This window comes from Candidatus Alcyoniella australis (assembly GCA_030765605.1).
Classification (GTDB): domain Bacteria; phylum Lernaellota; class Lernaellaia; order JAVCCG01; family Alcyoniellaceae; genus Alcyoniella; species Alcyoniella australis.
In genome coordinates this window covers 1-57,671 of the sequence record JAVCCG010000133.1, presented here as the reverse complement: position 1 = coordinate 57,671, position 57,671 = coordinate 1, and the positions used below count along the sequence as shown (strand labels likewise).

Annotated in this window: 51 protein-coding genes and 1 tRNA gene; 21 read left to right on the top strand and 31 right to left on the bottom strand. The window is 61.9% G+C overall.

Annotation, left to right across the window (positions count from 1 at the left end; genetic code table 11):
• The first annotated feature begins 79 nt into the window (after positions 1-79).
• From selD to hflK (P9M14_16325), 4 genes are all read left to right on the top strand, one after another.
• Positions 80-1,063 (top strand): selenide, water dikinase SelD, encoded by a 984-nt coding sequence (selD, locus tag P9M14_16340; protein MDP8257316.1) that lies wholly within the window; start codon positions 80-82, stop codon positions 1,061-1,063.
• Between the two features lie 70 nt (positions 1,064-1,133).
• Positions 1,134-2,849 carry an FtsH protease activity modulator HflK gene (gene hflK, locus P9M14_16335; GenBank protein MDP8257315.1) on the top strand — a complete coding sequence of 572 codons (1,716 nt, stop codon included), beginning with the start codon at positions 1,134-1,136 and terminating at the stop codon, positions 2,847-2,849.
• Positions 2,846-3,790 (top strand): protease modulator HflC, encoded by a 945-nt coding sequence (gene hflC, locus P9M14_16330; GenBank protein ID MDP8257314.1) that lies wholly within the window; start codon positions 2,846-2,848, stop codon positions 3,788-3,790. Before hflK (P9M14_16335) ends, hflC begins: the two co-directional genes overlap by 4 nt.
• Before the next feature lies 1 nt (position 3,791).
• A complete protein-coding gene (hflK, locus tag P9M14_16325; GenBank protein ID MDP8257313.1) occupies positions 3,792-4,766 on the top strand; it encodes an FtsH protease activity modulator HflK in 975 nt (324 codons plus the stop codon).
• 3 nt (positions 4,767-4,769) lie between these two features.
• Here the strand turns inward: hflK (P9M14_16325) and P9M14_16320 are convergent, their stop codons facing one another.
• The 6 genes from P9M14_16320 to P9M14_16295 form a co-directional block, all read right to left on the bottom strand.
• The gene (locus P9M14_16320) at positions 4,770-5,870 is read right to left on the bottom strand and encodes a HigA family addiction module antitoxin (protein MDP8257312.1); all 1,101 of its coding nucleotides are present in this window, start codon (positions 5,868-5,870) and stop codon (positions 4,770-4,772) included.
• Between the two features lie 624 nt (positions 5,871-6,494).
• Positions 6,495-6,842 carry a type II toxin-antitoxin system RelE/ParE family toxin gene (locus P9M14_16315; GenBank protein ID MDP8257311.1) on the bottom strand — a complete coding sequence of 116 codons (348 nt, stop codon included), beginning with the start codon at positions 6,840-6,842 and terminating at the stop codon, positions 6,495-6,497.
• Positions 6,835-7,122, bottom strand: a complete 288-nt coding sequence (locus P9M14_16310) for a type II toxin-antitoxin system Phd/YefM family antitoxin (protein MDP8257310.1) — start codon at positions 7,120-7,122, stop codon at positions 6,835-6,837. Before P9M14_16310 ends, P9M14_16315 begins: the two co-directional genes overlap by 8 nt.
• Before the next feature lie 142 nt (positions 7,123-7,264).
• Positions 7,265-8,554 (bottom strand): hypothetical protein, encoded by a 1,290-nt coding sequence (locus P9M14_16305; GenBank protein ID MDP8257309.1) that lies wholly within the window; start codon positions 8,552-8,554, stop codon positions 7,265-7,267.
• A 9-nt stretch (positions 8,555-8,563) separates the two neighbouring features.
• Positions 8,564-9,280: a hypothetical protein gene (locus tag P9M14_16300; GenBank protein MDP8257308.1), complete on the bottom strand. Its 717-nt coding sequence runs from the start codon at positions 9,278-9,280 to the stop codon at positions 8,564-8,566.
• A 112-nt stretch (positions 9,281-9,392) separates the two neighbouring features.
• Positions 9,393-10,280, bottom strand: a complete 888-nt coding sequence (locus P9M14_16295; GenBank protein ID MDP8257307.1) for a radical SAM protein — start codon at positions 10,278-10,280, stop codon at positions 9,393-9,395.
• A gap of 77 nt (positions 10,281-10,357) precedes the next feature.
• Between P9M14_16295 and P9M14_16290 the strand changes: the two genes are divergently transcribed.
• The gene (locus P9M14_16290; GenBank protein ID MDP8257306.1) at positions 10,358-10,714 is read left to right on the top strand and encodes a phosphomannose isomerase type II C-terminal cupin domain; all 357 of its coding nucleotides are present in this window, start codon (positions 10,358-10,360) and stop codon (positions 10,712-10,714) included.
• Here the strand turns inward: P9M14_16290 and P9M14_16285 are convergent.
• Positions 10,711-11,280, bottom strand: a complete 570-nt coding sequence (locus tag P9M14_16285) for a hypothetical protein (GenBank protein ID MDP8257305.1) — start codon at positions 11,278-11,280, stop codon at positions 10,711-10,713. The two genes, P9M14_16290 and P9M14_16285, sit on opposite strands and share 4 nt — an antisense overlap.
• Before the next feature lie 111 nt (positions 11,281-11,391).
• Between P9M14_16285 and P9M14_16280 the strand changes: the two genes are divergently transcribed.
• Complete coding sequence (locus tag P9M14_16280; GenBank protein MDP8257304.1) at positions 11,392-12,729, top strand: metallophosphoesterase; 1,338 nt, start codon at positions 11,392-11,394, stop codon at positions 12,727-12,729.
• Positions 12,730-12,785: 56 nt separating this feature from the next.
• Positions 12,786-13,409 carry a hypothetical protein gene (locus tag P9M14_16275; protein ID MDP8257303.1) on the top strand — a complete coding sequence of 208 codons (624 nt, stop codon included), beginning with the start codon at positions 12,786-12,788 and terminating at the stop codon, positions 13,407-13,409.
• A gap of 19 nt (positions 13,410-13,428) precedes the next feature.
• Here the strand turns inward: P9M14_16275 and P9M14_16270 are convergent, their stop codons facing one another.
• The 14 genes from P9M14_16270 to rsxA all read right to left on the bottom strand — a co-directional run bounded on the left by P9M14_16270 (position 13,429) and on the right by rsxA (position 26,063).
• Positions 13,429-13,794, bottom strand: coding sequence for a metallopeptidase family protein (locus tag P9M14_16270; protein MDP8257302.1), 366 nt, complete (start codon positions 13,792-13,794; stop codon positions 13,429-13,431).
• 266 nt (positions 13,795-14,060) lie between these two features.
• Positions 14,061-15,008 (bottom strand): hypothetical protein, encoded by a 948-nt coding sequence (locus P9M14_16265; GenBank protein ID MDP8257301.1) that lies wholly within the window; start codon positions 15,006-15,008, stop codon positions 14,061-14,063.
• A gap of 21 nt (positions 15,009-15,029) precedes the next feature.
• A complete protein-coding gene (locus tag P9M14_16260) occupies positions 15,030-16,547 on the bottom strand; it encodes an MlaD family protein (GenBank protein ID MDP8257300.1) in 1,518 nt (505 codons plus the stop codon).
• Positions 16,544-17,401: an ABC transporter ATP-binding protein gene (locus tag P9M14_16255; GenBank protein ID MDP8257299.1), complete on the bottom strand. Its 858-nt coding sequence runs from the start codon at positions 17,399-17,401 to the stop codon at positions 16,544-16,546. The genes P9M14_16260 and P9M14_16255 overlap by 4 nt, the downstream gene beginning before the upstream one ends.
• Before the next feature lie 17 nt (positions 17,402-17,418).
• Positions 17,419-18,189 (bottom strand): ABC transporter permease, encoded by a 771-nt coding sequence (locus P9M14_16250; GenBank protein MDP8257298.1) that lies wholly within the window; start codon positions 18,187-18,189, stop codon positions 17,419-17,421.
• Positions 18,190-19,329, bottom strand: coding sequence for an alanine racemase (gene alr / locus P9M14_16245; protein MDP8257297.1), 1,140 nt, complete (start codon positions 19,327-19,329; stop codon positions 18,190-18,192).
• Between the two features lie 21 nt (positions 19,330-19,350).
• Positions 19,351-20,175 carry an SHOCT domain-containing protein gene (locus P9M14_16240; protein ID MDP8257296.1) on the bottom strand — a complete coding sequence of 275 codons (825 nt, stop codon included), beginning with the start codon at positions 20,173-20,175 and terminating at the stop codon, positions 19,351-19,353.
• A 62-nt stretch (positions 20,176-20,237) separates the two neighbouring features.
• Positions 20,238-20,651 carry a hypothetical protein gene (locus P9M14_16235; GenBank protein ID MDP8257295.1) on the bottom strand — a complete coding sequence of 138 codons (414 nt, stop codon included), beginning with the start codon at positions 20,649-20,651 and terminating at the stop codon, positions 20,238-20,240.
• Positions 20,652-20,872: 221 nt separating this feature from the next.
• Positions 20,873-21,481, bottom strand: a complete 609-nt coding sequence (locus tag P9M14_16230; protein ID MDP8257294.1) for an electron transport complex subunit E — start codon at positions 21,479-21,481, stop codon at positions 20,873-20,875.
• On the bottom strand, positions 21,478-22,263 hold the full coding sequence (locus P9M14_16225; GenBank protein ID MDP8257293.1) for an RnfABCDGE type electron transport complex subunit G: 786 nt from the start codon (positions 22,261-22,263) through the stop codon (positions 21,478-21,480). The genes P9M14_16230 and P9M14_16225 overlap by 4 nt, the downstream gene beginning before the upstream one ends.
• Complete coding sequence (locus P9M14_16220) at positions 22,260-23,288, bottom strand: RnfABCDGE type electron transport complex subunit D (protein MDP8257292.1); 1,029 nt, start codon at positions 23,286-23,288, stop codon at positions 22,260-22,262. Before P9M14_16220 ends, P9M14_16225 begins: the two co-directional genes overlap by 4 nt.
• Positions 23,285-24,622: an electron transport complex subunit RsxC gene (gene rsxC / locus P9M14_16215; protein MDP8257291.1), complete on the bottom strand. Its 1,338-nt coding sequence runs from the start codon at positions 24,620-24,622 to the stop codon at positions 23,285-23,287. The genes P9M14_16220 and rsxC overlap by 4 nt, the downstream gene beginning before the upstream one ends.
• Entirely contained in the window at positions 24,619-25,476 is an 858-nt protein-coding gene (locus tag P9M14_16210) for an RnfABCDGE type electron transport complex subunit B (protein ID MDP8257290.1), read from the bottom strand. The genes rsxC and P9M14_16210 overlap by 4 nt, the downstream gene beginning before the upstream one ends.
• Positions 25,477-25,487: 11 nt before the next feature.
• Positions 25,488-26,063 carry an electron transport complex subunit RsxA gene (gene rsxA, locus P9M14_16205; GenBank protein MDP8257289.1) on the bottom strand — a complete coding sequence of 192 codons (576 nt, stop codon included), beginning with the start codon at positions 26,061-26,063 and terminating at the stop codon, positions 25,488-25,490.
• Between the two features lie 847 nt (positions 26,064-26,910).
• On the opposite strand from rsxA, the gene P9M14_16200 reads away from it, so the two are divergent.
• The gene (locus P9M14_16200) at positions 26,911-27,579 is read left to right on the top strand and encodes a response regulator (protein MDP8257288.1); all 669 of its coding nucleotides are present in this window, start codon (positions 26,911-26,913) and stop codon (positions 27,577-27,579) included.
• Positions 27,580-27,638: 59 nt separating this feature from the next.
• Here the strand turns inward: P9M14_16200 and P9M14_16195 are convergent, their stop codons facing one another.
• On the bottom strand, positions 27,639-27,896 hold the full coding sequence (locus tag P9M14_16195; GenBank protein MDP8257287.1) for a hypothetical protein: 258 nt from the start codon (positions 27,894-27,896) through the stop codon (positions 27,639-27,641).
• A gap of 246 nt (positions 27,897-28,142) precedes the next feature.
• Between P9M14_16195 and P9M14_16190 the strand changes: the two genes are divergently transcribed.
• A complete protein-coding gene (locus P9M14_16190; GenBank protein MDP8257286.1) occupies positions 28,143-29,933 on the top strand; it encodes a long-chain fatty acid--CoA ligase in 1,791 nt (596 codons plus the stop codon).
• 7 nt (positions 29,934-29,940) lie between these two features.
• Here the strand turns inward: P9M14_16190 and P9M14_16185 are convergent, their stop codons facing one another.
• The gene (locus P9M14_16185; protein MDP8257285.1) at positions 29,941-31,098 is read right to left on the bottom strand and encodes a hypothetical protein; all 1,158 of its coding nucleotides are present in this window, start codon (positions 31,096-31,098) and stop codon (positions 29,941-29,943) included.
• 220 nt (positions 31,099-31,318) lie between these two features.
• Between P9M14_16185 and P9M14_16180 the strand changes: the two genes are divergently transcribed.
• Complete coding sequence (locus tag P9M14_16180; protein MDP8257284.1) at positions 31,319-32,365, top strand: site-2 protease family protein; 1,047 nt, start codon at positions 31,319-31,321, stop codon at positions 32,363-32,365.
• A gap of 214 nt (positions 32,366-32,579) precedes the next feature.
• Here P9M14_16180 and P9M14_16175 read toward each other — a convergent pair whose 3' ends face one another.
• Positions 32,580-33,605 carry a GDSL-type esterase/lipase family protein gene (locus P9M14_16175; protein MDP8257283.1) on the bottom strand — a complete coding sequence of 342 codons (1,026 nt, stop codon included), beginning with the start codon at positions 33,603-33,605 and terminating at the stop codon, positions 32,580-32,582.
• A 344-nt stretch (positions 33,606-33,949) separates the two neighbouring features.
• Here P9M14_16175 and P9M14_16170 point away from each other — a divergent pair, with 344 nt between their 5' ends.
• The 4 genes from P9M14_16170 to P9M14_16155 all read left to right on the top strand — a co-directional run bounded on the left by P9M14_16170 (position 33,950) and on the right by P9M14_16155 (position 35,853).
• Positions 33,950-34,150 carry a hypothetical protein gene (locus P9M14_16170; protein ID MDP8257282.1) on the top strand — a complete coding sequence of 67 codons (201 nt, stop codon included), beginning with the start codon at positions 33,950-33,952 and terminating at the stop codon, positions 34,148-34,150.
• A 95-nt stretch (positions 34,151-34,245) separates the two neighbouring features.
• Positions 34,246-35,145 carry a PIG-L family deacetylase gene (locus P9M14_16165; protein MDP8257281.1) on the top strand — a complete coding sequence of 300 codons (900 nt, stop codon included), beginning with the start codon at positions 34,246-34,248 and terminating at the stop codon, positions 35,143-35,145.
• A gap of 60 nt (positions 35,146-35,205) precedes the next feature.
• A tRNA-Lys gene (locus P9M14_16160) sits at positions 35,206-35,278 on the top strand.
• Positions 35,279-35,418: 140 nt separating this feature from the next.
• On the top strand, positions 35,419-35,853 hold the full coding sequence (locus P9M14_16155) for a hypothetical protein (GenBank protein MDP8257280.1): 435 nt from the start codon (positions 35,419-35,421) through the stop codon (positions 35,851-35,853).
• A gap of 71 nt (positions 35,854-35,924) precedes the next feature.
• Here the strand turns inward: P9M14_16155 and P9M14_16150 are convergent, their stop codons facing one another.
• The 3 genes from P9M14_16150 to P9M14_16140 are packed head-to-tail and all read right to left on the bottom strand — an operon-like array spanning position 35,925 to position 39,786.
• A complete protein-coding gene (locus P9M14_16150; GenBank protein MDP8257279.1) occupies positions 35,925-36,410 on the bottom strand; it encodes a YajQ family cyclic di-GMP-binding protein in 486 nt (161 codons plus the stop codon).
• Between the two features lie 15 nt (positions 36,411-36,425).
• Positions 36,426-37,088: an outer membrane lipoprotein carrier protein LolA gene (locus P9M14_16145; protein MDP8257278.1), complete on the bottom strand. Its 663-nt coding sequence runs from the start codon at positions 37,086-37,088 to the stop codon at positions 36,426-36,428.
• Complete coding sequence (locus P9M14_16140) at positions 37,069-39,786, bottom strand: DNA translocase FtsK 4TM domain-containing protein (protein ID MDP8257277.1); 2,718 nt, start codon at positions 39,784-39,786, stop codon at positions 37,069-37,071. Before P9M14_16140 ends, P9M14_16145 begins: the two co-directional genes overlap by 20 nt.
• A gap of 300 nt (positions 39,787-40,086) precedes the next feature.
• Here P9M14_16140 and lptF point away from each other — a divergent pair, with 300 nt between their 5' ends.
• The 5 genes from lptF (at position 40,087) to P9M14_16115 (ending at position 45,389) form a co-directional block, all read left to right on the top strand.
• Positions 40,087-41,346: an LPS export ABC transporter permease LptF gene (gene lptF / locus P9M14_16135; protein ID MDP8257276.1), complete on the top strand. Its 1,260-nt coding sequence runs from the start codon at positions 40,087-40,089 to the stop codon at positions 41,344-41,346.
• Positions 41,343-42,455, top strand: a complete 1,113-nt coding sequence (gene lptG, locus P9M14_16130) for an LPS export ABC transporter permease LptG (GenBank protein ID MDP8257275.1) — start codon at positions 41,343-41,345, stop codon at positions 42,453-42,455. Before lptF ends, lptG begins: the two co-directional genes overlap by 4 nt.
• A 10-nt stretch (positions 42,456-42,465) precedes the next feature.
• On the top strand, positions 42,466-43,173 hold the full coding sequence (locus tag P9M14_16125; protein MDP8257274.1) for a lysophospholipid acyltransferase family protein: 708 nt from the start codon (positions 42,466-42,468) through the stop codon (positions 43,171-43,173).
• 173 nt (positions 43,174-43,346) lie between these two features.
• The gene (locus tag P9M14_16120; protein ID MDP8257273.1) at positions 43,347-44,651 is read left to right on the top strand and encodes an AAA family ATPase; all 1,305 of its coding nucleotides are present in this window, start codon (positions 43,347-43,349) and stop codon (positions 44,649-44,651) included.
• Positions 44,652-44,654: 3 nt separating this feature from the next.
• Positions 44,655-45,389 (top strand): HNH endonuclease, encoded by a 735-nt coding sequence (locus P9M14_16115; protein ID MDP8257272.1) that lies wholly within the window; start codon positions 44,655-44,657, stop codon positions 45,387-45,389.
• 146 nt (positions 45,390-45,535) lie between these two features.
• Here the strand turns inward: P9M14_16115 and P9M14_16110 are convergent, their stop codons facing one another.
• On the bottom strand, positions 45,536-47,170 hold the full coding sequence (locus P9M14_16110) for a DUF2079 domain-containing protein (GenBank protein MDP8257271.1): 1,635 nt from the start codon (positions 47,168-47,170) through the stop codon (positions 45,536-45,538).
• Positions 47,171-47,220: 50 nt separating this feature from the next.
• Between P9M14_16110 and P9M14_16105 the strand changes: the two genes are divergently transcribed.
• Positions 47,221-49,221 carry a glycosyltransferase family 39 protein gene (locus P9M14_16105; GenBank protein ID MDP8257270.1) on the top strand — a complete coding sequence of 667 codons (2,001 nt, stop codon included), beginning with the start codon at positions 47,221-47,223 and terminating at the stop codon, positions 49,219-49,221.
• Here P9M14_16105 and P9M14_16100 read toward each other — a convergent pair.
• The 3 genes from P9M14_16100 to P9M14_16090 are packed head-to-tail and all read right to left on the bottom strand — an operon-like array spanning position 49,160 to position 54,651.
• Complete coding sequence (locus P9M14_16100) at positions 49,160-50,809, bottom strand: hypothetical protein (GenBank protein ID MDP8257269.1); 1,650 nt, start codon at positions 50,807-50,809, stop codon at positions 49,160-49,162. The two genes, P9M14_16105 and P9M14_16100, sit on opposite strands and share 62 nt — an antisense overlap.
• 35 nt (positions 50,810-50,844) lie before the next feature.
• The gene (polA, locus tag P9M14_16095; protein MDP8257268.1) at positions 50,845-53,499 is read right to left on the bottom strand and encodes a DNA polymerase I; all 2,655 of its coding nucleotides are present in this window, start codon (positions 53,497-53,499) and stop codon (positions 50,845-50,847) included.
• A gap of 6 nt (positions 53,500-53,505) precedes the next feature.
• Positions 53,506-54,651, bottom strand: coding sequence for an aminopeptidase (locus P9M14_16090; protein ID MDP8257267.1), 1,146 nt, complete (start codon positions 54,649-54,651; stop codon positions 53,506-53,508).
• Between the two features lie 430 nt (positions 54,652-55,081).
• Between P9M14_16090 and P9M14_16085 the strand changes: the two genes are divergently transcribed.
• Positions 55,082-57,671 (top strand): hypothetical protein (locus P9M14_16085; GenBank protein MDP8257266.1); only part of this gene is annotated, 2,590 nt, incomplete at its 3' end.

Genomic DNA, 57,671 nt, shown 5'->3' with positions numbered 1-57,671 from the left:
CAACCAATCGGAGCGGATGGAGCGGATGGAGCGGATCAAGCTCACGCAGCTTTCTCACGGCGCAGGCTGAGCCTGTAAGCTGGCGCCGGGAGCGCTGCAAAAGATACTGAAGCACCTGCCCGTACCGCAGGACGCGCGGATCATCGTCGGCACGGCCGTGCCTGACGACGCCGCGGTGGTGCGCCTCGATGACGAGCGCGCCCTGGTGCTGACCACCGACTTCTTCACGCCGATCGTCGATGACCCCTACCTGTTCGGCCGCATTGCCGCGGTCAACGCGCTCTCCGACGTCTACGCCATGGGCGGCGAACCGTTCGCCGCGCTGAACCTGCTGTCGATTCCCCAAGGCAAGCTGCCCGACGAGCTGGTCGCGGCGATTTTACGCGGCGGGTACGACGCCGCAGCCGAGGCGCACTGCATGGTGCTCGGCGGCCACACCGTGGACGATCCCGAACCCAAGTACGGCCTGGCCGTGGTCGGCCTGGTGCACCCCGATCGCGTGCTGACCAACGCCACGGCGCGTCCCGGCGACGTGCTGGTATTAACTAAACCCCTGGGAACCGGGTTGATCGCCACGGCAATCAAGGCCGAGTCCGCGCAGCCGCAACAGATCGACGCGCTGGTGCAATCCGCCTGCCTGCTCAACGAGCAAGGGATGCGCGCGGCGATCGCCGCGGACGTGCACTCGCTGACCGACGTCACGGGCTTCGGCCTGCTGGGCCACCTGTGGGAGATGTGCAACGCCTCGGGCGTGGCCGCGCAAATCGATCTCGCGTCCCTGCCGCAAATGCCCGGCGTGCTCGAGCTCATCCGCGAGGGGCTGATCCCCGGCGGCACCCACGCCAACCTTAAGTACGTCGAACCCGGCCTGATCCGTCTGCCCGGAGCCGACCCGGACCTGCTGATGCTGGCGGCCGACGCCCAGACCTCGGGCGGACTGCTGGCCGCACTGCCGCCGGGCAACGCCGAAAAGATGCTCGAAGGGCTCGCGCAAGGGCCGTTCCCCGGCTGGGTTGTCGGCAAAATCATTGACGGCGAACCTGGAGCCATCAGCGTTAAATAGCCGTCTGGACAGCATGATCGGCAGCGTGTACAACAGGTAGCACGTTTTTCATAATAGGATGCGGTCCTGAATGTCAACGAGCCACCCGACGCAACAGCAGCCACAGACTACGGATGCGCCGCGCCGCGCCCGCGTGGCCAAGGTGAGCATCGCGGTGAACTTGCTGCTGGTGCTTGGCGAGGCGCTTTTTGGCCTGCTGGTGGGCAGCATGGCGATGGTCGCCGACGCGCTGCACAGCCTCTCGGACATGGTGGTCTCGGCAATGGTGCTGGTCGGCGTACGGCTGGGCGAGCGTCGTCCAAGCCAAGCGGTGCTGATCGAAAACCTGGTGGCGCTGCTGATCTCGCTGATGATTCTCGGCGCGGCCCTGCGCATCGGCCTGATGATCGGCCGCCCCTCGCTGCAAGTGCGCGGCGAATGGCTGCCCGCAGCGATTGTGGCCACCTTTTGCTTCGCGCTGATCAACTGGGGCTTGGCGCGCTATCAGGCGCGCGCCGGACGCGAGACCGGCTCGCCCTCGCTGACCGCGGACAGCCGCCATACCAGCATGGACGTAATGACCTCGCTGGCCGTGATTTTAGCGCTGATGGGCCAGGTGATCGGACTGCGGCTCGATCGGCCGGTGGCCGCGCTGATCGTGGTGTTGGTCGCGGGCATCGGCCTTGACGTGGGAATCGGTGCGCTGCTGGGCCTGCTGACCCGCTCCAAACACGGGGCTGAGCAGCATCGGCGTTACGGCTTCCTGGGGCTGGTCGGCCGCAAGCTGGTCGGCGAACGCCTCTGGGAACGGGTGGCCGTCCGTCGGCGCGGGCTGCTGGCCTGCACGGCGCTACTGGTGCTCGTGCTGTGGGTGCTCAGCGGACTGACCATGGTCGGCCCGGACCAGGTCGGCCTGCGGCTGCGCTGGGGCGGCCTGCAAGGCCAGCCGCTACAGCCCGGACTGCACTGGCTGGCCCCGGCGCCCATTGAGCGCGTGATCACCGTGGAGCCGCAACGGGTACGCCAACTCGAGGTCGGCTTCCGCAGCCTGCCCCAGGGTCCGGTAAGCACGGTACGCCTGCGCTCGAACTACGAGTGGGATAGCCTGCACACCGCAGGGGTCTACCAAAAGAAGATCGACGAGGCGCTGGTGCTCACCGGCGACGAGAACATGCTCGACGTCAACCTCGTGGTGCAGTACAGCCTCTCCGACCCGGCGGCGGCGCTGCTGGGAGTGGCCGACATCGAGCGGATGGTGACCGCGGCAGTGGAGTCGGCGCTGCACGGCGAGGTCGCCGGACTCAACTTCGAGCAGGCGCTGATCTGGGAACGCCGCGACGTGGAGCAGGCCGTGGCCGCGCGCGCCCAATGCCGTCTGACGGCCATGGGCACCGGCCTGTCGATCCTCGCGGTCTATTTGCAGGACGTGCATCCGCCGGTGCAGGTGGTCGAGGACTTCCGCGAAGTCTACTCGGCCCTCGAGGACAAAGAGAAAGCGATCAACGACGCCCAGGGCTACAACAACGAGAAAATCGCCCGCGCCCGCGGCGATGCGGTGCGCATCCTGTTCGACTCCGAGGGCTACCGCGCCAGCACGACCATGCGCGCTGGGGGCGAGGCCTCGCGCTTCACCCAACTTGCCGCGGCGATCCGCGGACAGCGGCGGCTGCACGAATACCGACTGACCCTCGAGACCCTTGAGGCGGCACTGGCCGGGCGGCGCAAGGTGATCGTGCCCTCGCACCTAAGCCCCGGTGCAATCGATTTGCGCATGACCGAGCCCGATGGCCAGAGGAGGACACGATGAGCCACGATGCGACAAACAGCGGGCCCGACCCCGGCCCGGCAGCGGCGACCGCGGGGGCTGCCCGGACCTGGCTGATCGTGGTCGGCCTGCTGATCATCTGCTTCCTGCTGTTGAACAACATGCTGTTCACCATCGACCAGTCCGAGCTGGGGCTGCTGACGTTCCTGGGCGACCCGGTGCGCGTGCTGGACAAGCCCGGGCTGTACTTCAAGTGGCCCGACCCGATCCAGTCGGTGCACCGCTTTGACGCGCGGCTGATGGTGCTCGACGCGCGGCCGGCCGAGGTGCTGACCCAAGATAAAAAACCGCTGGTCTACGAGGCCTACGCCTGCTGGCGCATCGCCGATCCGCGACTGTTCATCCGCACGGTCAAGGACCGGCGCACGGCCGAGGTGCGCTTAAGCTCGATGCTGCTCAGCGAGGTCAGCGACGTGCTGGGCAAGTCAGAGCTCTCCGTCCTGCTCTCGGTTGAGCCCGACGGCGTGCAGATCGAGCAGATCATGCAGGTCGCAACCGAGCGCTGCCGATCCGCGGCCCGCGAGGAGCTGGGGGTGGAGGTCGTCGACGTCGGCCTGCGGCGCTTCGGCTTCCCCGAGGGCACGCGCGCCTCGGTCTACCGCCGGATGCGCTCCGAGCGCCAGCGCATTGCCAAAAAGTACCGCGCCGAGGGCGAAGAGGAGGCCGAGAAGATCAAGGCCGAGACCGACAAAGAGGTCAGCCGGATTCTCACCGAGGCCTATCGCGACGCCGAGCAGACCAAGGGCGAGGGCGACGCGGTTGCGGCCCGGATTTACGCCGAGGCCTACAGCTCGGACCCCGAACTGTACAAGCTGACGCGCACCCTGGAGAGCTACCGCAAGTTCCTCGACGAACAGACCGTGATAGTGCTCGATTCCGACGCCGAGGTGCTCAAGCTACTGGTCTCGGGAAAGGTCGACTAACGTGGCCCAAAGCCGCCGGCTACGCCTGCTCTCGCTGCTATGCGCGGCCGCGCTGCTGCTGATCTACCTGGCCTCGGGCCTGTACATCGTGGATTACAACCAGCAGGGCGTGGTGCGGCGCTTCGGCGCGGTGACCGAAAACCGCGTGCCGCCGGGCATCCACTACCACCTGCCCTGGCCCGTTGAGCGCGTGGACCGGCCCAACGTCACCGACCTCAAACAGCGCGGCATCGGCTTCGAGGTCGGCCAGGAACAAGTCTCGGACATCGCGGGCGTATTCCAACGCCAGTTCCTCACCGGCGACCGCAACTGGATCGTGGTGATGCTCGTGGTGCGCTACACGATCAACGACCCGGCTGCGTTCCTGCTCAACACCTTTGATCCCCACGAGCTGGTGCGCATCAGCGGCGAGGCCGCGGTCACGCGCCGACTGGCCGCCATGGCCGTAGACGACGCCCTGACCACCGATAAGTCGATCATCGCCGCCGAGGTGATGCGCGACATCCAGGCCGACATGGACGCCTATTCCAGCGGCCTGAGCATCAGCTCGATGCAGGTCGATCAGATCATCAACCCGCGCGGGGTGGCCGCCTCGTTCAACGAGGTCTCCAGCGCCCGCGAGGACCGCAGTCGCCTGATCAACGAGGCCGACGGCTACGCCAACCAGGCCATGCCCCGGGCCCGCGCCGAGGCCAACCGCGCCCGTAGCGAGGGCGAGACCTACCAGCAAGAACGCGTCAACCGCGCCACGGGCGAGGCCGAACGCTTCAAACTGCTCGCCGCTGAGGTCGGAACCGACCGCCGCAACGCCTACACCCGACTTTATTACCAGACCATGGACCAAATCTGGCCTCGCCTGCGCAAATACGTGATCGGCGCCCGCGACCGCGACGGCCTGACCATCACCCTCTATGAACCCGGCCTGCCCCAACCCGCCGAACCCGATAAAACCCGCGGAAGCTCGGAAGGGCCTTGATTATTAGTTGGAACTCCAGACCAGCTTAACCTTCAAGTCATTGCAATGAGAATAACGAATAAGCCTCTCGTGCTGAAGCCTACCGACAACGATCCCCGGTGCAATGCCGACCCTTGCTGCGAACGTTTTAATATCATCCCTAGAGTAAGAGCAATCGATGTGTTCGGATAAAAAAGAGTCCCATTCACGAGGTGGAATTAAAAAATCGGAGGCAAATTTATCTGCCTCCTTTTCTTTTTGACTATCTTGGTATTCATCGTTCTCCAAAAAAAGGTCTCTTTTCCCATGCTTAAGGATATGCCCGGCCTCGTGGAAGAAAGTAAACCATAACTGGGCGTTGCTTTTGTGACGTAGGCAGAGCTGGATTAACGCCTTGTTGGGGTTTAGCCAGCGAGTAATACCATTTAGGCGTATTCTCGGGAGCTCTTTTACAAAAACGACAGCTACGCCGGCCTCTGCGCACCATTGGATTATTCTCGGCTGAAAGTCTCTTGCACTTCTTACAGTTAAATCTCGGACTTCCCCTAAAACCTCACGGAACCGGTCATGGTTATATGGTTGACAGGCAATATCTTGCGCACGAAGCTCACCAATCCGCATCCATGCGGATACTGCACCGGGGTCAGTTTCAAAAGCCTTACTTTGCCTCGCGGCGAAACGGACATTTGCCCAAAGCTTATCCCATTCCTTTGGCGACGAGACGCCATAAAATGAGAGAACCTCTTGAAGTTTCATAGATTTTTCTTTGTTTTTTTTAATCCATCCATGCTTAACAATTGTGGCAACAGGAATATTGTCGAGCCATGCGATATCCTGCTGAAGTCGTTTCTCTTTCTCCAATCGGGCTAGGGTGTCTCTGTAATTTCTCTCAAGGTTGTTCCAAAAGCTAGCGTGAACTCCCAGAACCGTTTCAAATTTCAATGCAGTTTCAGGCGTTATCGGAGCGTTGCCTTGAAGAATGGACACTATATGTTTTTCCGAAAGCCCCGTTCTGATCGCAAATTCCTTCTGGGTCATACCCAAGGCATGGAGCGTTTCAGACAGCGTTTCTCCAGGAGGAATCGCATAGTCGGGTTTGGCTTTTTTTTGTCGTTCAGTCGCCATGATAGTCGACCACCTCAATGATTCGGATTCTTGTCACTAAAACCAAGTCCACACCACCATCTGATTGTCTAGGTACCGGATCATGGGCTGCTTCGAAAATGAGCCGGAAGGGGTGTTTCCCGTAACAGGCGAACTGAGTTTTTCGGTCGCCTCTCAATTGTTCGAAGCCAGTTGCGGGTAATGTGCTGAAAATTGCCAGGTTGTCAGCAGCTTGTAGTTGTGTATGCCTCAGGAATAGTTTCTTTGCGTTTTGATCACCCCACTCCTGCACGCCTTGTTTCCTTTTCATGAAAGCATTTTCTAGCTTTTTCGACTTATATATTATTTCCATAGGAAGCCTTTGTCAAGTTTGATTAACCTATAAGGTAAATCAAATTACTTACAGCGAGTCTTCTATTCGTGGCTACCCACACTGATATTATTATAAAATAAACCATCTTTAGAAGCCATCATGTTTAATCTCATTCGTGTTTTCGGATTGGATTTCCAGACGGAGTGGTAGGGATGAGCCCTCAATTTTCCCTCTCCTGGTTACAACAAAATTCACCATGCGCGCGTAGATCCTTCGCCTCCGTTTCAGGATGACGGAAAGCGATTGATATCAAACGATTAATCTACCGGACGTTATAACTGTAAATCTGCCGGTCTTACCATGCGTTCGAGCAGCAGGTCTTCCAGGTCGCGGCGGGAGTCGATGAGCGCCAGGACCAGCACGGTTTGGGAATCAACGCGATAGACAATGCGATAGGGTTTCAACATCAGCTCGCGCCAGGAGCGCAGGCCCAGGCGGGCCAGCTCGGGCACGACCCGACCGCGCAGGGGAAGAGTCTCCAGGGCCGCGGCCTTGTCCCTCAGCCGTTTGAGTCCTTTGCGCGCGTTGCCCGGAGAGTCCTGGGCGATGTGCAGGACGATCTCCTCCAGGTCGCGTGCTCCGCTTTCAGCCCAGAGCACTTTATATTTACGCTCACTCATCGGCGGTGGCCCGCTCGATTGTCCTTTCCGCCCTTGCGAACGCCTCGTCCTGGGTCAGCACCCGGCCCGCGTCAACATCAGCCTCGCCCTGGGAGATCATCTTCATCAGCGCCAGGGCATTGCGCCAACGGGAGTAGGTATCCACGTCCATCACCACGACCTTGGCCTCGCCGTTCTGCGTAATCAGCACGGTTCGGCCGTCCTGCGAAACGTCCCGCACCAACTCCGCGGTGTTGTTCTTTAGGTAGGTGATCGGCCTAACGTCGTCTTTCAGGTTCATAAGCCCCGCTCCTCGTTCACGCTTCCGACAGGTCAGAATTTAGCACCTTATTCTGACATGCTCAAGGGAAGAGATCCGAAGTTTCGGGGACACCCATAATTCTATAGTACGTGGGGCGTTCCTCGCCACGGCTGAAGATCAATCAGCCGCAGCAGGCGTCTTCCTCATCGTCGGAGCTTGAGTCGTCGCCTGCACCGATGCAGTCCGCGACCTCGGAGCAGTAGGTGGCATCGAGCACGCACTCGAGCACCGAATGGCGAATGATCTCGCACAGGTTCACGCACTCGTCCCAGGACGAAACGTCGATCTCCGAGGCCAGGGAGCAGCTATCTATCACCTCGCAGAAGCGTTCGCAGTCCTGCGGGTCGTTGGGCTCGTCGTCGTCGCCACCGCCGCCGCCGCTTGAGGTGACCCTGATCTGCCCGGGCAGAAACATCGAGTTGTTCTCCGACAGCGCGTCACCCGAAGCGCCGGAGATGATCGCGCCCACGTAGTAGGTGTCGATGTCAGTGTCGGAGGGGACCGTCAACTCCACATCGACGATACTGCGCGAGCGGCTGGCCAGGCTGCCGAAGCTGATCGTGCCCAGTTTCACGTCCGAGGAGCTGATATTGATGTCCTCGGAAAGATAGAACGTGGCCGAGACGTTGGACTCGCTGTAATTGCCCAGGTTGGCGATCTGTATGCCGTCGATCTCGAACGAGCGGCCGCAGGCCACCGAGCCGGTGGACTTGCTCGCGTCCGGGCAGGAGAACTGGCTGGTGCAGTGGAAGTCGTAAATTCCGAGGTCGTGCACCGTATTCTGGCGGCTGGGGTACATCTTCTGCACGGTCTGGCCATCGTCCAATCCCAGAGCGTAGTTGTGCCAGGGGTGTGAGTAGTTCATCACGGTCTCGTAGCCGACCGACTTATCATCGGACTTGTCATAGTCGTAGTCGTCCAGGCCGAAGGTGTGCCCCAGCTCGTGGATCGTGGCCAGCTGATAGGGCAAAATCGAGGAGTCTTCCAGGTAATCCTCGATATCGGTTGTCCAATTCAGGTGCGCGTTCCAGGCGATGTCCGATTCCGAGATGTGTCCGGTGTGATCCCACCAGCTAATGGTCATGGCCGCGGCCCCGCCCCAGGTGAAGCCATAGTACGAGTCCACCTGGGAGTTGGTCAGAAACCCGGCGTATTCGTTCTTGCCATTGCCCGCCCCGAATGTGCCCGGCGGGCTTGAGGCGGGATACATCACGTTGGCAAAGGTGTCCCATTGATACATCAACGACTCGTCGTACTGCTCCCAGGGATCATAGCTCGACGGGAACTGGTTGATGGTGTACGGCACGTCGCGGGTCCGGCTGTGTGGCACGTCGGCCAGAGCCAGGCCTGCGGCCAGCAGCAGGGCAAAGCACAGCAGCGCGATCTTTATCTTCGATGCTCGGTCGCTCATCCGTTCCCCCTACTGCGCCTGGTCCTGCGCGATCATCGCGGACAGCGTCTCGAGAAACTCGTTGAGGGGCATGGCGCGTTGCGTGTCAACAAAGGGCTGCTCGGCCGAGCGGTGGTCGAGCACCCGCACCTTGTCCGGGTCCAGGCTGACCGGCGGCTCTGGGTTGGCCTGCGGGGTCTGCTCGACGACCGCCTGCAGCCGTCCGAGCTGGTCCAGCTCCACCCGCGCGCCGACGACCAACCGGCCGTTCTCGATCTTCTCGATCATCCGGCCATCGGCGGTCAGCACCAGCTCGCGGCCGGTGGCCGGCTCGGTCTGCACCATGAACAATCCCTGATGCTGGCCCACGATCGGGCTGAGGTAGGATTGGCCGTCGTGCAGCACCAGCAGTACGTAGCGCTGGTCCAGAGCCAGTTGAGGCACGCCGCTGACCACCATCGCCTGTTCGCCGATCTCGCCGCCGGCAAAGGTCAGCTCCAGGCTGTTCTGGTCGGACAACAGCCCGGACCCCTTGAGCGTGCGCTCCACGTCCAGCCGATAGCGCGTCTGAATCGCGCCTGCGTGGTTGTGCTCGCAGCTGACTTCGACCGGCGTTCCAATGAACACCAGCTGGGCCTGCTCAACGATCTGCGGCAGATCCATCTGCACATGCAGCGCTTGGGCCGGGGCGGCCACCAGCAATAGCAACGCGGACGCCAGGGCGATGATCAAAATGGTCGGTCTCATCTGACCTCCCGGGATAGAAAAGCGGTGTCTTTTTTTCGGGTTGCCAAAAGCATCCTGTCGGCTCCAACTGGAGTTGTCAACAACTCGGTTCGCGTTCCCCAGGCGGGACGCGTTAGAGGCTCATCAGGTGAATCAGCTCCTCGGTGGGAGGGCGAAAGGCTGAGCGCGGCCGGGTTTTGGCCTGCTGTAGGACCGCGAGCATTGCGGATTTGTCCTCGGGGAAACGGCCCGCGACGTCGATGAAGTTGCTGATGTGGTCCGAGTGCAGCTCGGAGGTTCCGTCGATGTGCTCGATCAGCAACGCGGTCTCGTCCAGCGCCTGGTAGGCGTCGACCAGCGCGAATTCGCCGCGTTGCCACCGCTCATAAAGCGGCGTGCCCGGCCGCGGCACAAAGGTGCGGATGCGGATGAAGTCCGGGTCCACGGCCGAGAGCACCTGGCCGCTGGCAATGGCGTGTTCGCGCGTGCGCTCGACCCCGCCGATGCCGATCATCACATATTCGCTGAGCTCGATCCCCGCCTCTTTGACGCGGCGTCCGGCCTCGATCATGGTCTGCGGGTCCGCGCCCTTGTTGATCCGCTCCAAGGTGACTGCGTCGCCGGACTCCATGCCGGCGTGGATCCGCGTCAGCCCGGCGGCACGCAGGCGTTGCAGATCATCGAAGCTCTTACGGATCAGGAACTTGGCGCTGCCGTAGGTCGTGACCCGCTCCAGGCGCGGGAACAGCTCGTAGGCGCGCTGGATCACGCGCGCCAGCTCGTCGGTCTTGAGCACGATCGAATTGCCGTCAGGAAAGAACAGCGAGCGCACCTGGCTGCCGTAGACCTCGCGCGCGCTTTGCAGATCCTCGAGCAGCTCAGCGGTGGGCCGGATGCGGAAGCGCTTGTCGCGGTACATCTCGCAAAAAGCGCAACGGTTGTGCGGACAGCCAACAGTGGCCTGAATCAACAGGCTGTTGGCCTCGCTCGGCGGTCGGTAGACGGTCCCCTCGTAGCGCATCGGGCGCAATCATAAACCAAGAGAGGCGGTTGTTGCAGTGGTTGACTAGCCGTTGGGCCTCGCGGACAATGCCAGGCATGCACGACAAGCTAAAATCGACAGCGCCGTGGGGACGCTGGGAGGTGCTTGAGCACCAGCCCGGATTCAAGGTCAAGCGGATCGAGGTCGAGCCCGGCCATCGGCTGAGCTATCAGTTCCACAGGCGCCGTAGCGAGCACTGGCTCGTGGTGCGCGGCACGGCCCTGGTGATCCTTGAGGGCGAACAGCTCGATCTCGAGCCCGGCCTGGCCGTTGACATTCCCGTGGGCGCGGCCCACCGCATCGCCAACCCCGGCGATCAGACCGTGATTTTCATCGAGGTCCAGCGCGGCGACTACCTGGAAGAGGACGACATCGTCCGCCTTGAGGACGACTACAACCGCAAACAGCGTTAGGGCGTCTCGATCTGCTCGCGTTCGAGCACCAGGATCGTCAGCGAGGCGTCGTGTTCGATCAGCCCCAACTCAACGGAATAGACCTCGGCGTGTTCGCGCGCGGTTTCAACCAGCGGATCGCAGGCGTCGGTGCACACGCCCAGGCCGCCCGTGCAGTTGTCCAGGGCCGGGTAGTCGACCTCCCCCGCCGGATCCTTGGCTGCCAGCGAACAGTCAATGAACGCATCCGAACAATGAAGTACGCAACTGTCGGCCTCAGCAACCGCGGCGCGATACTGCGCGCGAAGCTCGTAGCCGTTGCGCACCCTGTCCGGCGCGGTCTCCACCGCAGTTTGCAACACCGGATCGGTGATCGGGTCGCGGCCGGTCACCAGGCCGACTACGGCCAGGAAATATTGGCCGTCGGAGTTGCTGGGATACTCGGCGGCAAAGCGTCGATAGGCTTGGTAGGTCCCCTCGCCCCGCGCCAGGGTCAGGGCCTCGCGCTCCTTTTGGCCGCAGGCGCCAAGCAGCAGCGAGGCTAGGATCAGACCGGAGACGAAGATCGACAGCGCTCGTGTTTTCATAATCAAATTTTACCTCGGAAAACCGACCAAGTCACAACGGTCACCCACGAATCATCGTCCAGAGATGCTATAATAGAAAAATAGACGACCCGTTTTCCTGGGAGCCAAACGATGCCTGATAGCCGTTGTGTAAGCGCTCTGGCGCTATTGTTGTTGTTGACCATCGCTCTGCCCAGCGCGGCGTTGGGCGCGATCACCAAGGGGCCCTACATCCAAAACGTCCAGCGTGGTTCGGCTGCGATCTGCCTGGAGAGCGACCAGCCCGGCCAGGCAGTGCTCGAATGGGGCGAAAGCGATGAGTACGGCAACGTGCAGACCAGCGATCCCGAGCTGATCCACGTGCCGGAGATCAGCTTCACGGTCTATCAACACGTGATTCCGATCTACGGCCTGGACAGCGGCGCGCTTTATCACTACCGGGTGTCGCTCAACGGCGAGCTTAGCGATGACCACACTTTGCGCACCGCGCCGCACAACCTCGACCCCTACCTGTGGGTGGCAATGGGCGATTCGCGCGGCGGCTCGATCGCCACGCCCAACGTCAATCATGAGGCCACGGTCGAGCAGGTCCTGACCTGGGACCCGGACTTTGTGGTCAACACCGGCGACCTGGTCAGCTCGGGCGAGGTACTCGCGGACTGGGATTACTTCTTCCACGCCTCGACACAGCTGATGTACGACCGCCCGCTCTTTCCGGTATTCGGCAACCACGAGAGCGACTGGGACCCTAACACCGGGCTTAGCGGCGACGGCAATTTCGTGCGGCTGTTCGAGCTGTCGCCCACAGGCGGAGCCGAGCACACCTACTACAGCTTCGACTGGGGCAACGCGCATTACTGCGTGATCGACGGCCAGAAGCAGGCCGACCTGTTGATTCCCGGCAGCCCGCAACGGATCTGGATCCAGGAGGATCTGGCCGCGGCCCATGCCGATCTGCACACCAACTTCACCTTCGTCTTCTTCCACATGCCCGCGTTCTCTTTTAAAGAGGAGCGCAACGGAGACTTCACAGCCAAGCTGGTGCTCGAGCCGCTGTTCGAGGACTACGAGGTGGACATCGTGTTCAACGGCCACGACCACCACTACGCCCGGGCATTCCTCTGGGGACGCAACCACGTGCTGACCGGAGGCGGCGGCGCGCCACTCTACGACTTCTGCGCCGATGTCGAGGACGAGCAGGGTTATCGCGCCCACGACAAGAGCTACCACTACGTGGTGCTCGAGGTCGATCCGCAGATGGTCGAGGTCACGGCCTACCGCACCTACGGCGGCGATGTGATCGACCGCTTCGTGATCGTCAAAGACGAGCCGCCCGTGCCCTACGACGACGACGACGATGATGATGACGACGACGACTTGGGCGACGATGACGATGATGATGACGGCGGCGGCGACCACTCGGGCGGAGGCGACGATGACGATGACGACTCGGGCGGCTGCGGGGGTTGATTTATAGCCGTATCTAGACAATTTTATCTAGATGGACAAATCAACGGTGCGCCACATTGCGCGCCCTTATTGGGCCGTACGTCGGTCGGCTGCTCGCCGCCAGCCTGGCTGCGGCGGACAACCTGCTGCACGAGCCGCTCCAGATCGAAAGCACTCCTCAGGGCAAGGCCAAGGACGGCTTTGACTCGTTCCTGTATTACGTTGGATTCGACCTCCACGACACATCGCAACCCGAGATCCAGGCCATGTTGCGTACGGCCACACAGCGCGGGGCCTATGCTCCGTTGGTCACTCTGGGCATGGAGTATGCCCACGAGGAGGGATTCGAGAAGTTGGGCGAGGAGCTGCTGACCCAAGCGATCGACGTCAACGCGGGCAAAGGATTCGCCAACTGCCCACATCGCGGTCTGGCCTCGATGTACTTCCGCACCGGCGACTATCGCTCATCATTGCAGCATTACCGGATAATGCTGCAAGACACGCTGAAACGACCGGAAAGCAACACGGCCCAAGTCCGCCGTTACCGGTGGAGGGTCGCCTTTCTCAGTTATGCCCTGAGCCGCTATGAGCCCGCGCGCAAACATCTGCGTATGCTGCTGAAGAATACGGACGATCCAAACGAACGCATGGTGTTGCAGCTGCTGCATGCCGCGGTGGAGCTCGAACTCAACGCGGGCTAAGTCCGGATTCTTTCCCGCGTCAACCGAACCCCAGTTCATCCAGCCGCGCCTCGTCCAGGCCGAACAGGTGCGCCACCTCGTGCAGCACCGTGGTCTGGATCTCGTGGCAAAGCTCGGCCTCGTCGGGGAACGCCTGGCTCAGATCCTCGCGGAAGATCACGATCCGCGGCACGTCGGTTACCACGTCGAACACACTGAGCTCGCCCACGGGCACGCCGAGGAACACCCCGAACAGCAGCTCGTCCGGGTCCATGCCCAGCTCGGCCAGCAGCTCGGGGTCCGGCCGATCCTCGACCAGCACCGGCACCTGCGCGATGTACTCCTGGAACTCGTCCGGGATCGTGTCCAGCGCGCGCTGAACAATGCGCTCGAATTTAGCCCGCATTTCTCACGAGGGTTCGTAGCGAGGCGTGCAAGATGCCGCAAGAACAAGGAAGACGAGTCGATTCTGCGCAGACGTACCCTCTGCGGTACGTCGAGCATGGATCGGCGAGGATGACGCTGTTATTGCGAGCAGATTGTGCACCGCAGTAGACCCCTCGTGAGAAATGCGGGTTAGGACGCGTGATAATCATCGCCACTTAGCCTCAAAAACAGAACGCGCCCCCAGATCTCCGGGGGCGCGGAACAGATGCATTGTCTCTTTGCCGCCTATTTGGCGTTGAACTGCGGACCCCAAATGCTGCGATATTCGGTCTGCTCAGCGTGGAAGCGTTGCAGATCATCCGCCGGATGGTACTTCTTCATGAACCACTCCCAACGCTCGCCGATGAACGTCACGTTGGCCGCCAGGTTGGGCAGCGCCTTCTGGGTGGCCGCGTTGGAAATGCTCTGCAGGTTGCCCAGCGAGCCGCCGGCCTCGGTATCGACGATGTAGAGAATCTGCGCACGATTGAGATCGCCGGCCGTGCGGCGGAACTCCTGCGGCAGCATGCTCACATGCCAGGCGCCGCGGTTGCGTGAGATGCGCACAGCCTCTTTGAGCTCGTCTTGCAGCTCGGCCTCGATCTTGTCCATGCAATAGAAGTTTGGGCTGGACCACCAGGCCGACTCCCAGGGGAAGTTGTCGCGGTTGCGGCACAGCGAGGTGCAGACCATCCGCGGTTTGACCAGCGGCATCACCAGGTACTGCAGGTTCCACAGCATGTCCTCGGCCGGGCAGATCGCGTTGTCAAAGCAATACGGCATGAAGGTGTGGCGCTTGCGGAACAGCGAGCCGGTGGAGGGGAACGATTCGTCCTGCTGGCTGAATCGCCCCGAGTCGGTGATTACCCAGTAGGCGGTCACCGGGTCGAACGGCGCGAAAAAGCGCATCCAACCGATCTTCTTGTCGCCCTGGCCGGGCAACATCTTGCAGATCGGCTCGCCGCTGTAGAGCTGTTCCTTCTCATCCGCGCTCAGCGGAATGTCCGGAATCGAGATCGTCATCGGCCGATCGGGCACAAATTCCCACCCGGCCGAATCCGGGATCATCTTGGTGCCGTTGGTGCAACGCGGGGTGAACTTGACCTCGAATACCTTGTCCTGCGCCGAGACCACAACCGCGGCCACGACGATCGAGGCGATCAGCACAACGATCAAAATCAGATTTCTTCTCAACTGGGCCTCCTCAATAATTATTTAGAATCCCGGAGTGGGAATACGGGTCAGTAGCCATGACAGGTCGTCGTCGCGGATCATCAGTCCGGCGCCGACGAACCACAGTGGGTCCTCGAAGTTGTCGGTGTAGTCGTCGACTCCGCCGCCGAGGTAGATGTGTTCGAGCAGCCGTAGGTTGAGCACCGCGCGCAGCCGCGGATCGCGGTCCGCGTCAAAGTCAAAGGCCTCGGCCGAGAGCAGCAGGTGGTCCTGGAAGAAGTAGTAGTCCAACCCCACGCCGCCCTCGCTCTCGATCAGCCCGCCGCGCACCACCAAGTCGTGGAAGCGCCGGGCGTAGAGCGCGGTAAAGCGGTACTGGTCGGAGGTGACCGTCTTAATCTCTTCCTCAACGACTTTTTTCTCGTCGTCCTCGCCGGGGTTGGTCGTGGTCTCGGTGCGGGTATCGGTGCGCTTGGTCGAGCCCATCTCGGAGCTGACCACGCCGATCTGCACGTACTTATCCGGCCGCGGGCTGATCCGCAGGTCGATCGAGTGCCGCCAATCTTCGGGGTCGGCGTAGTAGTCGGCGCGGTAGCCGACCTCGGTGCGCGTGTTGCGCGCGGTGCTCACCAGCTCCTTGACGCCGTCGAGGGTCTCGTTGAGCTTGGAGATGGTCTCCTCGTCGTTGACCAGCTTGCCCAACGTGCCCTCGCCCGCGTTGATCTTGGCGGTGATCTCGTTGAGGTTGCTCAGCGTACCGCGCAGCTGCTCGGAGGAGTCGGCGATGCGCGACATGGCGCTGTCCATGCCATCGGAGTTGTTCTGCACGATGCGCGAGAGGTTCTCGGTTATCACGCGCAGGTTTTCGGTGATTTCGGGTAGGTCGCCCAGGGCGGCGGACATCGCATCGTCGTTGGCCGAGCTGACCCGCGCCAGGCTCTCGGTGATCACCGCCAGGTTGCTCAGGATGCGGTGCAGCTCGCGTTGGTTGTCCGTGGCCATCTGGTTGGCCTGCTCGGTTACGCCGCGCACGTTCTCCAAAATCTGTTCGAGTGCCACCAGCCCCTGTTCGTCGCCCAGCACGTCGCGCAAGTTGGCGGTAATCGCCTGAATATCGTCGACCACCACGTTGAGCTCTCCGCCCACAGATGAAATATCGAACGGCGCGGTGACCCTCTTAATTTGGTCGCCGTCCTTGAGCGGCTCGGCGCCGACAGTGCCCGGCGAGATCTCCATGTAGCGCGCGCCGAGGAATCCCTTGCTCATCAGCGCGATCGAGCAGTCGCGCTCGAGCTTGACCCCGGGCAGGACCAGCATCTCGATCCGCGCCTTGCCCTCGTGCAGTTTGATTGCATCGACCCGGCCGATGCGGATTCCGGCGTAGAGCACCTCGGTCTCGGGGTTGACGCCGGCGGCGGTGTCGAACACCGCCCAGACCACGTAGCCGCGTTCCTCGAACAGGTTGATGTTGCCCAGCCGCAGGCTGATAAAGGCGATCATCAATAACATCACGATGAAGAACAGTCCGACCTTGAGCTCGGTGGAAAAGCGGCGTTTCATCGCGGTCCCTCAGCGTGTTCGCGGATTGCCTGCTCGGCGTCCAGCGGCAACGGGGTTTTACCGTCGAGGCCCTTGGACTCGGCAACCACGTCGATCGGCCCCGTGCTGCTGCCCTCGAGGAATTGCCGCACATAGGGGTTTGTCGAGAGTCTGAAGCTCTGCGGGTCGCCCTGCTCGATGATCCGTCCCTCGTGGATCAGCGCGATCTTGTCGGCGATGGTCATCGCCAGCTGCACATCGTGGGAGATGATAAAATTGGTCAGGTTGTTGCGGTGCTGGGTATCCGAGATCAGCTTGTAGATCGCGTCGGCCATCAGCGGGTCCAGGCCGCTGGTCGGCTCGTCGAAGAGGATGATCTCGGGCTCGAGCACCATGGCCCGCGCCAGCCCCACCCGCTTGGCCATGCCGCCGGAGAGGTTCGAGGGCCACATCGCTTCCACCCCGGCCAGGCCGACGTTGGACAGGGCCTGGGCCACTTTCTCGGCGACCTTGGCCCGCGACAGCCGCGCGTGTTCGATCAGCGGAAAGGCCACGTTCTCGCCGACGCTCATCGAGTCGAACAGCGCCGCGCCCTGGAACAGCACGCCGAACTTACGCCGCACGCGGTTGATCTCGGTCGGCGCCAGGTCGGTGATCTCCTCGCCGTCGATCAGCACCCGGCCGCTGTCGGGCCGCAACAGGCCGATGATGTGCTTGAGCGTTACCGACTTGCCCCCGCCGGAACGGCCGAGCAAAATCGTGATCGAGCCGCGCGGGATCTCGAGGCTCAGCTTGTTGAGCACACGCTTGTCGCCGAAACTCTTCTCAAGCTCGATCAGCTCGATAATGTTGTCGCGGCTGCGTGGTTCGCTCATGCCCATCTTGCCCTGCCTTAAAACAATAATGCGCTGAGAAAGTAATCCGAAACCAGCACTGTCACCGAGGCGATCACCACGCTCTGGGTCGTTGCACGACCCACGCCCGCGGCGCCGCCCTCGACATAATAGCCTTTGTAGCAACCGATTACAGAGATTATCAAACCGAAGAATCCGGCCTTGATAATCCCGTTGTAATAGTCGTCCACGTCCACGTAGTAAATCACGTCGTTGAGAAACTCCACCGCGCTTAGGCCCAGTAGATTGGTGCAAACGAAATAGCTGCCGATGGTGCCCGCGAAGTCGAACAACGAGGCCAGGATCGGCATCATCACCACGCTGGCCACCACTCGCGGCACGACCAGGTAATGTATCGGGTTGACGGCCATCGACTCCAACGCGTCGATCTGGTCGGTAACGCGCATCGTGCCCAGCTCGGCGGCCATCGACGATCCGCAGCGGCCGGCGATCATCAGCGCCGCGAGCACCGGTCCTAGTTCGCGGGTCAACGAGAGCACCACCGTGGGGCCGATCATCGTGTTGGCCTCGAACATCCGAAAGGCGTAGCTGCTTTGCAGGCTGAACACCGCGCCGGTGAACACCGCGCTGAGTGTGATGATGAAGATCGATCCCACGCCGACGAAATCGAACTGTCGAACCAGCAGGCGCAGGCGGTACGGCGGACGGAACAACCAATAGAGGGTCCAGAGAAACACGATGCCGATCTGGCCGACCTGCTCGACCATGTCGATCAGGGCCTTGCCCAGAGCCTCGATTGGCCTCAGCAATTAAAGCTCCGCGCTGTCGCTCTGCACGTAGAGCCGCGAGACCCGCGAGCCGATGTTGCAGAAGACCTCGTAGGAGATCGTGTCCAGCGCCCGCGCCCAATCGTCGGCCGTGATCCGCTGGTCGCCCTGGGAGCCGATCAGCACGGCTCGGTCGCCACGCCGCACATCGGGCACGTCGCTGACGTCGAGCATCGCCATGTCCATGCAGACCGCTCCGGCGATCGGCGCGCGCCGCCCGCGCACCAGCGCCTCGCCGCGGTTGCCCAGATTGCGCGGCAGGCCGTCGGCGTAGCCCATGGGGATCGTGGCGATCCGTGATTCGCGCTTGGTAACGAAAGTTCCGCCGTAACTGATCGGCGATCCGGGGGGCACTGTCTTGAGATGCACGATCTCGGTGGTCAGGCTCATTACGGGACGTAGGTCCATGCTGCCGACAAATGCCGGATCGGCCCACGCGCCGTAAAGCGAGAGCCCCGGCCGCACCATCACGAAACGCTCGTGGGGCGCGGCCATCACGCCCATCGAATTGTCCATATGCACCAGCGGCGGGGTCAGGCCGCGTTCGGCGAGCAGGCCGATCGTCTCGATAAACAGCTCGTGCTGATTTTTTCCCGGACCACCGAAGTCCGGCTCGACCGTGGCCAGATGGCTCAGCAGCCCCTGCACGCGCAGGCTGCCCAGCGCCGCGATGTGCAGCACCTCGTCCACGCAATCCGGCGCGCGCAGGCCGATGCGGTTCATCCCGGTGTCGATCTTGACGTGGACGTCCAGTCGCACGCCGAGCTCCGCAGCCTGCAGCGCCAACGAGCGTGCGTTCTCCAGCGAGTGCACGACCGGGGTCAGGCCGTACTTCACCGCCTTGCCCGTCTCGCCGAAGTACAGCCCGCCCAGGACCACGATCGGCCGCGTGATGCCGCCCTCGCGCAGCTCGATCCCCTCCTCGGCAAACGCTACGCCAAACGCGTCGGCGCCCAACCGCTCGAGGTTCGAGGCAATCGGCACCGCTCCGTGACCGTAAGCATTGGCCTTGACGATCGCCATCATTCCCACGTCGGGGCCGATCCGTTCGCGGATCGCACGGTAGTTGTGCTCCAGCGCACTGAGGTCGATGTTGGCGAATGTCGGTCGATTGGTGTTCATCGCAATCCTACGCTGCGCGTCTCACAGCTCGTCGAGAATCTCCTGCCGCTTCTGCTCGTACTCCTCTTGGGTGATCAACTCCTGCTCGTACAGCTCCTTGAGTGTTTGCAGTCGCTGCTCCACATTGGGCGCCACAGGTACGACAACCACAGGCGACGCAGGTTCCTCCTCGGGCTGGGCTAGCGCCAGCAGCGCCTGGACGTCGAACTGCAGCCAGTTGTTGTGCTCGCGCTTGAGAAGACGCTCGTTCTTGTCCACCGGCGGCCGGGTCATCAGCTCGTCGACGACCAGCCGGTAGGGCGTGAGCAGCGTTCGTTCGCGCGGGTCGTCCTGATAGTACTCGGCGTCCGGATCGATCTGCTCCCAATTGAGGTTGCCGATCACCAGTTGCAGCTCGCCGCCGGAGTGGAACAGCATGCCGCTGGTCAGCCGATTGGTGGGCAGCAGCAGATCGCGCTTGCGCGCCGAGCTGCGGAAGACAATCACCTGGTCCGGACCGGCCTGGGCCAGGGCCTGGCTCAGCGGCTGGGCCAACTCCGCGACCTCCTCGTCGTAGAACAGGCGGCCGCGGTCGCGCCACTTTAAAAATCCGTACTCCTGAAACGTCACCTGCTCGAGCACAAACGCCAGGTGTTCGGCGTCGATCTCGTAGGGATGCTCCATGCCCAGCGGCACGATCGCCTCGAGCTTGTCCACGTCGTGGCACAGCTTGACGAACGCTTGGCCCGAGCTGAACACCTCGTCGTAACGCGGACCGGCCTTGCTGCAGCCCAGTCCGCTGAAGATGAATAGCACGCATAGAGCCATCAGCGCCGCATAGGTGAACGGCCGGTACATAGCTGACATCAGAGGTACCTTTCAGACAATCGGAATATTCTGTGTATTCTAGCCCCTGCCCAAGGTGGCCATCAAGGCAGAGGCAGTTCCTCGACCACCAAAAAGTAGCCGCGTGTGACCTCGCTGCCATCGAACGTGATCTGATCGAGGCCCGAGCTCTTGAGGTATTCCAGCGCCTTGTCAAAGCGCGAGGCGGCAATGTAGCGCATGGTCGGCTTGGCTTCGTCCTCCTCGGCCATGCGGCGCACGTTTAAACAGACCTCAACCACCGGCTCCACGTGATGGTCGCCGCGCAGACCGCGCTCGTAGGAATAGCCCTCCTCATCGACCCAGCTGGAAATCAACACTTGTTCGATTTCGTAAGCGCCCTGCTGCGTCACGATGTACTTCCACATGTCGTACACCGCCTTGGGCAGGTAGTACGCAGCTCGCTCGTCGTTGTCGCGATCGAGCAGAGTGCAGCGGATCATGTCTACCCGTTTCATGGGGCTAGCCTGGAATATTTAACGAGCTTCGTCAACGCGCCCGGCTTGGAGCCGGAGCAAAACTCGCGCAGTCCGCTAGTCCTAATACAACGATCCACTCCGCGTCGGATGAAGGTGGGGATTAAATATTGTGATGACAATATTTGAGTAGGCGCGACGCGGGGCTTGGCGTTGAACAATGATGGTCGTGCTGTGCGAGTTTTTGTGCAGCTCCAAGCTGCCTAATAGATTTTGCCGGAGCGCGGTCGATTGAGGCGGTTCATCGCCGCCAGCAGCAATCCCAAACCAATGAACGCGCCGGGCGGCAGTACGAAAACCAACACCGGCAGGAAGCCCTGGCCGAACAGCGAGACCCCGAGAATCGTGCCGTTGCCCAGCACCTCGCGCATTGCGCCGAGCACCACCAGCCCCAGGGTGAAGCCCACGCCCATGCCCAGGCCGTCGAGCACGCTGGGGAGCAGCGGGTTGCGGTTGGCGAATGCCTCGGCCCGACCCAGGATGATGCAGTTGACCACGATCAGCGGAATGAACAGGCCCAGGGCCTTGTTCAGCGAGAGGAAGTAGCCCTTCATCACCAGGTCGACGATGGTGACGAAGCTGGCGATGACCACGATAAACGCCGGGATACGCACGCCCGAGGGGATGATCTTGCGCAATGCCGAAATCAAGGTGTTGGAGCACAGCAGCACGAAGGTCGTGGCCAGGCCCATGCCCAGGCCGTTCTCAACCGAGGTGGTTACGGCCAAAGTCGGGCACATGCCCAGCACCAGCCGGAAGATCGGGTGCTCGGCCCACAGCCCTTTGCTGAATTCCCTGGCCAGCGTATTCACTGCCCCGCCTCCTGCTCTGTGGCGGCCTGCGGCCCGGCGATCGATCGGCTGTAAAAGCTCTGCATCGCCGCGTGCAGCGTATCGCCCGCACCCTCGAGCGTGGCGTCGGACGCGGGCGGTTCGGGCTGCGGTTTCAAAAGTTGTTTGATTTTGGGCAGGGCTTGAGCGTAGAGCTCCAAACCTTGGCGTAACGCCTCGCACGCGGCGCGCGGGCTGATGGTCGCGCCGGAGATCGCGTCCACCGCGCCGTTGTCCTTGGTCACGTAGAGCCGGTCGAGGTTGCCCGTGGACCAGCGCTCGGCCTTGGTTTTTGGATCGACCCATACCAGGCGCTCGAGGAACCAGCCCTGCTCGATCTTGGCGCCCAGCCCGGGAGTCTCGGAATGCTGCAACACGCGCACGCCGAGCACCTGGCCCTCGAGGTCGAGGCCGACGATCAGTTTGATCGATCCCGAGTAGCCGTTCTTGCTCGCGATCTCCATCGCCAGCCCGGCGATCTGATCGCCGCGGCGGCAGATGTGCAGCGTACGCCAGCCCGCAAGATCGGCCGGCCGTTCGGACGCGACCTTGCCGTCGAACTCGTTAATGTAGAGCACGTCGGCCAACGGGTCGTTGCTCAGCGCCGGACCCTCGGGCATCACCTGGCTGATCGCGGCAATCTTCTCCTGGCGTTGGGCCTCGGCGATCGGTCCCTTGGTCAGGGCGTAGACCCCGGAGAGGCCCGCGGCCGCGCACAGGCAGATCGCGCTGAGCACCAGCACCATCTTGGCCATGCCCCTCATGCCCGGGCCTCCTTGGCCGGCTTGCCGCGCGTCGAGCCGAAGACCTTGGGCATGGTGTAGCGGTCGATCAAGGGCACGGCCGCGTTGCCCAGCAGGATCGCGAAGCTCACGCCCTCGGGGTAGCCGCCCCAGAGCCGGATCACCACGGTCAGCAGGCCGCACAGCACGCCGAAGATCAGCTGTCCCTTGGCGGTCATCGGGCTGGTGACGTAGTCGGTGGCCATAAAGAACGCGCCGAGCATCAGGCCGCCGGTAACCAGGTGGAACAGCGGGTCGGCGTAGCGCGCGGGATCGATTACGTGCATCAGGCCGGTCAGCGCGACTACCGTGCCGATAAAGCTTGCCGGGATCTGCCAGGTGATTACGCGCCGCACTAGCAGGAACGCGCCGCCGAGCAGCAGCAGCAGGAACGACATTTCGCCCAGGCTGCCGCCCATGTTGCCGGTGATCCCGGACAGCCGCGTGAATCCGTGCTCCAGCGGCCCGAGCACACCGCTGGTCAGCAGTTGCTCCTTCATTGCGGCCAGCGGCGTGGCGTAGCTCGCCGCGTCCACGGCAGCGCCCGTGCCGAACGGCGCGGCGGGCGGCGCGTAGTCGGTCATCTGCACCGGGAAGCTGATCAGCAAAAAGACCCGCGCGACCAGCGCCGGGTTGAATACGTTCTGCCCCAGTCCGCCGAACACGCCCTTGGCCACGATCACGGCCACGGCCGCGCCGATCAGGCACATCCACCACGGCGCGTTAGGCGGCAGGTTGAGCGCCAGCAGCAGTCCGGTCAGTGCGGCCGAGCCGTCGCCGACCACCATCGGGCGTCCGATCATCCGCTGCCACAGCGCCTCGAGCACCACCGCGAACCCGGTGCATAGCACCAGCACCAGCGCGGCGTTGGCGCCAAAGAGGTAGACGCCGTAGAGCGCGGCCGGCAGCAGGGCGACGATCACCCAGAGCATGATCCGCCGGGTACTCTCCGGCTGCCTGATATGCGGCGAGGGGCCGGCGTGGAACAGCTGCGCGGGCTGGCTCACCTCGCCTCCTCTTTGCGGCGGCGCTGTAGCTGCGCGATCTCGGACTTGGCAAGTTTGATGTACTGCACCAGCGGGATGCCCGCCGGGCAGCTATAGGCGCAGCAACCGCATTCCATACAATCGCGCGCACCGATCCGCAGGCACTCGTCGAAGTCGTCGAGTTTAGTGCGGGCGGCGATCAGGGTCGGCTGCAACCGCATCGGGCAGGCGCGAATGCAGCGGCCGCAACGGATGCACGGACCCTGCTCGGGCTTGAAGGTCTCCGAAGCGGTCAGGCACAGCAGCCCGCCGGTGCTCTTGATCATCGGCTGGTCCAACGTGCCCAGCGCGATGCCCATCATCGGGCCGCCGCTGATCACCTTAACTGTGCCGCTCTTCAGTCCGCCGCAGGCATCGACCAGCGCGCTCAGTGGCGTGCCGATGGCCGCTAACAGGTTTTTGGGAGTGTCGACCCCCATGCCGGTGATCGTCAACGCGCGCGAAATCAGCGGTCGCCCATCGACCAGCGCGTCGCGGATCGCCACGGCGGTGCCCACGTTGTGCACAACGCAGCCCACGTCCATCGGCAGGCCGCCGTTGGGCACGCGACGTTTGGTGCAGGCGTAGATCAGCTGCTTTTCGGCGCCCTGGGGATAGCGGACCCGCGGGACTACGATCTCGATCCCGCTGTCGCCGTGGATCAGCTTGGCCGAGAGTTTGGCCGCGGCGTCGGACTTGTTGGACTCCACGGCGATCAGCGCCTGCTTGGCCCCCAGTATGCTGCGGACAATTTTAAGTCCTAGGACCACGTCGTCGGGCCGTTCGAGCATCAGCCGATGGTCCGAGGTTAAGTACGGCTCGCACTCCACGCCGTTGAGAATCACCGTGTCGATCGGCTTGTTCTCCGGCGGCGAGAGCTTGACGTGCGAGGGGAAGGTTGCGCCGCCCAGGCCCACGACTCCGGCCTCGGCCAGCAGCTCGACCAAGCGTTTGGGCTCGAGCTCGGACCACGGACGCTCGGGCGGCTGATAGCCGCGCTCGTCCTCGCCGTCGTTCTCTATCAGCACCGCCTGGCAACGGCCGAGCTCCGGGTGCGGCACCTGGGTCAGGCGTTTGACCTTGCCGCTGACCGGGCTGTGAACCGCCGCCGAGATGAAGCCGCGCGGCTCGCCGATCTTTTGGCCGACCAGCACCCGTTCTCCGGGCTTGACCAACGGCTGGGCCGGGGCGCCCAGGTGTTGAGCCATCGACACGTTGAGCAGCTCGGGCGCGCTCAGCGCCTCGAGCGGCTTGGAGCGCGTCAGCTCCTTGTGGTCGTCCGGGTGGACGCCGCCGGGGAACTCGAAGAGCCTCATCCCGCGGCCTGGGCCTGATCGGGTTGACGCGTCGACGGTTCTACTTGCGCAAGATGCGACGTCCCCTCGGGATCGAGGTCGATGATCGCGTGGGTCGGGCAGACTTTGACGCACTCGCCGCAACGCGTGCATTTGGAATAGTCGACACGCGCCAGGTTGTTCTCAAAGACGATCGCCCCCTCGGGGCAGGCCTTGACGCACTTGGTGCAGGCGATGCACCCCACGTCGCAGTACTTGCGCACCAGGCCGCCCTTGTCCACGCTGTTGCACATCACGTGTACCCGCTCCACCGGGTAGTCGACCAGGCGGATCACGTTGCGCGGGCAGACGCGGATGCAATTGCCGCAGGCCGTGCACAGCTCCTCGTTGACGAAGCTCACACCCTGGCGGATCTCCATGGCGCCGAAGGGGCAGACCTTGGTGCAGTCGCCGTAGCCCAGACAGCCGTAGGGGCACTCCTTGTCGCCGCCGAGCACGAGCTGGGCCGCGCGGCACGAGCGCACGCCGTCGTACTCGTAGCCGTGCTTGGCGTGGGTAAAGGTCCCGCCGCAGATGATCAGCGCCACGCGGCGCTGGGCCGCGGAGTAGTCCACGCCCAGGATCTGCGCGATCTGACGCTTGAGCTCCGCGTCGCCCACCGGGCACTGGTTGATCTCGGCCTTGCCTGCGGCCAGGGCCTCGGCAAACCCGTTGCAGCCCGGATAGCCGCACGAGCCGCAGTTGACCCCGGGCAGGATCGGCATCAGTTGCTCGACCCGCGGGTCGCGCTGGACCGCAAAGCTCTTCTTGGCGATGGCCAGGCCCAGAGCCGCGGTCAGTCCCAGGATCGTCAGGGTCAGGATCGAGGCCAGCACGCGCGCGTCCCTCAGCGCACCAGGCCGCTGAAGCCCATGAACGCCAAGCTCAGCAGTCCGGCGGTAACCAGGGCCAGGGCCGTGCCTTTGAAGCTCTCAGGCACATCCGCGCTCTCGATTCGCTCGCGGATGCCGGCAAACAGCACCAGCGCCAGACCGAAGCCGATGGCCGCGCCCAGACTGTGCACCAGCGTGGTGACGAAGTCGTAATCCTTTTGTACGTTGATTACGGCCACGCCGAGCACCGCGCAGTTGGTGGTGATCAGCGGCAGGAAGATTCCCAGTGCCTGGTACAGCGCCGGCGAGATCTTCTGCAATACGATCTCGACCAGTTGCACCAAGGTGGCGATTACCAGAATAAAAGCGATGGTCTGCAGGTACTCGATCTGGAAACGGACCAACACCTGCTGCACGAAATAGGTGACAACGCCGGCCACGGTCATCACGAACAGCACGGCCATCGACATTCCCAGGGCGGTCTCGACCTTGCGCGACACGCCCAGGAACGGGCAAATCCCGAGGAATTTCGCCAAGACAAAGTTGTTGACCAGAACGGCAGAGACGATGACCAGCAGTAGGGTGCCCATAATGCTGTCTTAAACTCTAGTGGTTATCATACGTATTTCAGCGGGCGGCGGGGTGCCTGAAACGCGCCAAAAATTAGCAGAGACACGCGCCCAAGTCAAGCCCGACAACTATCCTGAAATATTGTGGGAATATTGTTGCTCAATACTATTACCCACCACCCTACTTTCGCCGCGGAGTGGATCTTGGCATTACAACCAGCGTACTGCGCGTGTTTTGTAGCGGCACTATTACCCACCACCCTACTTTCGCTGCGGAGTGGATATTGGCATTACAACCAGCGTACTGCGCGTGTTTTGTAGCGACTCCAAGCCGCCTCCAAGGGCGCTGTCGTGGGGCGAGTCATCGCATTGCAACCAGCGTTGTTCGCGCACCTTGCCGCTGCTCAAATCAGCTTTCCGCGAGCCTCCATACAATATTGTTAACCGCAATATTATCCCTCCTCCCGCCCTCTTCCCATTTGCAGGCTGGCGATCCTTCAAATCGTAATGTCTCATTCTAAATATACGAACCTTCTTGATGTTAAGGAAATTTATGCGTCAGAAGGTTAAAAAAAAGAGCTATTCTCGACCACATCGATAATAAACCATTGTTTTTTGTGTTTATTTAAGTATTAAGCATCGGAGCCTTCCTTGACCTTTTCCAGCGTTTTATGCACCATAATTGAGACAACGTGACTCTTTAATGTTACATTAATTACATTATTGGCATTTTAAGTCATGATTTTCTTTTGCATAAAATCCAGGGTTAATATACAGTTGCAATAAATATCTTGTAAAAACGCAAACGGCACTGATGTTGCATTACATTGGCGAACAAAATTATTTGTTTCAGCAGAAGGAGCATTCAATGGAGCGAATCAGGATAATTGTCGGCGACAGTGAAGTCAGCCTCGCCGGGATGTTGATGGACGCCCTCAAGGGCCGTGTCGAGAAAGTAGTAGCCACTCCGGTCAGCGACGAACTTTTAAAGTCGCTGGAGAGCGGTGGGTTCGACATCGCGGTAGTAGACCTGGGAATGAACGGTTACAAGGGCGGTGAGCTGATCAAGAAGGTCTTCAACGTCCAGCCGAACATCGCCGTGATCGCGATGATCAACGAGCAGGATCTGGGAGGATCGCTTGAGATGCTCAAGGACCACTCCTGCCAGATGCTCGTACGCCCGTTCATGAACGAGGAGCTGATGGTCGCCGCCGAGCGCGCACTGGAAGTCCGCCAGCTCAAGCTGGCCAAGCTCAAGCTCTCCGAGCAGCTCGAGCTACGCGGCCCGGATACTGTCATGGCCAACATGCCCGACAAGGTCCCCGTCGACAGCCAGCAGCTCAAGCGCGCCAAAAAGGTGCTGCGCGAAAGCGCCGTCGTGCCGATCGAAAAGGCGTTCGTGGTCGATGCGCTGCAGCGCAACGAATACAACGTAACCAAGGCAGCCAAACAGGTCGGCATGCAGCGACCGAACTTCCAGGCGATGATGCGCAAGCACGGGCTGAAGCTCAGCTTGATGCGCCGCCGTTCCGACTGATTCCAGCCAAACCAGATGTTCAATAGGGGCAGGTCCCGCCGGGACCTGCCCTTTGCTTATTAACGGCCGCGGTAGCGCAGGTAGGAAAGCAAGCCGGCACCCACCGACAGGCCAAAGGCCGTCAGGGCGAAAATCAGGATCAGCGCACCGGAGCCGACTCCCATGGTCAGCAGCCACGGCGGCGCGCCCAGAGTACCGTTTGCCAGCAGCACGGCCAGGGCCATCAACGCGATCGCCGACGAGAGCATCGAGTAGATAATGATCCTGCCGCCCGAGCCGTTCTGGGATGTACTATGAAGACTCTTCCAATCATCCATCGGCGGTCTCCTCGGTCGTCGTCTCCACCCTGGCCTGCTTGATCTTCGTCAAGGCCTGCAACGTCGAGATGCTGCGATCCCGACGTCAATGTTGGATGGAGAATCTCTATGTATTACGGATCGAGGTTTTTGGTTGTTAACTCTATCATTCAAGCGGTGATTCACAAAACATAACATCGGGGAAATCCGAGCAATGGACTAACCTAATGATCGAGACTAAACTGGCGGGCAGCGCCGGAGGTTGCAATGGAATATAATAGCGTCCCGTCAGCCCTGTTCGAGAGCGAAGGCCGTCAGGGGTATGCCCTGGTCAAGCGCGACGGCACATGGATCGAACAGCCGCACGCCACCACCCAGCTCAATGCGCGCTACGTCTCCTGTGCACTGCACCACTGGGGTCATCAGCGCGGCGACCGTGTCGGCGTGATCTCCCACTCGAACCTCGAGTGGTCCACGGCCGACATGGGCGTGATGGCCGCCGCCTTGATCACCATCGGCATCTACGAGACATCGACTGCAAAACAGTGCGCGTTCATCGTCAACCACGCCTTGGTCGGCACGTGCTTTGTCGAGGATGTAGACCAAGCGCAAAAGCTGATCAACGCCCGCGAGCAGATGCCCACGCTCAAACGAATTGTGCTGTTCAACGGCGAGCCGCCCCAGGCCCAGGGCCTGGAACTGATTTCATTCGACAACGCGTTGGACCTGGGAAAGTCGCTCTACGAGGGCGAGCTGCGGCAATGGTTCGACGAGACTCTGGCATCGATCAAGCCTGAGGATAAGGCGATCATCGTCTATACCTCGGGCACCACGGGCGATCCCAAAGGGGTGGTGCTGACCCACCGTACGATGCTCGCGGTGATGAAGGCTTCGGTCGAGGCCGTGGGCATCAGGCCCGACGACCTGGGCCTTGTGGTGCTCCCACTGGCGCACATCCTCCAGCGCACCAGCAACTACGCCGGGGTCTACATCGGCATCAGCGGTGCCTACGCCGAGAGCCTGGATAAATTGGTGGAAAACTTCCAAGAGGTCCGGCCCACGACCTTCAGTATGGTCCCGCGGCTCTACGAGAAGATCCACGCCCGCGTACTGGCCGAGATCTCCCGCGCCAATCCCCGACGTCGGGCGATCTTCAACTGGGCGGTCAGTGTGGGCAAACGCTGGTCAGAGCTAAACCGCGACAACAAGGCCATTCCCCTGGGACTCAATCTCCAGCACGGACTGGCCCAGAAGCTGGTCTACAACAAGATCCAGCAGGTTTTCGGCGGCCGCGTGCGGACAATGATCAGCGGAGGCGCTCCGCTTTCGGTTGAAATCATCGAGTTTTTCGACGCCTGCGGCCTGACGATCCTCGAGGGCTACGGCCTGACCGAAACCGCCGCCCCCTGCACGGTCAACCGACCCGATAGCCTGCGATTTGGCACGGTGGGACAGGTCATCGACGGTGTGGAGATCAAAATTGCAGCGGACGGCGAGATCTGCGTGCGTGGCGAATCGATCTTCAGCGAATATTACAACGACCCCGAGGCCACTGCCGAGGCCTTTGACGATCAGGGATATTTCCTCACCGGCGATATCGGCGTGATCGACGACGATGGCTTCCTGCGGATCACCGACCGGAAAAAGGACATCATCGTCACGGCCGGGGGGAAGAATATCGCACCGCAACCGATAGAAAATGCTTTAAAATCAACTGGTTATATAAGCCAAGCCGTGGTCATCGGCGACCGGCGTAAATATTTGAGCGCACTGATCGCTCTGGACCCGGACGAGATCGTTCAGTGGGCCAAGACCACGGGAATCGGCAAAATCGAGCCGCGTGAGCTGGTACACCACCCCATGGTGCTCGAGTTCGTGCAAAGCATGGTCGACAAGGTCAACGCCGACCTGCCGCGCTACGAGACAATCAAGCGCTTCCAAATGCTCGGTGAGGAGCTGACCATCGAGCGCGGCGAGGTTACGCCCACCCAGAAGGTCAAGCGCAACGTGGTCAATCAACGCTACAAAGATCTGATCGATGCGATGTACAACGATTGACCGCCGCCTATCGCTTTTTCAACTCCTGATCCAAAAACTCGATTATCCGCCGCGTGCCATCGGGTATTGACTGTCCATCCTCGGCATAGCCGTAGGGCAGCTCGAGCACAGGCATGGTCGCGGTATCAAAATTGTTGATCAGATAGTGTAGCTGCCAGGCCCCAGGCGCAAAGTCATGGGGTACTTTACCGAGATTCCAGCTCTCACCGCTGTTGATATATTCACTTTTAAAATCAGAGATATAAACCTTTACCGCCTCCGGCGCTGCACGAATCAGCAAGTTGCCGACAGTACTGCCGCCCGAGTGGCCGATCAGTCCCAGGCGGTTGCCGTCGACAGCGACATCGCGGCAACCCAGGAAGCGCAGGTACTTCAATCCCAGCAACTGTTCATAGACCTGCAGTCCGATAAACGTGAAGCCATCGAGGGTCAGGGCACGGGTCACATCGTATTCTGCCGGCACATTGGGCGCAGCCATACAGCGCATGGAAAGCGCCAACAAGGCATAGCCGTTTTGCGGCAAATAATTGCCGAAATAGACATCGATCCAGGCTTTGGAACTGCCGGCGTGTCCGGGAGAGACGACCACCGCCGGTACGTTGCACGCATCATTGGGCAGCAGCAGGAAACCGTTGAACTCGCCGACGAACTCGTCCTCGAACAACAACGAGCGCAGCTCATAGTCAGCATAGCGCTCGACCCTGGTGGTGGTCACGGTCAACGGCCGCGAGTCGAAATTGTCCAGTAAAAACTCGATGTTGAGCCGCGTGCAAAGCTCATGCTGCAACTCGTTAGTGTCCAGCGGGTCGGACGGGTCCACCTCGCCCGTGGCGATGCGCTGCAGCAAATCCGCGATGTCCTCAGCCTTGCACGGTTGCGCGTAATCCCCGGCCAGATTGCAGAAATCAAAATAATCTTGTGGGCAATCCGTGATAAACGGCCCGTCGCCGTTGAGGTCGTATGGGTTGAATCCGCAGTGCGAGATCCGTCCATCCTCTAGCCGGAGCGTTACGTTCGGGCAGTCGGCGTCGAAGCTTCTGCCAATGCCAGCCTGATCCGCTTGATAGGGTGAATCGTCGTCGTCTCCCCCGCCGCGCGCGCTTGAGCTCTCATCTTGATCGTTGCAGCCCGTCAGCGACACGGCCAGTGCGCTGTAGCTGCACATGCGTAAAAAACGGCGTCTGGAGGGTTTGTTTCCCAACACGTCCAATCTCGATTCTTATTGCCGATTACATTAATTCATGCTAAGCAGCGCGTCAATGCTCAAGCCCGGCCCGGGTTATTTTATAAATCTTCGTCCTTCTGATCTGCGTCATGGTTGAATATCCGCAACTTCGTCACTATATTGTTGTCTAGTGAGTTGAATAAAAAGAGGAGAGGTTCCAGTGAAGTGGTCGTTCACGATAATGCAAATATCTGGAATTCCAATAAGAATTCACCTGACGTTCTTCTTGCTGCTGCTGTTCGTACTGCTGAGCCCGGCCAGCACCGGATTTGGCGGACCCGAGGGATTGCTGATCGTACTCGGCGTGTTCGTGGGCGTGGTGATTCATGAATTGGGCCACGCGCTGACCGCGCGGCGTTACGACATCAACACCCGCAGCATCACCTTGCTGCCTATCGGCGGAGTGGCTGCACTCGATCGCATGCCGACCAAGCCCTCAGGCGAGATCGTGGTCGCGGCCGCCGGACCGCTGACTAGTTTCGGCCTGGCCCTGCTGCTCGGCGGAATCGCCGCAGGCTCGTACTTCACGTTGGGCGCCGAGAGCTACTTGACCCATTATCTGTCCACCCTGGCGTTTATTAACGGTTTTCTCGGAGCATTCAACCTGGTTCCAGCCCTGCCGATGGACGGTGGCCGCATTCTGCGCGGCATCCTGGCTTCAGCCAAAGGACACACCTGGGGCACGGAAGTGGCGGGCAAGGTTGGCCAAGTGGTTGCCATCGGTTTCGGCGTGATCGGTCTGTTCAGCGGCAACTTCTTCCTGATGCTGATCGCGGTCTTCGTTTACCTCGGGGCCAATGCCGAGCGTCAGGAGGCCGAGCTCGAGCGCACGTTAAAGGACATCCCCGCCTGGCGCGCAATGCTCGCGCCGGTCTATTGGACCACTCCCGAGGAAACCCTGGGCTCCCTGTCCTCGAGCCTGCGCCACACGATGCAGGAGGACGTGCCGGTAATCGACCAGGGACGCCTGGTGGGCATGGTCTCGCGGGTCGACCTGATTCCCGCGCTCAAGCGCGAGGAGTTCGACGTGCGAGTAAGCGACATCGTGCGCCAGATTCCCCAGCCGGCGAGCCCGGCCGAGCCGCTGGTGGATGTGCTGCGGCGGATGCGCAACAGCAACCTCTTCGCCCTGCCGGTTATCGATCAAGGTCGTCTAGCGGGCCTGATCACCCGCGAGAAGATCGGCCGCTGCCCGATGAAGTGCTAAGCGGACTGTTGATTGACTACCCACAGCTCCATCCACAGTTGTTCCACGTGGAACACAGCGACTTTCCCCTTATTAATCATCTAGTTATAGAATCTATCCACATTGTGTGAATACCTGTGCGCAACATCTTTTCCACAGTTGTTCCACGTGGAACAATCGGATTAAGAGGGGGTGGAAAGATCGAGAAATCGATCTTTACTTTTCGCCCAACGGGTTAAGGCTGGGCGATGGCCTGTAAAATCCCTTGGGCCACGGCGCGGGCGATAATCCGGTTGCCCTTGGCCGCGGGGTGATTGGGATCGAAAAACAGTGTTTCGTCGGCCTTAATCAACAAAAATTCCGGAACCGAATCCACAAACTGACAGCCGTATTTCTCTGCAAATCGGGGGGTTACGTGGTCCGGCGTGAACATCCACAACACTTCACGGTACTGCTCGGTCCCCGGCTGGACCCCCCTGCTCTGCATCTCCTGAATCAACTCGAGGTGCGGCACGTTGAGAAACACCAATTTAAAGCCGTCCTGCTGCGACAGTTCGCGCATGTGCGCTAAATCTTCCCAATAATCCATCAGATAGCTGCCGGTCTCGATGGTCGCCGGATCGATCTGCGAGTCGTCCATGGCGAACCGCACGGCCGGACCCTTGACCAACCGCCGTAACAAACGGTATGTGTCGAACCGCGAAAACCATCCGCGCATCGAGTACAGCCGCTGGAAGCGTTCCGACTTCAATCTATCACGGTACTGCTTGATATCAGGACGGTAATTTGGCCCACCGGTCAGAGCAACAACGTCGGGCCGATAGGGCCGCATCCGGCGTTGAAAAAACAACAACTGTTGGGTGAACCCGGTCCCGGGAATCCCGGCGTTGAGCACCTGCGCCTTGTTCGAGCCCAGATGCTGCTCAAGCTGCTCTTGCAGCATGTACGGATAGCATTCCTCGAGCTCGCCCATGCCAAAGGTGGTCGAGTCGCCCAGACAGATTACGCGCAGCACGCCCGGCTCGCGCTCAATGGGGAAGGTCTCGCCGCGCAAGCCCACGATATTGAGCTTTTCGGGCTTGTGTTCGTTGTAAGGATTGGGGCTGCCCGGACTCATCACGTATTCCACGTCGTAGATGTCCGAGTAGACCTCGTCCAAGGGCGAACGGGCCCAGCCGCTGAGGCGCAGCAGTCCCTCCACCGCCGCGAAAAACAGCAACACCGCGACCAGCGCGAACAACAGCGTGCGAAAACGTCCCATCCTCAAATCCCGGTCATAGTAATCCATTGGGCCCAAGCCGCACAAGCGCCCTTCCGACCCTGATTGCCCCGCGGTATCAGCACCTTACTTTTTACTATTTACAATTACGATTCTACATCCCATCTGCGCCGCGATCTGGCCGGAGTAGGGGGGTCGCAGACCTAAACAGGGGCGTCCAAAGCATCATTCTCAAATGCGGCGACACCTCCTATCACCTTGATATTTAGTTCTTTATTTGCTGATCTCGCTTAGAGCCCAGCCGCCGGCAGGTTCCCTTTTACACCCTTGGCACGATCCATGAATTGTAATGGCCATAACAAGTCGGATTCCAGGAGGAGGAACCAATGATAATCACCTGCGAACGTTGCCAAGAGAGACTAGTCATCATCAAGCTGAAAACGAACAAGCCACGGATTACCATCACCTGCCCGGTTTGCGGGGAGAACATCGTGCTGTTCACCGCGCAGATCCAGCAAGATATGGAGCGCAAGCACATCACCGAGCGAAAGCGTCTGGAGCGCACCGCCGAGCTGCTGGCCAATTGAGCATCGTCGAACGGATTCCCCTCGCCTCATGACGCGCTGCGTCATTACTTGGTTCAAGGTGTCTCCGGGCGTATATTGCATACTCGGAGGTGCCGATGAGATTCCGCTCGATTCTTAATTTTGCAGTCGCGGCCGCGCTGGCCGCTCTGTTCTTGCCGCTATCCGTTGCAGCCGCCGACGCCGAGCATCCTACGTTGCAACAGCTGATCGAGGCCGGAGCCTCGGTGATGTGGGTCGCTCCGCATCCCGACGACGAGGCGTTGTCCGGGCCGGTGCTGGCCCTGGCCGGGCCGACCTTGGGCAATCGCGTGTACATGCTGGTGCTGACCCGCGGCGACGGCGGCGAGTGTCTGCTGCCCGAGGGCTGCGAGCCAAGCCTGGGCGCTGTACGTCACGAGGAGATGAAACGAGTCGCCGAGCTGTACCACGCGCAACTTGACCACCGCGAATATTGGAACGCGCCGCTACCCGCCAAGAGCTTTCCACCGCGTGACGAGATCGCGCGGATCTGGACCGACCAGGGGATCGGCGACCCGATCGAGGTTATCGCCGAGGCGATCCGCGACTTTCGGCCCGACGTGCTGCTGACCTTCAGTCCGGACCGCGGATTCACCGGACACCCTGAGCATCAGCTCTCATCGCGCTTGGCAATGCAGGCCGTGGTCGCGGCCGACGACCCGCAACGCGAGCTGGGGGGGCTTGCGCCGTACCACGTGCCCAACTGCTACTACATGCTCAACCGCTATTGGCCGATGCGCATGGTGGGCAAGGCCGACCCCGGGCCGTACACCGAGACCTTCGATATCAAACAGCCCTGCGCCGAGGGCATGAGCTGCGTAAAGATGATGTCCGAGTTCACCAGGCAGCACCGCACCCAGGCCAAGGACATGGGCAGCGTGCGGCGCTTCGCCTGGCTGCTCGGCGGTAAAGCCTATTTACGCCGGGTCGATCCGTTTACCCAAGCGCCGGACCCCTTTGAACCACCCGCCGATTGATCGGGTTGCGGGGGCTTGACCTAAGTAGCTCGCTTCCGTAATATTCGCCAGTATTCGCCCGGGACTGTAGCTCAATTGGTAGAGCAGTGGACTCTTAATCCATTTGTTCGGGGTTCGAGTCCCCGCAGTCCTACACTGCACTTCGAGCCCGCAAGCATCGCCTTGCGGGCTTTTCTTTATCCCCAAACGATTAAGCGCCGCGCCTGTTTTCTGTTGACAGCTCGCCGGCGCGGTACAATGATTAAAATCGACTCATAAATGGAGGAAACAGGCATGAAAAAATGGTGGCTGTTACTGGCCTTTGTGCTGGGCCTGGCGCTGACAGTTGTTCCGCTGATCTCCTGCGGTGGCGACGACGACGATGATGACGACGACGACACCCTGGACGATGACGATGACGACGACGACGACGATGACGACGACGACGAGTACTCGGGCGAGTGCGACACCGAGTACAACGCCTTGATCGCCTGCCTGGATGCCGCGGGTGCGAATTGGGAAGACGCCCTGGATTGCTACGCCGAAGATCTGGGGCCCTATCTGGACTGCCTCGAGGCCAACGGCTATGGCGATGCGCCGTGGGTGAGTTGCCTTTCCGACTGCACTGACGCGCTCAACGATTGCCTTGATCTGGGGGCCGACGACCAGCAGTGCTACTCGGACTTCGTCGAGTGCTGGGACGCGTGCCCGGACGTTCCAGCTTCCTGATCCTGTCCACGAACATCCAATAAAATGGGCGGCCCGCCTGGGGCCGCCCGTTTTTTCCGCCCAGGAAGAGCCTAATCCCTGAAATTGATGTAACGCATGTCGATACCCAGGTCCTGGTCTTTGAGAAGGGCGATCACCTCTTGCAGGGCGTCGCGCTTTTTGCCCGAGATCCGCACCTGGTCGCCCATGATCTGCGACTGGACCCTCAGGCCGGTCTTCTTAACCAGCTTGACGATCTGCTTGGCCTTTTCCTCGGGGATACCCTGTTGGATCTTGGCCAGCTGCTTGACCTGCCGCAGTCCCATCTGCTCGATCTTGCCAAAACTCATGGCGCGCAGCGGAACCTGGCGCTTGACCAGCTTCTCCTTGAGCACCTGCTCGACAGCCTTGATCTTGAATTCGTCGTCCGAGTACAGCCAGACCCCGTCGTCGGTCAGCTCGATCTTGCTGTTGCTCTTTTTAAAGTCGTAGCGCGTGCTGATCTCTTTATTGGAGTTGTTGACCGCGTTGCGCACCTCTTGCAGGTCCACCTGACTCACTACGTCGAAGCTCGGCATCTTTGCCCCCTAATTTTATTGCGGCGAGGTGATCACCTCCACGTCCGCGGGCGGCGTGAAGATAAAGAATCCCTCGGGTAACGGCACGTCGGTCTCGATCTTCGAGAAGCCGACCTTGGTGGTGTTGCCGTAGGCGTCGATGAAAATTGTCCCCACCACGTGCATTTTCTGCGGATCGATTAATAGCGTCATCTGCGAAAAGCCCGGCGTCGGCACCTTGGGATTGAGCGTATAGGCCTGGACGCCGTCGTCTGCAGCCGGTCCGGGCTGGATCTCGAACTGCTCGCGCAGGTCAGCGCCGCCGGAGAGGAACAGCACCGGCAGCTGGCTGGAGTAGTGCCGGTTGAAGCGCTCCATAAACACCTGCTTTTGCGCCGGCAGATAGATCCAGAGGGTATAGCCGTCGGTGATCATGCTCTTGGCGTGCGGCTCGTCGTAATCCCAACGCATCATGCCCGGCTTTTTAAAAGCCACGCTGCCGCTGACCACAGAGGTCAGCCCGGTCTGCTTGTTGGTCGACTCCTGGGTGAACTTGGCGCGAAAGGTCTTGGTGTTGCTGTAGCTCTGCTGCAGCTTATCGATCAGCTCGTCCTGTTGCGCGAGCGCCGCAGCCGTCAACGTCAGCAGCGCCAGCACGGTGAGCCACGCCAGCACCGCGTTAATCCTCGATCTTGCCAACCATCACCTCCCGGCGTCCGCTGCCGTCGTTGTGGCCCACGACCCCTTCGAGCTCCATGCGCTCGATGATTCGTGCAGCGCGGTTGTATCCGATGCGCAGCCTGCGCTGCACGTAGGAGATCGAGGCAAAACCGGCGTCGGCCACTACTTGCACCGCCTCGTCGTACTTCGGATCGAGCAGATCGTCGATGCCGACTCCGTCCGCAGCGTCGGGTTCGGGCTCGCGGCCGATCTCCTCGTTGTAGCACGGCTTGCCCAGCTGCTTGATGTGCCCGACCACGCGTTGGATCTCTTCCTCGGTGATGTACGGTGCATGGATGCGGATCAGCCGGCTGGTGGCCGGCGGCATGTACAGCAGGTCGCCCGAGCCCAGCAGGTTCTCGGCGCCCTGGGCGTCGAGGATCGTGCGGCTGTCGATGCGGCTGGAGACCTGGAAGCTGATGCGCGCCGGGAAGTTGGCCTTGATCACGCCGGTGATCACGTCCACGCTGGGCCGCTGGGTGGCCAGCACCAGATGGATGCCCGCGGCGCGGGACATCTGCGCCAGACGCGCGATGCTCTCCTCGATATCCTTGGCCGCAACCATCATCAGGTCGGCCAGCTCGTCGATCAAGATCAAGATGTAGTTCATCTGCTCGGAGCTGGCCGGGAGTTTTTTTGCTAAGACCTTGACGTTGTAGTTCTTGATGTTGCGTACACCGGCCGCGGCCAGCAGCTTGTAGCGCCGCTCCATCTCGCCCACGCCCCAGCGCAGCATGGCAGCAGCCTTCTTGGGATCGGTGACCACCGGATAGAGCAGGAACGGGATATCCTGGTAGTCCGACATCTCGAGCATCTTGGGATCGACCATCAGCATCTTGACCCGGTCGGGGGTCGCGCGGTAGAGGATCGAGCAAATCAGCGCGTTGAGAAACACGCTCTTGCCCGAGCCGGTGGTGCCGGCGATCAGCAGGTGCGGCATCTTGGTCAGGTCGGCGACTACCGGATTGCCCGCGATGTCCTTGCCCAGGGCGACCACCAGCTCGCCGTCCGCGTTGTTGAACTGCTCGGACTCGAGAAGCTCGCGCAGGTAAACCGTCTCGCGATGGCGGTTGGGGATCTCGATGCCCACCGCCGCCTTGCCCGGGATCGGCGCGACGATGCGGATCGCCTCGGCGCGCAGGGCCAGCTTGAGGTCGTCGGAGAGGTTGACCACGCGGTTGACCTTGACCCCGGCCGCGGGCTCGAACTCGTACATCGTGATCACCGGGCCCGGACGTACGGCCGAGACGCGCCCCTCCACGCCGAACTCGCCCAACGTGCGTTCGAGTACCTTGCTCGAGTTGAGCAGCTCCTCGCGGTCGCTGTGCCGGTCCGTGTCGTCGGCGCTGACCAAGGCGTCGAGGGGAGGGGGCTCGTAGGGCGCGATCTCGATCTCCGGCTCTTCCTCGGGCTCGGGCTCGGGCTCGGGCTCGGGCTCGGGCTCCGGCTCAGGTTCCGGTTCCGGCGCGGGCTCAGGCTTTGGTTCGGTCTCCGGCTCGCGCTCTGGTTCGGGTCGCTCAACCGCGGCTGTTGAAAACTTAGGCGCAGGCGTGGCGCCGGGCACCGGGTCCGCTCCCGCGGTGCGCGGCTTGGTAAACTCCTCGATACCCGGGGGCGGCGCAATACCGTCCGGACCCAGGGCCGCGTCCAGCGCGCTGTCGATCTCGCCCTGTTGGTCGGGATCGCCCCAGTCGATGCTCACGTCGTCCTCGACCGCGGCCGTGGGCCGATCGGCCGGAAAATCGTCCGGGTCCACCTCGAGCACTCCCAAACCCGGCGTGACGTCCTGGGCCTGCGACTCGGGCTTGCGGCGCCGAGGCCAGGCGATCTCCGGCTCGGGCTGCGGCTCAGGCTCCGGTTCCATTTCGGCCTCGGGCTCCCGGCGTTTGCGCGAACGCGCGATCATCGTCTCGGCCTCTTCGGCTTCGGCTTCCGCTGCTGCCTGCGCAGCGGCTTTGGCTGCTTGCAGTTCCTTTTCACGGAGGGCCTCACGCTCAGCGCGCCGCTTGGCCCGCAGTTCCTTACGCCGGGCTCGCCGTTCGCGCCAGCGCACGAACGAGGCCGAGAGCATTGCGCCCAGCACTGACAGCCGTTTACCGATCCAGCCGGCCATGCTGACGATCGAGCTGCCGGTGACCAGCATCAGTCCGATCAGGAAGCCGACCACAAAGACGATCGCCGTACCCACGTTGGCCAGTACGCTGTACAGCGCGTGGTATACGACCAGTCCCAGCACGCCGCCCCAGTTCAGTTCGCCTTCAGGCGTGTTGCCGTTGATCTGGCTAAAACCGCCGCAGATTACGAACAGCATCAGCAGCATGCCGAAGCTCTGCCACGGCCCGGGCACCCAGGAACGGCGTAAAAAGATCGAGAGGCTGGCGATCAGCAGCAGCGCGGGCAGGGTCCAGGCACCGTAGCCCAACATGTAGATCGAGCCCGCGGCGAGCTGCGCGCCGAAGCTGCCCAGCCAGTTGGAGCTCTCTCCGCCCGCAGTGAATGGCGACTCCTGCTGTGGGGTATAGCTCAGGATCGACAGGGCGAACACCATCGCGCCGGCCAGGAACAATAGGGCGAGGATGTCGCGGCCCAACCCGGCGGACTTGGGAGGACTGTCCTTGCTCTTAACCGAGGTTTTGCGCTTGACGCGCTTGCTGGTTGTGTTCTTGGTCTTTGCCATCACCCTATCCGATAAACAGGCCCGCGGCCGATTCTACCCGATCAGCGTGCAATGTAAACGTGCGCGCGGCGCGCTACCTTCGATTGCACAGCTTCGGCGCATTACCTACACTTAACCCGGATTATTCATGAGGGTTCGTTGACGAGGCACACAAGACACCGCAAGAATGAGAAAGCCGAGCCGATACTCCGCAGGCGTACCCGCTACGGTACGTCGAGGACGGATCGGTGAGGATGACGAAGTTATTGCGAGCGTATTGTGCGCCGCAGTAGGAGCTTCATGAATATTCCGGGTTAATCGATGTCGCGCACCCTCACTTGGTATGTAATCCGCGAGGTGCTGGTCCCGTTTATCATGGGCCTGTTCATCTTCACGTTCGTGGTGATGATGTTCCAGATCCTGCAGCTGGTCGACCTGGTGGTGAGCTACGGGGTCGAGGTCGCCGACGTGCTGCGGCTGCTGCTCTATCTGATCCTGCCGCTGACTGTGTTCACCATGCCGATCTCGTTTCTGCTCGCCGTGCTGCTGGCATTCAACCGGCTCTCGGGCGATTCGGAGATCATCGCGATGAAGGCCAGCGGCATTGGTCTGCACAAGCACCTGTGGCCGGTATTGCTGCTGGGGTTGATCGTCACCGCGTTCGCGGCGTTCATCACGCTGCAGGCCGCGCCCGCGGGACTGTACAATCTCGAGCTGCTCAAGCTCAAGCTCGCGCGCTCCAAGGTGCTGATCGCCCTGGAGGAGCGGGTGTTCAAGACCGACCTCGAGGACCTGGTGCTCTACGTCAACCGCATTAACCCCAAGGACGAGCGGATGGAGCAGGTCTTTGTCTCGGACACCCGCGACGAGCGCGCGCCGACGATCGTCGTCGCCGAGTACGGTCGCTTGATTCCGCGCCCCGGCACCGACCTGCTGACGATCCGCCTTGAGAGCGGCTCGATCCACCGCAGTTCCGAAAACCAGGACGAGTACGAGATCGTGCGCTTCGACGTCTACGACACCAACTTCAAGGTCGACCTGCCGCTGGGCGGCGAGGACTTCGAAAAGGAGTATTTGCACATGGGACAGCTCGAGCTCGCCCGCGAGATCAAGCGGCGGCTCGAGGTGGTTCAAAATCCCGACCCGAACTCCGACGAGGATCGCCGGGCCTGGCTGGCCTACAAATACCGCCGGGCGCTCACCGAGTTCCATCGGCGCTTCGCCTTTCCCTTCGCCTGCCTGGTGTTCGCCGTGGCCGGCATCCCGCTGGGGATCGCGCCGGTGCGTTCGGGGCGCAGCCGCGGCTTCACGGTCGGGCTGCTGGTGCTGTGCGTCTACTACGTCCTGTTCCGGGTGGGAGAGAACGTCGGCTGGCGCGGCTGGCTGCACCCGGCGGTAATGCTCTGGGTGCCCAACGTGATGTTCCTGATGTTGGGGGTCTACCTGCTGTGGGCCCGCACCACCGAGCGCGAGATCAAACTGCTGACCTGGATCGGCACGATCGGCGAGAAGATCGTCGAGTTGATGACGACCAAGATCTACAGCAGCAAGCGCTCCGATCGCAAGGACGACAGCCAATGAGGGTACTCACGCGCTACGTACTGGCCGAGTTCCTCAAGCTGTTTGTGATGTGCCTGTTGGCCTTCATTCTGATCTACATGCTGGTCGACTTCATCGACCGCAGCAACATCATGTTCAAAAATCAGGCCACGGCCTCGGAGATCGCACGCTACATCGGCTACAAGGTGCCCTTGATCGCTTTCCAGATGATCCCGGTCAGCGTACTGCTGGCCACGCTGATCTCGCTCTCGATCCTCAGCCGCAACTCCGAGATTACGGCGATGAAGGCCGGCGGCGTCTCGATTTTGCGGGTGACTTCGCCGGTGCTGCTCTTCGCGCTGATGATCTCCGGCGTGAGCTTCGCGGTCAACGAGTTCGTCGTGCCCTACACCAACGCGATGAGCGAGCAGGTCTGGCGCGAGGAGATCAAGGGCAAAGAGCCGCGGGCGCAGTTCCGCAAGAAGCGGATCTGGTACCGCAGCTCGCGGGCCGAGGGCTGGCCCGAGTCGATCTATTACATCGCCAACCTCTACCCGGACAAGGGGCGGATCGAGAACGTCTCGCTGTTCCGCTTCGACGAGCAGTTCCGGCTGATCCGTCGCGGCCATGCCCAGTTCGCACAATACGATCCCTCGGCCGAGGCGGGCCGCGCCTGGACCTTCTACGACGGCGTCTATCGCCGATTCGTCGGCGACGAAGTGGAGATGCAGACGACGTTCACCCGCTACCGGTTCGTCCTGGCCGAGACTATCGACGATTTGAAAATCGAGCGTAAAAAGCCCGAGGAGATGGGCTTTGCCGAGCTGCGCGACCACGTGCGTAAGGTCCGCGAGTCGGGCGACGATGCCACGCGCTACGAGGTCGACCTGCAGGGCAAACTCTCGTTCCCGCTGGTGAGCTTCGTCATGGCGCTGTTGGGCATCCCCTTTGCGCTCAAGACCGGCCGCAGCGGAGGCGTGGCCCTGGGGATCGGCGTGGCCCTGACCATCGGCGTTGTCTATTGGATCGTGCTCGCGTTGAGCCTCTCGCTGGGGCACTCCGGCGTGCTGCCGCCGACCGCCGCGGCCTGGTCGAGCCACATCGCCTTCGGCATGATCGGCGTGCTGATGATGGTCAACATGCAGCAATGAGGGGCTGACGATGCGCGGCCTGCTGTTCGTTCTACATATGATCGTCTCCACCGCACTGGCGGGACTGCTGGCGCACATCGTCGGACTGCCCTCGCACTCCAAGCGCGCGGTCTGCGTGGTGGCGCGCTGGTGGTCGGCGATGCTGCTGATGGTCGCCGGAGTTAAGGTCAGCAGCCGTATTGCCCAGCCGCTGGACCCGCATCAGCCCTACGTCTTTGTCAGCAATCACCTCTCGCACCTCGACGCGCCCTCGTTGTTTGTTACTCTCCGTTGCCAGCTGAGCTTCATGGCCAAACGCAGCCTGCTGTACTACCCGATTTTCGGCAGCGCAATCCTGGCCATGGGCGTGGTGGTGATCGACCGCCACAGCCAGCGCCGGCGCCACGCGAGCGTGGATCGTGCGGCAAAGATGGTAGCGTCCGGTCGTAGCGTATTCGTGTTTCCCGAGGGCCTACGCAGCCCGGATGGCTCCCTGGGAGAATTTAAAAAGGGGGCGTTCATCCTGGCGATCCGTGCCGGGGTGCCGCTGGTGCCGATCTGTATCAAGGGAACCCGCGAGGTGCTCAAGCCCGGCGCGATCTCGCCGCGACCCGGCGAGGTGACGGTCAGCGTGCTGCCGCCAATCCTCACCACGGGCATGACCATCGACGACCGCGACGCCCTGCTCGCCCAAGCCCGAGCGGCCATTCAAGCGGAGCTTGAGACATCGTTGAGGTAGCCGGGTGCCACCATTAAAGTCCACGAATAGACCCAGCTCTTCTATTATCGTAAATACAGTGCGGTATACTCAGGCTATCTCAGTCCGACCGTATACGAACACATTGCATAACAGGCTGCCTATGTGGCAGCTTTACGAAAAATAGGGATACAAAACCGGACAAGGGGCCGCCAATGCGCATTGACCGTCTCGTAATAAATAATTTTAAGGGATTCAAGCACCGGGAGTTATCGTTTCATCCCGAGTTCAACTTGGTCGTTGGCGACAACGGGCTAGGGAAAACCTCGGTGCTGGAAGCGCTGTCGATTGCTGCGGGAAGCTGGTTTCTCGGCTTACGCGGCTACGACACTCGCCATATTAAGGCGGGAGAGGCCCGGCTGGAAGGGTTTATCACTGCTGATGGCGTCAACTGGGAGCACCAATACCCGTGCATCGTGGAGGCGCACGGTAGAATTCTGGGAAATGACCTGACGTGGAAGCGTTCTCTTAACTATACAGGTGGACGAACGAGCTACGGAGACGCCCGTTCCATTAAAGACTTGGCATCGGAGAGTGACGAAAAAGTCCGGGCTGGCGAGCCGATTTCCCTACCCATCATCTCCTATTACAGCACGGCTCGGCTTTGGGACGTTCCCCGCGAGCAAGCGCGAGTCAAGAGCAGTAAGAAAATCAAGGAAAAGGCCGGGTTGTCCCGGCTAGACGCGTATCGTAATAGCGTTGATCCCCGCCTGTCGGTCTCCGATCTCATCGAGTGGATCGCCCGTCAGTCCTGGAAGGCGTTTCAGCAACGCGGCTTTCAGACGCCGGTGTTTGCTACGGCACGCTCGGCGTTGGTGCAAAACGTCCAGGGTGCAAAAGATGTCTACTTTGATGCCGAGTACGGCGAGGTCATCGTCGAGTTCGAAAATGGCACAAGACAACCCTTTAACAATCTCAGCGACGGTCAACGCTGTATGCTTGCAGTGGTGGGGGACTTGGCGCGCAAGGCCGCAACGCTCAACCCGCACCTCGGGGATCGCGTGCTGTTGGAGACCTCCGGGGTCGTGATGATCGATGAACTCGATCTGCACCTGCACCCCAAATGGCAACGACAGGTCATCGAGGATCTGCGGACGACGTTCCCCAAACTTCAGTTCATCTGTACAACACACTCTCCGTTTCTTATCCAGGCGCTTCGATCTGGTGAAGAGCTGATCATGCTCGAAGGACAACCGACAGCTAATCTTGGAGATCTGCCACTCGAAGACATCGCTCGCGGCATACAGGGAGTCTCGAACCCGCAGGTAAGTGCGCGATACCAAGAAATGAAACAGGTGGCTCGGACCTACCTCGAAACACTCGAAGAAGCCCAAATGGCCCCGGAAGAAAAGCTGGAGGAATACCAAAAGCGTCTCGCCGATTCGATTGCCCCGTATGCCGACAACCCCGCGTTTCAGGCGTTCCTCGAGATGAAACGCGCAGCCAAGCTTGGTGAGTAAACGATGCGGCCGATACGACGCAATGCATCACCACAGAACAAAGACTTCAAGGATTATGCAGCGGCTCAGCCGTATCTGATCAGTCGATTGGGGAGCTACTGCAGCTATTGCGAACGCCGGATAGCGACGCAACTCGCGGTTGAACACATCCAGCCCAAGGGTCTCCCAAAATATGCTCACCTTAGTGGAAGATGGGACAACTTCCTGCTGGCTTGCGTCAACTGCAACTCGACCAAGAGAGATAAGGATGTCGTCTTGTCCGAAGTGTTGTTGCCTGACCGTGATAATACCTTTGCAGCTTACTGCTATCGCCAGGATGGCACGGTTGTGGTTCGCAACGGACTGAATTCCGCTGTCAGCTCCGCCGCCGCGAACACCCTCAAACTTGTCGGCTTGGACAAGCAGGGTCCGCTTATTACAGATGAAAACGGCAGAGCGGTAGCCATCGACCGCTATGACCAGCGTATGGAAGCCTTCTTGAAAGCCCAAGAAGCTAAGCGGCTCATCGATGACGATCCCGCAAATCAGAGTCTTCGTACAATTGCTGTTGAGCTTGCTGAAGCAAGCGGTTTTTTCAGCGTATGGATGACCGTTTTCAACGGCGACTTAGACATGCAGCAACGGTTGGTGGGAGCGTTTGATGGGACTGCAGCGAGCGGCTGTTTTGATCCGGCAAAAATGACGCTGGTTTCCCCTACGCCCAATCCAGATGGTTTGGCCTACGGGGGTAAAATATGAGGTCTCGCCCCGCGGACACCTCCGCATGTAGTGCGTGGAGGTAGAACAGGAATTCCCTGCTAAGCATTGGAGCGCAAGGGGAAGAGCCCCCCGAATGCTCGATGTATTCCCCGCGCCCTCTCTTCACCGTGCGAAGCCCCTCCCCCTTACGGCCTGCCCTGGCTGATGTTGCGCCAGCCCAGTTGCGCCTGGGCTGCCAGCGATTGATGCAACTCCTGACGCCTGACCTCGGCGATTACGCGCAACAGGGCCGCAGGCCGCGGATCGCCGCGACCCGCACCGCGATTTTTACGCATGAACACGATCTCCTGGTCCACGCACAGCGATTGATACTCGCCGGACTCGGCCCAGTCAGCGAGCATCTCCAGGTGTCCGGGCAGCAGCGGATTGTAGGTGCAGTTGTGGCACTCGAATCCGGTGAGGTTGATCAACACCACGTCGGGCCGCGGCATGCGCACGGCAGTGCCGATCTCCCAGACCATGGCGCGCTCGGAGAGTGCGAGCAAAAAGCGGTCATTGGTCATCACGCTGTCGTGATCATCAATCTGCGCCAACGCGGCAGCGGCCTTGCGCGTGAAGTCGGTCTGTAAGAAGTTCCGTCCATCGTAGATCGAGCTGACCGAGCCCGGCGGGCTGCCCGGCCCGCCGTAGTCCTGACCCAGGCCGAAAATCCCCGAGCCAAAGTTAAGCAGCAGCGAGGACAACAGCACGTAGAGACAAAGCCCGCGCGCCGCAACGCGCGAATCGATGTTGCGCGCGGCAAGCAAGCGGCCCAGGCGGTCGGAGATCCAGCGCGCGCCGAGTAGCGCGGCGAGAAATACGAAAGGCACCGCGCCGGTGAGCAGGTGGGTCTGACGCGCGTTCACCGGCAGGTACTGCAAAAAGACCAGCGCGGCCGTGGGCAGCGCCAACACCAGGGTCAGCGGCGAGAACAGCGGCAGATAGCCTGCCGAGCGCAGCACGCGGCGCGCCAGATCGAGGTGCTCGGCCCAGGCCACGCGGGCCAGGGCGTCCAGCGGCTGGGTCACCACGTACAACACCAGTGCGCTGAGTTTGGGTTGCTCGTGTAAAAATCGCAGATAGACGAAATTGTGCATCGGGTAATACAGCGGGATGATCAGCTTGATGCACACTGCCATCCAGCCCGCGCCCACCAGCCCGGGCAGCAGCACCCATTTGAGTCCGCGACGCGAGAGCATCGCGTGCAGCGAGTAGCCCACGAGCACAATTCCGAGGTTCTCTTTACAGGCCAGGGTCGCGGCCGCGGCGAGCATGAACAGCCCCAGCCGCTTTCGCAGGTAGAGGTCGAAGCCGATCACCAGCGGCAAAATCGCGAACACCTCCGGGTCGTAGTTGCCCAGGTTGATTTCGTTCAGCGGCAGGAAAAGCAGGAACGCCGTGGACCAGCCCAGGGCCTGCCAATCGGAGAGAAACTTGCGCCGCGCGATTTTAAAAACCCACAGCGCACCCAGGGCAATGGTCAGGCTGGTGGCGAAGTAGTAGCTCGAGGCGTGGGGCCAGACCAGCCAGGGTAGGGCGGCGACGAAAAACACCGGCCGGAAATGGCCGTGAAAGCGCATGTTGCCCTTGATCGTGCTCAGCACCGGATTGCCGTGGGCCGTGTGCCAGATGATCTGGTTGTTGACCGCCTCGTCCCGCGGATCGTGAGTCACCAGCGCCCGGTGGCGGTCGATCAGCAGCCAAGAGAAGATGATCGTGTGCGCCACGATGGCCACGATCAGCAGCACTGCCGCTGCGCGCGATGTGCTCCCTCGATCCATTGAATGCATGCTAACGGGGAACGCTGCCCAAGTCATCAGCGGCGCGGCGCATGCGATTGCTTGCCCGCACGATCGACGCCGGGCTAGCATGCCGCATGGTCGCAGGCCGCACTCGTTCGCGCTCCCGCAAGGCACTGATTGTCGCGGTGCTGTGCGTGTCGGCTCTGTCGTTGTTGCTCAACCTGCTGGGCGTGAACTTCCTGCTGCCTTCGCAAAGCTCGGCCTACTTTGACAGCCTGGCGCCGTCCGCGCCTCTGACTTTGCTGGCGACGTTTCCAAATCTGGGCGAGCCGGTCTACGGCACGCTGCCGCCGCTGACTCTGCTGGCGGCCCAGCTTCCCGTGCTGTTGCCCGCACTCGCCGATGGCCGGGTGCAGCTCGACCGCGCGTCGCACACCGCACGTATCGACGACCAGCGCACTGCCGGCCGACTGATTTTTATCTCGCGCTTGTTCTCGGCGCTGCTCGGCGCGTTGAGCATCGCGCTGCTGCTGCTGGCGGCCAATCGGCTGTTCGGATTGCGCGCGGCGATCATCGGCGCGGGGCTTTGCGCGCTGTGCCCGATGCAGGTCTACTTTTCGCACACCGCGGGGGTCACGCCGCAGACCACGTTATGGCTAAGCGCCGCGCTGTTCGTGGCTGCGGGCGATGCGCTGCGGCCCACGCTACGGCGTGCGGCGCTGTTGGGGCTGTTCGTGGGATTGGCCGCGGCCACCAAGGAGTACGCGGCGGCCTGCGGCGCGGGATGGGGCGCGTTGATGCTCTACCAGGCGCTACGGCGGCGCAACGCCGCGCTGGGCCGTTTGGCTGCATACTGCGGCGCGGCGCTGGCGATCTACCTGGCGGCGAACCTGGCTTTTCTCGACCTGGGTCCGCTGAACGCGCATTTGCGCTACTACATCTCCGGCGGCAGCGCTGAGGCCGGGTCCGGCTCGTTCTTCTGGAAAGCGGGCAACCCGCTAAGCAACCTGCTGCCCATCGCCGCGCTGAGCGTGGCGGTGCTGTTCGAGGTCAACCTACTCGGCGGCGCGGCCGCGCTGTGGGGCGCGGTCTGGGGCGCGCGCGACCGGAGGGCACTGGCCGCACTGCTCGCGCCGGTGCTCGGGTTGTTCCTGCTGATCCAGGTGCCGTTCGGCCAGATCCTTTACCAGTACGTGCTGCCGCTGAATCTGATCGGCCTACTGTTATTCGGCGCGGTGGCGGACCGTTGGCTGAAATCCGAAACCAGCTTGCGGCGAACGCTGATCAACGTGCTGCTCGTGCTGTGCGCCCTGGGCATGGCCGCGCAGGTCGCGATGCTCGAGGCCGACCTGGCCACGGACGGCCGCAGGCCGATGCAGCGCTGGCTGCTGGATCACCTCGGTCCGCAGGCAGTGGTCTGGAGCTATTCGCCCAGCGAGGTGCTGCCCTTTGACCAGCCGCGGCTGAAGGTCAAGCCCGAGGCGCAACAGCGCAGCGGGGCCGAGCTAACGCGCAGCGCGCAGCCGCCACAGGCGCTGATCGTGGATAATGCCCTGGCCTGGCAGACGCTGTACCAGCGCGCCGCGTTCCCGCACTGGCCGCGGTTTCTGGCGAGACTCGCCGCGGGCCGTCTGGGCTACGTGCCCGCGCAAAGTTTCAGCGGCTGGCGCGAGCGCTCGGGCAACTTCTTCGGCATCGGCCAGCGCTACGTGGTGTTTGTGCCGCGCGACTCGGGTCTGCCGCGCGAGAGCGAGGCGCGGCTGGATGTGGCCGCAATCAGCCGCTCGATCTTCTGGCGTCGTTACGAGTGGGCCTGGGCCAAGCCCCTGGATGCGGGGAGCGAGATGCCGTGGACCGTGATCGACGCGCTGCCGTCCGGGCGTACGCTTGCGGCCTGGGTGCTCGGTGAGAACCTGTGGGCGCTGAAGGACGCGGGGGGCGGCTGGTGCGCGCTGTATCGACTGCCGCTGGAGAATGAGATCGTGGAAATCGTCGCGGCCTGGCGCGGGGAATCGCCCGCGGGGTTGATCAACGCCCCGGCGTATTACCGCGGCGAATGGTTGCAGTTTGGAGCGCGGCCGACCTTCTGAAATACAACAGGATCATGAATAAAACGATCCAGGGCAGCGAGCCTCCGGACGGAGGCACGTTCAGGGCGCAGCCGCAGCCCGACTTATCGTCGTTGCCGCTCTCATCCGTGTCGTCGTCATCATCGTCGTCATCGTCGTCTTGGTCGTCATCGACAATGTCGTCATCGTCCACGATGTCATCATCATCATCGTCGTCGTCGTCCACGATGTCGTCGTCGTCGTCGTCATCATCATCATCGTCCCCGCACGTGCAGCCCTCAGACATGCAGGAAGCGCAGGTCACGGCACAGAAACACGCGCACAGATCGGACAGCAGCTCGGCGTCGTCTTCATCATTGTAGTCGTCGTCGTAGTGCCGTTCGCCGTCGTCGTCGTCGTCGGACGGGGGAGGCACGGCCTCTTCGATTTTGAACATCGCCAACCAGCCACCCGCCTCGCGCTGGTCCGTATGCCCGATGACACCGGCGGCCGCACCGTAAACTCCACCGGGCGAGATGTCGGCAGCGAGGGCCGATCCCGCAGCGTTGAACGCGAACAGCGCCGCGCCCTCGCCGCGCCGGGCTGCCAGCAGCTCGTGGTCGCTTTGCTCGCCCTCAAATCCCAGGGTCGCCAGCAGCACGAACTCGGCGTCGTCGTCCGCAGCCAAATCGGCGATGCCGTCAAGCTGCTCGCCCTGTCCGGGGGTCAGGCTCAGAGCGTTGACCAGCGGCGAATCGCCGTCACGCACGAACAGCAACTCCAGGGCGAACGGGTCGTCCTGATCAAAGATCGCGGCCGCGCCGTAGGCCCCGTCGCGCGCCAGGACCGTGTACGCCGCGCGCCTCGTCGGCTCGGCCAGCTCATAGCTCCAAACCGATTCGAGCGCGCCATCGGCGTAGTGGTAGAGCAACAGCGAGTCGGCCTCGGCCAACAGCAGCATTGATCCATCGCCGGATAGGGCCAGGCTCGACTCGGGCTCGGCGTCCAGCGCTGCTAGGGGCGCGAGGGCCTCGAGGTCGAGCAGCACGATGCGCGAGCCCCGGATCGCCGCGCGCGCGCCGCCCGAGCTCAGCGACAGCGCGGCGGGCGCAATCAGCGACTCGGGCTCATAGCGTTGCAGCTCGCCGCTGTGGTCGATCAACAACAGCACCGCGTTGTCCCCGCTATCGGCCGCGAGCACCGCGGCCAGCTCGCCGCGCGAATCAACGGCAAATCCATTAAGGCCGATCGGCTCCAAATCGTCGGGCAGCTCCGTGCGCCACAGCGGATCAGCTGATCCGGTGGACCACCGCAGCACGGACCACGATTCGTCGCCAAACTCAAGGCCGTAGAAATAGATGTCGAAGCGGTCGGCGCGCAGCAGCAGCTCGGCGTCCGGATCGTCGGAGTTGTAGGTCCAGCGCGCCTCGCCGTTGTCGCCGCGGCGCAATAAATCGATACGTCCCTCAAAGCTCATCGCAAGGTAGCTGCCGTTGGCCAACAGGCAGATCGAACTCGGCGCGCGGTCGAGTTCGATCGACCACAGCAGGCCCTCATCGGCCACGGCCGGCACGGCAAACAGCAGACAGACGGCGATTGCCAGCAGCCCGACCTTGCCTGGGTTGTTCATCCGACCCTCCAACGTTTTCCAGATCAGCCTGCGGCTCAGTGCGCCTCGGCCCAGTTGCGACCGCGGCCCACATCGACCTCGATCGGCACCTCCGACGAAGCGCTCTTCATCAGCCCGACCACCAGCTGGGACAGCTCATCGGCCCGCTCTTGCGGCACCTCGAACACCAGCTCGTCGTGGACCTGCAAGAGCATCCGCGCGCCTTGGACGCGCCCGATCTCGCGGTCGACCTCGAGCATCGCGCGCTTGATGATGTCAGCGGCTGTGCCCTGGATCGGGGTGTTGACCGCCACGCGCTCGGCGAACATCCGCATGTTGTGGTCGCGGCCGTTGATGTCGGGCAACGCGCGACGGCGGCCGAGCAGCGTCTCGACGTAGCCGTGCTCGCGCGCCTGCTCCACCTGTTGTTCCATGTAGCGCGCCACGCCGCTGTAGCGTTCGAAGTAACGGTCCATGAAACGCTTGGCCTCGCCGACCTCGATCCCCAGCTCGCGGCCGAGGCGGAAGGCGCTGATGCCGTAGATGATGCCGAAGTTGATGGTCTTGGCCCGGCGGCGTTCCTCGTCGCTGACCTGGTCCGGCGGCTTGTCGAAGATCTCGCCCGCAGTGCGACGGTGCACGTCCTGGCCGCGCTCGAACGCGTCGCACATCCCCGCGTCGCCGGAGAGCCGCGCCATGATCCGCAGCTCGATCTGGCTGTAGTCGGCGCAGAGCAGCACGCAGCCCGGCGGCGCGATGAACGCCTCGCGGATTCGCCGCCCCTCGGGCGTGCGCACCGGGATGTTCTGCAGGTTCGGATCCGAACTCGACAGTCGACCGGTGGCCGTGGAGGTCATGTTGAACGATGTGTGAATGCGCAAGGTGTGCGGATTGATCAGCCCGGGCAGGGCGTCGGCATAGGTTCCTTTGAGCTTGGACATGCTGCGGTATTCCAGCAGCATCTGCGGCAATTCGTGCAGCGGCGCGAGCTGTTCGAGTACGCTGACGTCGGTGCTCGGGCCGGTCTTGGTCTTTTTAATTACCGGCAGGCCGAGCTTCTCAAACAGGATCGGCGCGATCTGCTTGGGCGACTGGATGTTGAACTCCGCGCCCGCGCTGCGATAGATCTTGGCGCGCAGAATTTCCAGCGATCCGGCCAGCTCGATCGAGAGCCGTTCGAGGATCGAACGCTCGAGCAGCACGCCTTGGCGCTCCATCCGCGCCAGCACGTCGATTAGCGGCACCTCGAGCTCGTGGTAGAGACTCTCCAGGCCCTGTTGCTCGAGCCGCTCGCTAAGCTGCTGTTCGAGCAGCCACGACAGATGAGCATCCTCGCACGAGTAGTCGCGCGCGGTATCGAGCGCCACCGCGGCGAACGGGATCTGCGCCTTACCCTTACCGCAGACGTCGGTATAGGACGTGGCCCTGTGCCCCAGCGTGGAAATCGCCACCTCGGACAGGTTGTGTTGCCGCTTATCCGGAGCCAACAGGTAGGAGGCGAGCATGCTGTCGCCGGCCACGCCGCGTAGTTCGATCCCGGCGTTGGCGAACACGATCTGGTCGTACTTAATGTTGTGCCCGACCTTGGGCAGCGCCGGGTCGCGCAGCAGCGGACCGAGGATCTCCAACGCCCGTTGCATCTCGAGCTGGCGCTCGCTGCCCTCGCTGTCGTGCGCCAGGGGCAGGTAGGCCGCGGACTCGTCTTCCCAGCAGAGGCTGACGCCGACCAGCTTGGCGAGCATCGGGCGCTCGGAGCTGGTCTCGGTATCCACACTCAGTCGGCCCGCCGCGCGGATCTGCTCCACAACCTGTTGCAGCTGCGACTCGTCGAGAATCAGCCGGTAGTTGCTCTGGTCCACGCTCTTGGCATCGGAGATCGTGGCCAGCAGGGCGTCGAACTCCAGCTCGCTGAACAGCTCGTGCAGCGCCTGCTGGTCGGGCTCGCATAGCGCTAAATCGTCCAAATCAACATCAAGCGGCACATGGTAATCGAGAGTTACCAGTTTGCGGCTCAGCCGCGCCTGCTGCTCGTGCTCGCGCAGCCGTTCGCCGAGCTTGCCCTTGATCGTTCCCGCGGCCGAGAGCACGTTATCGAAACTGCCGTACTGCGCCAGCAGTTTGAGCGCTGTCTTTTCGCCGATCCCGGGTACGCCGGGCACGTTGTCCCCCGCATCGCCGGCCAGGCCCATCACGTCGACAGCTTGGCGCACCGAGCCGAAGCGCTGCTTAACCTGCTGCGGGCCGATCTCGCGGTCCTTGAGCGGATCGAACAGCAGCACGCCATCGCCGACCACCTGGTACAGATCCTTGTCCGAGCTGACGATCTCGACTTGCCAGCCGCTGAGTTGCGCACGCCGGGCCAGCGTGGCGATCAGGTCGTCGGCCTCGTAACCGTCGAGCTCGAGGCACGGCAGATTGAACGCGCGCACCGCGCGCCGCACCAGCTCGAACTGCGGCACCAGCTCAGGCGGCGGCGCGGGTCGGTTGGCCTTGTACTCGGAGTACATCTCATGGCGAAAGGTCGGCGCCTTGGTGTCGAAGACCACGGCCACAGCCTGTGGCGGACGCTCGCGCAGCAGCTTGCGCAGCATGGTCACGAAACCGTAAACCGCGTTGGTGGGCAGGCCGCGGCTGTTGCTCAGATGGCGGATCGCGTAGAACGCCCGGAAGATGTAGGCGCTGCCGTCGACCAGTGTCAGCTTGTCGGACATCCGGTGCTAGTTTTTCTTCCTGCGACCCTTGGCCTTGGCGGCCTTGGGCGGGTTGAGCGCCAACAATTTAGAATGCACGAACTCGCCGTTGCGCTGGATCAGCTTATTGTCGAACCAGATCTCGCCGCCGCCGTACTCGGGCTTGAGCACCTTGACCAAGTCCCAGTGCACGGCGCTGCGGTTGCCGTTGTCGGTCTCGTCGTAGGCCATGCCCGGGGTGAAGTGGATCGAGCCGCCGATTTTTTCGTCGAACAGGATGTTGCGCATCGGCGTGGTGATCGCATGGTTGGTGCCGATTGCGAACTCGCCGATGTAGCGCGCGCCGGGATCGGTGTCGAATACCTTGTTCAGCTCGGCGCTCAGCGCTCCGGCCTCGGCCTTGACGATCTTGCCCTTGGAAAACTCGAGGCGCACGTTGTTGAACTCGCGGCCCTGGTAAATGCTCGGGCAGTTGTAGGTGAGGTAGCCTTCCACCGAGTCGCGTACCGGCGCCGAGAAGACCTCGCCGTCGGGCACGTTGCGCTCGCCGCAGCAGTTGACCGCGCCGATGCCCTTGATTGAAAAGCGCAGGTCGGTGTCCGCGGATTTGATCTGCACCTGATCGGTGCGCGACATGATCCGCACCAACTGCTGCTGGTGCTTGCGCAGGGCCGGGTAGTCGATGCACGTGGCGCGGAAGAAAAATTCGGTGAACTGCTCCAGGCTCATCTTGGCGTCCTGGGCCGCGCCCTGGGTCGGGAAGCGTGTGACCACCCAGCGCGAGTTGCGCACGCGCTCGTCGAGGATCGCGTGGGTCGCCTTCTGTGCGGCCTGCATGTTCTTGACCTCGGCGTTGGCAAAGACCATCGAGTTCTCAGGGCTGCGCACGCCGATAAAGCAATCGACGCTCTTCATAAACTCCAGCTCGTGGGGCCGCTGGTAGGCCGCTTGGGAGGGCTTGGCCAGGTTGTAGAAATCCAGCTCAATGTCGGGCACGATGAACTCGTACTTGACGAGCTTGGCGCCGCGCAACAGGGCCAGCTTATGCAGCTGCTTGACGATCGGCAGCGTCTCCAGGCCCACGCCGTGAATCAGCACGGTATCGCCTTTTTTTACCTTGGTGGAATAGTTTACAAGGATTTCGGCCAGCTCGGTTACGCGCGGATCCAGCATTGGTTACCTCCTCCTGCAGTGCGACGGCATCTGAACCTAGCCTGGATTATTCATGAGGTTTCGTCAACGAGGCGCGCAAGGTGCCGCAAATACAAGGAAGCACTCCACGCTTAAGATCAACGCTGCTCTGCACGACGCGGCGCGGTTCGTTGGCCAACGACCAGCGCAATACGCGAGCTTTGCGGGCGGCTCAAAGCCGCCTCCGCGACCGGTCAACAGCGCGGCAGAAGATCCCATTTGCTGAAAAAACATGCGCTTGCGTGGGTGAATATCCGGATTGTACTGTGCCTTGGTCGATTGACAATCTAAGTCGGAAAAATTTACAATTACCATCTGGGGTTTTACGTGCCTGGGCGCGGCCCGCATCCGCTGTGCATGCCGATCGCCCGCTGTATCTCTACAATGGGGCCGGGAATGAGGAGGGTCGATTATGTCACGACCACCTAAATCCTTTTGTTTCAGACCGTTCCGGCTCACGACAACCCTGTTCGTGTTGGCAGCCGCGGCCCTGGTCTGCTCGGCGGGCAATGCGAACGCGGGGCTGGCCGACGAGAGCGAGCGCCAGCACCTGAGCGACATGGCCGACCGCGAGGCGATTATCGAAATTGATCTCGATCTATCGTTGAGCACGGTAAGCCCTTCGTTCTATGGCGCCAATGTAATCAGCGGCGGCCACTTCAGCGCCAACGGCGGCGGTGTGTGGGATCCGGATGCCCAAGACTGCGGCGAGGATATCTACGGCTGCTACGCGCCGGACGTGCTCGCGTTGACCCAAGCGGCCGGCCTGGCCACGCTACGCTATCCAGGCGGCATGCAGGTGCGCCAGATGGATTGGCGTCAGGGCGTGGGCTCCGGCGGCGTGCTGATCCCCTTTGGCACCGACGAATTCCTGACCTTCGCCCGCGAGGTGGGGGCCGAGCCGATCCTGCAGGTCTCGCTTTATGATCCGATCACCGCCGATGTCGCGGGCAGCGAGGTGATCCAGAGCGCTGTGGATTACGTGACCTACATCAACGGCACCGACAAGCAGGACCGCGTGACCTACTGGGAGCTCGACTCCCAGCCGTGGGAGGGCTTCGGCACCGAGGGCGCGGTCTCCCAGGGTTACCAGGCGATCAGCCCCGAGATCTACGCCCAGGCGTTTCTCGAGTTCAGCCAGGCGATGAAAGCGGTCGACCCCGATATCAAGATCGGCGCCGATGCCTATGAGGTGCGCGACGCCAACGAGGCCGAGGCGTTTTTACGGACCTTCGTCGACTCGGGCGTAGACGACCAATACTGGCCGGACTATCTGGTGATCCACTTCCTGCGTCCCGATTTCGCGCCCGAGCTGTGCGACCTTTACGGCCGCGACCTCGAGCTGCTGCTGGAACAGATAGTCGCCGCCACGCTGGCCGCGCCGCGCGAGCTGGTGACCAGGGTGACCGCCCTGAACGATTTGAAGGACTACGTGTGGCAGGATCAGCCATCGCGGTCGAGCTCGACTTTAATCGCCATCGCCAGCTTCAATACCGGCCTGACCTTCGCCGAACAAGAGACCAACTTCCCCGGCCAGACACCGCCGCCCTGTCCGTTCCGCCACCTGCGCTACTCGCTGTTGGGTGCGATGTTCAACGCCGACGTGCTGGTGCGCCTGAGCCGCCTGGGTCAGACCGTGCAGATGGCCTCGCTGCACAACCTGGCCGACACCGACGAGGAACTGCCGCGCGGCATGTACGGCATGATCCAACCCGACAACAGCGGCGCCTATTCGCGGCCCAATCAGCTGCTGTTCGAGATGTTGGTCCAAGATCTGCAAGCCGCGACCCCGCTGGTCACCGACGTAAAAGTCCTGACCTTCGACAACGTCGGTCGCAACGGCGTGTCGGCCTACGGCTCGATCACCACCGGCGCGGACGAGTCCTTCATCCGCGTGCGCATGTTGCGTCACCGCGAAATCGGCGTGGGGGTCGACGCCTGCGGCCCGGGCAATATCCACAACCCCGACATCGAGCACTACATCAGCGGCAGCGCTTTCTTCGACCGGATGACCCTCACCCCGGACGACGAGGATCCGTTCCAGTCGGCCAACCTGCTGACCAACGGCGATTTCGAGGACGACCTCAACGGCTGGACCTACCAGGGCGATCCCTCGGGCGCATCGACCTCGGTGGAGTGCGGCGCAGAGAACTGCGTGCTGCAAATCGAGTTCGCCGACGCGCCGAACAACAACCCGGCCTACACCGAGGTGCTGTTCCAGACCGTGGAGGTCGAGCCAGAGAGCCGCTACTCACTGACCTACAGCACCAGCACGGACCAGCTGGACGTGCACACCCCCAACCTGCTGTGCGATCCGAGTTTCGAGCTTTCCGACGTCGGCGCCTACGACAACCTCTATTGGTGGCCCAACGGCACGCTGACCAACACCGAGGTGATCGACAGCGACTGCCTCGAGGGCGATCGCTGCGCCGAGGTGACCTTCACCGGCAATCCCAACTACTACCACGTGTACCAGCGTTACTACCTGCGGGCCGAGGATCCATCGGCGTACCTGCTCGAGGGCTACATTCGCACCCAAGACCTGCTGAGCAACGCGACGCTTGAGGTCCAGGCACGCAACGCCGCGGACCAGTACATCCAAACCGCCAATCCGCTGGGGATCTTCGACAGCCACGGCTGGACCAAGCTCACGCGCCAGATCACACTCTACGACCGCGAGCAGACCGCCAAGTTCCATGTGTTCCTGCGGCGCAAGCCCGGAGCCAAAGAACTGGGCGGCAACGCGGTCTGGGACTACGTCACCCTGCGCCGCGACCCGGCGCTGTACGCGCCCAAGATCGCGGTCGACGTGTGCCAGGACTCCGACTGCACGGTCTACCGCACCATCGAGACCGCCGGACAGTACGGCACGCGCGATTGGAACACCGTGAAGCTCAGCGGCACGCCCTACATCACGGCCCAAGCCTACGGCCACGACGAGAGCCTGGCGATCGTGCTAATCAACAAGGACCCGCTGAACAACACCGAGGCTGCGATATCGC

What these genes read in the sequence shown, in the direction of transcription:
- P9M14_16320 (MDP8257312.1), bottom strand. Translation starts at nt 5,870, where the DNA reads ATGGCGACTGAACGACAAAAAAAAGCCAAACCCGACTATGCGATTCCT.
- P9M14_16200 (MDP8257288.1), top strand. Translation starts at nt 26,911, where the DNA reads ATGGAGCGAATCAGGATAATTGTCGGCGACAGTGAAGTCAGCCTCGCC.
- P9M14_16115 (MDP8257272.1), top strand. Translation starts at nt 44,655, where the DNA reads ATGCGGCCGATACGACGCAATGCATCACCACAGAACAAAGACTTCAAG.
- P9M14_16315 (MDP8257311.1), bottom strand. Translation starts at nt 6,842, where the DNA reads ATGAGTGAGCGTAAATATAAAGTGCTCTGGGCTGAAAGCGGAGCACGC.
- P9M14_16285 (MDP8257305.1), bottom strand. Translation starts at nt 11,280, where the DNA reads ATGAAAACACGAGCGCTGTCGATCTTCGTCTCCGGTCTGATCCTAGCC.
- rsxA (MDP8257289.1), bottom strand. Translation starts at nt 26,063, where the DNA reads ATGGGCACCCTACTGCTGGTCATCGTCTCTGCCGTTCTGGTCAACAAC.
- rsxC (MDP8257291.1), bottom strand. Translation starts at nt 24,622, where the DNA reads ATGAGGCTCTTCGAGTTCCCCGGCGGCGTCCACCCGGACGACCACAAG.
- P9M14_16270 (MDP8257302.1), bottom strand. Translation starts at nt 13,794, where the DNA reads ATGCGGGCTAAATTCGAGCGCATTGTTCAGCGCGCGCTGGACACGATC.
- P9M14_16290 (MDP8257306.1), top strand. Translation starts at nt 10,358, where the DNA reads ATGCACGACAAGCTAAAATCGACAGCGCCGTGGGGACGCTGGGAGGTG.
- P9M14_16125 (MDP8257274.1), top strand. Translation starts at nt 42,466, where the DNA reads ATGCGCGGCCTGCTGTTCGTTCTACATATGATCGTCTCCACCGCACTG.
- P9M14_16280 (MDP8257304.1), top strand. Translation starts at nt 11,392, where the DNA reads ATGCCTGATAGCCGTTGTGTAAGCGCTCTGGCGCTATTGTTGTTGTTG.
- P9M14_16100 (MDP8257269.1), bottom strand. Translation starts at nt 50,809, where the DNA reads ATGAACAACCCAGGCAAGGTCGGGCTGCTGGCAATCGCCGTCTGTCTG.
- P9M14_16090 (MDP8257267.1), bottom strand. Translation starts at nt 54,651, where the DNA reads ATGCTGGATCCGCGCGTAACCGAGCTGGCCGAAATCCTTGTAAACTAT.
- P9M14_16240 (MDP8257296.1), bottom strand. Translation starts at nt 20,175, where the DNA reads ATGTCAGCTATGTACCGGCCGTTCACCTATGCGGCGCTGATGGCTCTA.
- P9M14_16300 (MDP8257308.1), bottom strand. Translation starts at nt 9,280, where the DNA reads ATGAGACCGACCATTTTGATCATCGCCCTGGCGTCCGCGTTGCTATTG.
- P9M14_16165 (MDP8257281.1), top strand. Translation starts at nt 34,246, where the DNA reads ATGAGATTCCGCTCGATTCTTAATTTTGCAGTCGCGGCCGCGCTGGCC.
- P9M14_16110 (MDP8257271.1), bottom strand. Translation starts at nt 47,170, where the DNA reads ATGGATCGAGGGAGCACATCGCGCGCAGCGGCAGTGCTGCTGATCGTG.
- P9M14_16305 (MDP8257309.1), bottom strand. Translation starts at nt 8,554, where the DNA reads ATGAGCGACCGAGCATCGAAGATAAAGATCGCGCTGCTGTGCTTTGCC.
- alr (MDP8257297.1), bottom strand. Translation starts at nt 19,329, where the DNA reads ATGAACACCAATCGACCGACATTCGCCAACATCGACCTCAGTGCGCTG.
- P9M14_16120 (MDP8257273.1), top strand. Translation starts at nt 43,347, where the DNA reads ATGCGCATTGACCGTCTCGTAATAAATAATTTTAAGGGATTCAAGCAC.
- P9M14_16150 (MDP8257279.1), bottom strand. Translation starts at nt 36,410, where the DNA reads ATGCCGAGCTTCGACGTAGTGAGTCAGGTGGACCTGCAAGAGGTGCGC.
- P9M14_16310 (MDP8257310.1), bottom strand. Translation starts at nt 7,122, where the DNA reads ATGAACCTGAAAGACGACGTTAGGCCGATCACCTACCTAAAGAACAAC.
- P9M14_16105 (MDP8257270.1), top strand. Translation starts at nt 47,221, where the DNA reads ATGCGATTGCTTGCCCGCACGATCGACGCCGGGCTAGCATGCCGCATG.
- P9M14_16255 (MDP8257299.1), bottom strand. Translation starts at nt 17,401, where the DNA reads ATGAGCGAACCACGCAGCCGCGACAACATTATCGAGCTGATCGAGCTT.
- P9M14_16175 (MDP8257283.1), bottom strand. Translation starts at nt 33,605, where the DNA reads ATGGGACGTTTTCGCACGCTGTTGTTCGCGCTGGTCGCGGTGTTGCTG.
- P9M14_16295 (MDP8257307.1), bottom strand. Translation starts at nt 10,280, where the DNA reads ATGCGCTACGAGGGGACCGTCTACCGACCGCCGAGCGAGGCCAACAGC.
- P9M14_16190 (MDP8257286.1), top strand. Translation starts at nt 28,143, where the DNA reads ATGGAATATAATAGCGTCCCGTCAGCCCTGTTCGAGAGCGAAGGCCGT.
- lptF (MDP8257276.1), top strand. Translation starts at nt 40,087, where the DNA reads ATGTCGCGCACCCTCACTTGGTATGTAATCCGCGAGGTGCTGGTCCCG.
- P9M14_16170 (MDP8257282.1), top strand. Translation starts at nt 33,950, where the DNA reads ATGATAATCACCTGCGAACGTTGCCAAGAGAGACTAGTCATCATCAAG.
- P9M14_16140 (MDP8257277.1), bottom strand. Translation starts at nt 39,786, where the DNA reads ATGGCAAAGACCAAGAACACAACCAGCAAGCGCGTCAAGCGCAAAACC.
- hflC (MDP8257314.1), top strand. Translation starts at nt 2,846, where the DNA reads ATGAGCCACGATGCGACAAACAGCGGGCCCGACCCCGGCCCGGCAGCG.
- P9M14_16235 (MDP8257295.1), bottom strand. Translation starts at nt 20,651, where the DNA reads ATGAAACGGGTAGACATGATCCGCTGCACTCTGCTCGATCGCGACAAC.
- P9M14_16155 (MDP8257280.1), top strand. Translation starts at nt 35,419, where the DNA reads ATGAAAAAATGGTGGCTGTTACTGGCCTTTGTGCTGGGCCTGGCGCTG.
- polA (MDP8257268.1), bottom strand. Translation starts at nt 53,499, where the DNA reads ATGTCCGACAAGCTGACACTGGTCGACGGCAGCGCCTACATCTTCCGG.
- P9M14_16185 (MDP8257285.1), bottom strand. Translation starts at nt 31,098, where the DNA reads ATGTGCAGCTACAGCGCACTGGCCGTGTCGCTGACGGGCTGCAACGAT.
- lptG (MDP8257275.1), top strand. Translation starts at nt 41,343, where the DNA reads ATGAGGGTACTCACGCGCTACGTACTGGCCGAGTTCCTCAAGCTGTTT.
- P9M14_16225 (MDP8257293.1), bottom strand. Translation starts at nt 22,263, where the DNA reads ATGAGGGGCATGGCCAAGATGGTGCTGGTGCTCAGCGCGATCTGCCTG.
- P9M14_16195 (MDP8257287.1), bottom strand. Translation starts at nt 27,896, where the DNA reads ATGGATGATTGGAAGAGTCTTCATAGTACATCCCAGAACGGCTCGGGC.
- hflK (MDP8257315.1), top strand. Translation starts at nt 1,134, where the DNA reads ATGTCAACGAGCCACCCGACGCAACAGCAGCCACAGACTACGGATGCG.
- P9M14_16260 (MDP8257300.1), bottom strand. Translation starts at nt 16,547, where the DNA reads ATGAAACGCCGCTTTTCCACCGAGCTCAAGGTCGGACTGTTCTTCATC.